The sequence below is a fragment of the Pseudobutyrivibrio xylanivorans genome (assembly GCF_010906925.1).
In the GTDB taxonomy this organism is placed as follows: Bacteria; Bacillota; Clostridia; order Lachnospirales; family Lachnospiraceae; genus Pseudobutyrivibrio.
On sequence record NZ_VTVE01000006.1, the window covers coordinates 1 to 57671 of the forward strand.

The following is a 57671-nucleotide window of genomic DNA, read 5'->3' on the forward strand; positions in this document are numbered from 1 at the left end:
ATCATATGTTTCCTGACATTTATTAAAATACGAGCGAAGTCTTTGGGTATTCCACTGAATATCCACTTCTCCTCGCTCGATATTTCCACTCGCATCTGCTCGTGCCATAACAATTTCTCCTAACTCACTATCCTAAACAGTATGACCTGTATATTTTACTTTAGTATCATCGTAATTAACGCTACGAGTTGCGTCCTCATCTACAGCTACATAGTTGCTCAATACGTTATGCATGGTCTCAGTTACCTGAGTCACCTGCTGCTTTAAACTTTTAAGCATGTCATCAATATTTTCATTGGCTGTAACAAAAGTTGGTACTGTAGCATTATTATTTGTCTCTGCATCAATTTCTGCATAAGTCAAACTATCTTCGATTATAAGGTCTCTCTGTGTCTCAATATCTTTAACACTTTCTTCAAATACATCAATATCTAAAGCAACTCTTGCCGCTTTTGCGGAAGCAGCGACAGCAGTATTTACCGCCCCTATTGCCGCTCCACCTATGGTATTTGAACTACTATTTGTCGTCGACATAACTATCCTCTTATTTTATAATTGTGCTCTTAAATTTCTTATATCTTCATTAAGACTATCTCGTCGACTATACAGCTCTTGTAAAATCGAATTGGTTTTGTCTATCGCAGTTGATATATCAGAATCTAATTGCTCAACCTCAGTCACATAATTGTCTTTTTTATTTTTAAGGAAATCCATTTCGCGCCATGCTTTTGTGGCCTGAAGACCTGCCCATGTACTTCCATCTTTTACATCATAATTAACGATAACATCATTTATATCTGTTTCTAAATCAGCCTTATAACTGGCGAGAGTAGTCTGGGATTCTGTCAATGCATTTAGAATAGCCTCGTACTTTGCTATTTCCGCATTTACTCCATCCAGCTCCTGCTGCTTAGCATTTATCGCTCTTTCTATAGCAGCTCTTCTTTCTCTTTCCCTACGCGCGCGTTCTTCCGAACTCATCTATAAATCCTCCAAATAATCCACGTATAGCGGCGAAGATAAGCCTCGCCGCCACACAGATTATAAACATCTTAGCCCAACTCGTACTGAATTGACTGCTGCGCCATCTGGTCAATCTCAGCCAAGTTTGATGCTGAGACTTCAACATTTGAACCAATAGTAGCTAACTCTTCAACATATGCTCTTAAATCTTTATCTAACTGATTATATACATCTAATAGCTGTGGAGATGCTTCTCCAAATGTTGCTCCTGCTACATCGTTAACTACGGCCTGAATAGCATCTAACTCATCCCTTAAGCTATCACTAAAAGATGTAAGGCTGTTACTGGTAACAGCCATCTCATCAACTTCACCAAAGATATGTGTATTTACATCACTCATTTTAAATCCTCCTTACTCGTATGCATTTGCACCCTTGTTAGCTTCATCAATATAGTTGTTCATTGTAGTCTCTGCCCAACCATGAATCTTCATGATTTCTTCTGACATAGATGCCATCTTTGTTGAGAGTGCATTTATATAATCTACAGCAGCTGCTGCATCAGCACCGCCCCAAGCTTCCGACAATGGTGCTGCTAAATTATTTACCCCTGTCGAAATGTCATCTAAATTACCAGCTTTTGTCACTAAGTCTCTAAGCTTATCACTTACAATATCTGTTTCCATACCTGCTTTTGCCATTTTCATAATCCTCCTTAAAATATAATTAATATATCCCTATTAAAAACCAAACTCTATATTGCTAGATAAATGGTTGATAATACTATATTTCTGGCAAGTCGTTTTCTGTTCCAGTAATGATTATCTCTTCTTGGATTTCAAATCCCTTATCACTTTCTTTTGGGAACTCAAGTCCTGTTTCTTTTTCCGCTCCGGTTTCAACATCTTCCGGGCTTTCTACTTGAAGCAATGCTGTTTCTTCCTCTAGTAGAATTGTAGCCTCGTCATCGTATGCCTCTACTTTACTCTCTTCTGGATTTTTATCTAGCATTTCAGAAGTATTCCAAGTCAATACCGCATTGGATGTTCTTCTAATGTTAACATTACCAAAAGACTGAATATCCTTTGATGCTCCAATTTTGGTAAGAACCTTTATGGAGTGTGGTATTTTAAATACAAACCATAGCACTATGGCTAGTATTCCAAAGGAAATCGACAATACAATCATTCCAGTTGTCAACAAGTCTAATATTTCTTTCTGATGTAATACTTCTATCATTTACTTGTCTCCTGTTTATTAAGAGAAATAACTTGCCTTGCTTTTTCAATATTTTTTTCTAGTTCTTCTTCTAATTCAACTATTCTATCAGTTTTTTCTACTTTAGCTTTCTCGATGTCATCTTGCACATGGTTTTCAATTTCCATTAAGGCTAATTCCATTTCACCGTAGGAAACTCCATCCTTGTTGAATCGATCTGCATAAACGCATATCTGAGAAGCCACTTCTTTATATATTACCAAAGCTGTATTAGCATTATCATCTTTGACAATATTGCCCTCTGATACACTAATCAAATCTGCCCAATAATCCTTGAAAGATACCTTGCTATCTCCGGTCTTGTCTATCATACCTAAGGATGTGTAATAATCTGCTATTGCGCCTAATCTCTCTGCTCTGGCTGTCTGACTCTCAGGCAATTCTCCTTCAGCTGCCTTTTTTAACCAATAAGCCGAAAGCTGCTTGTTACCTGTGCCCTCATAATTATAGAAATATGCCATTCCCAACTGGTAGGAAAACATTTGATAGCCTAATTTATTTTTCTGCAATAATTCCTCATATGTATGGCCATTGCTCTGGTTGATTAGGATTCCTCTAATCTCCGACGCCTCATCCTCAGAGAAAATATTGTCCTCCAAATAAACTCTTTCAATTAGACGGATATATGCATCCGCTTCCTCAGGATTTATTGAAATAGTTTCTATATATGCTTCTCGCATATCGTCTAATGATTGACCCTTTTCAGCATCAACCAGATACGTCTCATAAGCATTGGTCTGAACATGCTTTCCATAGAAGTGACATGTAGCAGCACCAACTGCATTGGCGATACAAAGAACTACTACTAGGATAAAACTAATAAGCTTTATCTTCTCTTTTCTTCTGTACTCGCTGTCCAATTCATCATAATGCTCTAAATCATATAGTAGAGAATAGGCATTTTGATATCTTCGATTTGGATCTGCCTGGGTACATTTTATAATTATCTTTTCTAATCCTTGAGAGAAGGATTCGTCCCAATATCTAATTGGATATATTTCGTATGGTGGCTCGCTAGGATTTTTCCCTGTTAACAAATGGTAGATTGTAGTGCCTAAGCAGTAAATATCTGTCCTGCCATCTGTCTGACCATATCCACCAAACTGCTCTGGCGCTGCATATCCTCTTGTACCTAGACATGTAGTGTCTTCGTTGTTTTCAGTATTAAAACGTCTTGCAGTTCCAAAATCTATCAATACTATTGTGCCGTCTGGCTTTAACATAATATTGCTAGGCTTTAAATCTCTATAAATAATTGGTGGATTCTGTGAATGCAAATATCCCAAAACATCGCACAATTGCTTTGCCCACTGAATAACATATTCCTGTGGCTGTGGACCATACTCTTCCAAGGCTTTTCTTAGGGTATTGCCTTCAATGTAGTCCATTACAATTAGAATACTACCTTCATAATCGATAATATCGATTATGCTCGGCAAATTGGGATGCGATAGATTTTTCAGAAGCTCTGTTTCACTTCTAATGCTATCGTAAACAATATCTTCATTTGCAAACTTTTCTTTTCGAATCTCTTTTATAGCCCACTGTTTATTGGCTCTTTCATTCATCGCCAAATAAACTGTGCTCATTCCACCGTGGCCTATTTCATTAAGTATTTTATATTTGTTATCTACAACTGAACCTATTTTTAACATATCTTTTAAACTGATATCAATAAACTTGATATATTGTCTGTCTCGCCTCTTGCAACAACTGCGTCTGTCAGTTTCTCCAATCCATTTTGCTGTTTACAAACTTCAATCATTTCATCATCTTCTAGCTTGCGCCAGAAGCCATCTGAACATAAAAGAAATTTATGTGGAGTATTGGCATATCCCTGATAAAAATCAGGAATTACTACCTCAGAGGCACCAACACACTGTAGAAGAAGACTTTTTTTATTGCTATTCTGAGCCTCTTCTAGCGTCATGTTTCCTAAGTCCATTTCTCTTTGAACATAACTATGATCGTGAGTTAATAGCTTTATACGCCTCTCGTCTAATTCATAAGCTCGTGAGTCTCCTACGTTCATTACCATGTACTCATCATTTATAATGATTATGGCAACAACCGTCGTCCCCAATTCAATTCCTCTGTCTTCTCCATAACGCATTAATCGTTCATTTGTTTTTTGGATGATTCCTTGCCACTGGGCTTTGATTTGGCCCCAATAGTGACTATATGCATCCATCTCTTGTGTCAAATCTTCTGTGATGTCGCTAGGCATCAATACTCGTGGAAGTTCATTTTTAAACCACTCATCCATACGCTTTACAAAAGTAGCGCTGGCAACTTCCCCTTGAGATAAACCACCCATTCCATCACACAAACACGCCATGCATACATTACCCCCGTCAGCAGTCTTAGCCTGCTTAATGATTAGCGCATCTTGATTAACTTTCTTTTTCACCCCTATAAAACTAAAGGCATCTGTTTTATAACTCATATTTAAATTCTTCATTAGATATCTTTACCATATCCCCGTTTGCTAATTTCACTCGACTGCCTTTATTTAATCTCACGTTGTTTACCCAAGTACCATTTGTCGAGTTGCAATCTTCCAAATAAATGCCATCACCCATTTTTCTAATGGCAGCGTGCTGTCTACTAATAGTGCCATTATCCCTAATTGAATAATCTACATGTAAAGTATCTTTACCTATAGAAAAATACGCTTTATTCATGGCTATTTTTTCATTAGTTTTAACTCTAATGAGCTTTCCAAGATTAATCTGACCTGAAAATGATTCAGATTTTCCTAGAATACTAGTTTCTCCACCGTCATTTGATAATACATTTGTATCAACTGACTTGCTGGCCACCTCCTTGTGCTGCATCTCACGCACTGCCATATTAGGTCTGTTGACAAATTGCTCTATCGCCTGGCTTTCTGCCTGCTTTATTTCTTTTTTCGATTGAATCTCTCTATTTCTATTGCTTGATACTTTCAAGACAATAATAGTGATAATTAAGGCAATTATTACAACTGCACCAACACAAAGAATGATTATTAGGTATAGAGGAATTGTCTCTTTTGTCTCTATTTTTGTGGTTGGCTCTTTTACTTCTTCTGTTTTTGGATTCTCATTTACCTTTGTGTAATTGACACCTAGGCCATCAAGAACTTTTACGATCTTGGTTGAATCCAAAGAACAACTATACATGCCATCCTTTGCCAAAAGATTCATACCTATTACATAACCATATTCATTTACAATAGGGCCACCGCAATTATTCGCACCTATTGAAGTATCGCTTTCAATTACCTGTACACCATTAAGGCTCAAAAGATTAACAATGCTACCAGCCGTCATAATCACCTGTGAATCAGAATAGTACTGCACAGGAGAGTCAAATCTGATTTCATCTGGATAACCCATTGTGTAAATCTTGTCTGTGGTGCTGTAAGGTAAAGAGTTGGTGTCATAATTCTTTGATGTCAAAATAGTCAAAGGTTCTCTTGTGTATATAGGCTGAGAAAGTTGTAACACAGCCAAATCCAACTCGTCACTTGTATTTACAATAGTGGCACTTACAACTACATCTCCCTCAAGAACAACCTCTGTTTCATATCTAGTATTGCTCAGAGTATCCTCTTCTACAGGAATCTCCAAGAACTCAAAAGCTGCTACTTTAATTTCATCTGATGGATTGACGATGTGGTTGCATGTAATAACGTACTCTGTATCTTCTGCATCTCCAACCAAAAAGCCAGTTCCACCATAGACGATATGCTTTTGATCTGCATCATCCGTAAATACGGTATTTACTTGAACCACACCATTCTTTGCATCTTCTGCCTTCTGTTCTTTAGCTGCCGCTTGAGCCACATTGCATGGTAGCAACAGTGAAACTATAACTAGTAAATTAATGCAAAGATTTCTCAATCCCTTCATTTTAGCAATCTCCCTTTTCGTTAATTACTTTAATCTTTTCTTCTTGAAAATAAATACGCCTGCGGCAGTTAACACTGAAGCTGCTGATGCAAATACAACCCAAACAATAGGTTTCTTAAAGAATCCTGCAACTGGCACTATTTCCTCAGGAACTACATCTATCTTCTGAATAATGTCATTGTCGATTAAATCCTCTGCTTTTTCTGAAACAAGGACATTGTTGCAGCTGAGCTTTGTCTCATTACCTGCTACATCTGAACAAATAATTTCAAGCTGCTGATAATCATCCTTTCCAGGAATTGTGATAACTTCTGTACCACCATTTTCCTGAAGTTCCTGTGCAGAATACTCTGCAAGGATATCATTGTTTAAGTATACCTTTAATCCAGCAATACCAATTGTATCAGTGGCATTTACTGAGAAATTATGTTCAGCCTCTTGGTATACTCCATCGCTTTCTACACCTGAAACGATAACACTTGGTGCTGTAGAATCCACAAGGAATTCGATATTAGCATCCTTTGACTTGTTACTCTGTGTATTAGATGCCTTGTCCTCTGAGTAAACAGAAACAGAATAAAGACCATCATTTCTAAAGTTTGAAGCATTAATTGTGTAGCTAATTGAATGCCATGAATTCTTGTTGACTGTATCTGTTGTAGTGTAATCCTTTCCGCTAGAAAGGTCCTTTACACTTCCGTCGTAAGTAATTGAAACTTCCTTGTATGTCAACTCATCTACATTGATTTCAGTAATAACAACATTCTGTGGCTTTGTAACATAATAGCTATCTATCATGCCCAAAGTTCCATCTCCAAGAACATATACTGAACCAAATCTGTTTACTGAATACTTGATTTCTTTTTCTGTTACATTACCAGCTAAATCAGTGATTTCTGCCTTTAAAATGTAAAGGTCATCATTTGATTTTACATGTGGTAAATCAGAAATCTCAACTACATATCCACCATTTGACTGTGTTGTAGAACCTACAGTTGAGATAGTACCTTTGTTGGCACCTGTAAGTGTAACTACCACATTCTCAGCCTTTAAGTTCTCATCCTTAGTTGTGATGATAGGCTGAACAACACCGTTGTTAGCTGACATATCAGCTACACCTGTAATATTTAATTCTGGAGCAAGTGTATCAATAACAAATACGCTGCTTGTATATGTATCTGCTACATTACCAGCCAAATCCTGGCAAGTAACTCTAAATGCGTATTTGCCATCTTTTTCAAAGCTCATTGACGCTGAATGCTTTTTATCAGCATCAGAGAATCCGCTAACGCCTGGTAAAGAACCAGCTCCGTCCTCACCTGTCTTTTCGATTACCACAAGCTTTGAATCAAAGTTAGCATCCTCAACTACGATAGTTGCATGTCTAGCATCCTTAAAGTAGTACTCATTTGAAGATGAATTATTATCAAAGCTAACATCTATAGTAGGTACTGTTGTATCAATTACAAACTCTTCTGCTGATGCAGTTGAACTAGCATTTGCTGCCTTATCCTTGCAAGAAACTGTAAAGCTATATACACCGTCTGCATCAAAGTTAATTCTCTTGATGTAGCTACCCTCACTAGACTTTTCCCAGCCACCTGGAGCAGCCTTACCATCTTTTTCGCTGATGTTTAATGTGATGTACTTATCATCTGGCTCAAAGTTGGCATCTTTTACTGTGATTGTTGCTACTCTAGCAGCATTGTAGTACTTGCCGTTCTTAGCTTCAGTATTGTCAAACTCTACGGTAACCTCTGGATTTGTCTTATCAATTATAAAGGATTCTTGATCTGCAAGCTTTCTAATATTGTCAGCCTTGTCCATAACCAAGCCCTCTACATGGTATTTACCTTCTGAAGAAGCTACTGCAGAAAAAACGTATTTATCTCCACGCTTTTCTTTAAATGTAAGAGCCTTGCTTCCGCCGCCTTCTTCTACAAGTCTTAAGTCATCAAGTTTTTCTTCATTAACTAAATTCTCTTCTGTAACAACTACTTCTACTTCCACGTCCTCATTGTAGTAGCCTGTATTAGCACCTGAAGAACCTACTGGAGTTGAATTGCCATTGTATGAGATTGAATCAATAACTGGTACTGTGTTATCTACATAAATTGTGATCTCATAAGACTCTGTATGGTACGAATCCTTACCATATACTATCTCATATGTATGCTCGCCTTCTACTGTTGTAGGTATTTGGCATGTGTATTTTATCTTGTAAAACTGTTTATCCTTGGCTCTACCTTTTTTATTATATTCATATTCATAATCAACTTCGTTTCCATCCCACACAGGTTCGACATTTTTAAGCTTGCCCTTTACATCCTCTGTAAGATTATGTATGGCTTCTGCTGGAAGTTCTTTTCCATTATCATAAACAGTGAAATAACTTACATCATAGTTTCTTGTAACAGCTGCAAATGTCAGCTCTAATGTATCTGGATATCCTTCTATTGATGATGAATACCAGTTATCAAAATAGAACTTGTCATCATCATAAATCCATACTCGGTCTCCTGCTTCATTAGAAGCTTCGATATAAGCCACAGGTCCTTTAACTTTCATATTAGTAGTATTGACCTCGAACTGACATGCTCTCTCTACATATATAGAGCCGTCATAATCATTTGTGCAGCCCTTCACTTTATCTATGCTATAGTAGAGCTCGCTTCCAGAGAAAGTATATGAATACTTAATAAAGCCTTCATCATCTGGGTCACCATCTTGAGTTAATTCAAAAGATACATCCTCTGACGCATTCTCATCAAATCCCTCTAATGTATATGTTGCACCACCTTTAGCCTTGCAACGAGCCTTCACTGTAACTGTTACATCTGATTTGTATAAGTCAATATTATTAAAATTCTTTTCAGCATCAGTGCTAAACTCTATAGCCTCTATTTCAGGCTTAGGATCTAGGCTTGAGAATTCATGCCCACACACCTTGCAGCGTGTAACTTCATAACCATCAATAAGGACTGTCTCCTTCTCGCAGTCTCTTACATCTTTTTCATTACATCCTGGATAAGTGCATGTAGCCTCGTGCTGAGGAACGCCATCCTCATTTTCACCTATATAATGATACTCTCCAAAGCAGTGTGGATGCCATGGTATAGCTGGGATAGAAATTTCAGCAACTAAGATTGGTTCTCCATTCTCATCAACCATGCGAATGCCATTTATACACAAGTATCCTTCCTCATCCTCAGTATAAGTAGCATCCTCGTCTATAACATAGTTGCCTTCCTCATCCTGTACCAATTCACCGTTTTCATCTGTCTTATAGATTTTAAATACTTTTTGTCCCTCTGAATCTACTGTAAATGTACCAACAGGAATAGGCTCCTCACTAGAATTTTCATCATATATATAGTGAGTCTCTTCTGGATCTGTAGTCTGATTGCCGCCCATAAGCGTGAAGCTGCCACTATTAAGTACGTACTTGGCAGTAGTTCCAAACACGCTTGTATCCATTGTCATCACAGGATATGACACATAAACTTGACCATCTACTACATTTGTACCATCAGTACCATTTGTTGGCTGTTGGTCACCTACTGCTGCATCACCTGTGCCATTCTGGCTGTCAGCCCCAGTGCCCTCTGTTGCGTTTTGGCCGTCTGTTGTATTTTGGCTGTCTACTCCATTATCTGTACCAGTAGTATCTTGGCCTCCAGCTGTATTATTTCCATCTATGTTTTGGTCATCTCCAGCCACAGTATTATCTGTAGTTGTCGAACCTCCTACATTAGAAGAATCTCCTGATTGATTGTCAGAAGAAGCAGCTGTAGCATCTGTGCTCTGAGAAACATTGTTGTCCTCTGGCTCATCTGCAGACACGAAAAATACCGCATTGCTATACATCAATGCGGTCATCATTGTCAATGCTACAATTCTTTTTGTAACTTTGCGGTGTTTAATTTTTCTCATATGGTTTCCTCTTTTCATTAACTCCCTAAATGCACATAAAGCTTTTCACACTTATGTCACATTTAAAACGCACTCCACTGTCTTTTATTCACACTCAAAGATTTTTGTTCCCAATCAATTTTTTTCAGCCTTCCCGAGTTATGTACAGTGTTTTAAACATCTTGCATCGACTGCATTCGGCATAATTACTACATTTTGCCGGAATATCTGTGTAATATGCCACAAAAAATTCAGTTTCCTAAGCTAGTTAGCATTAGGATGTTACAGGTAGTATCATAATACCCTCACGCACTTCTGTCAACACATTTTTTTAATTATATTTTCATAGCATTTTCCTCTTATTAAATCAGGTGTTTATAGCTATCAAATTCAGGCGATAAATCCTTTATTTATTGGGTCTAATTATGATTTTTCCAGTGATATTTTTCTAATATTTCCACTAATAAATATCACAGTTAAACATGGAAAATTTAGCACATACAATCAGGCATCAAAATCATTTATATGAACATTCTGTGTCGAGAGTTTTATCATGTAATTTTCCAGCAAAAAAGCCATCCGCACGCTAGGTGCGAATGGCTCCATGTGATTTTACGTATAATTTTCCTATGCCTGCACAAAAGCTGGTGTATCAGCTGGTGCTGCAAGCAACTTCTTTAGCTCATCATCTACTTTGAGAAGTGTAATAGAAAAGCCTTCCATATCAAGAGATGTCATATAGTTGCCAACAAGAGTCTTTGCAACTTTGATTCCCTTGGCATCCAAAACTTCCTTAATGTGCTTGTTTGCCACAAAGAGCTCCATCAAAGGTGTGCCGCCCATTCCGTTGACCATTACAGCCACTTCATCGCCAGAATTGTAAATGCCCTCGGCGAAAATCCTATCGAGAAGCTTGTCGGAGATTTCATTTACTGTGCCAATCTTTTCACGGTTAACGCCTGGCTCGCCATGAATTCCGATACCGATTTCGATTTCATCCTCTGCCAAGTCAAAGCTTGGTTTGCCAGCAGCAGGAACTGTACATGCGTCAACAGCCATACCCATTGAGCGTACATTTGCAATTACTTTTTCAGCAACACGCTTTACATCAGCAAGGCTTCCTCCTGCCTCAGCGCATGCGCCAGCAATCTTGTGTACAAAAATAGTACCTGCGATTCCGCGGCGGCCTGTTGTCCAAGTACTATTTTCAACCGCCACATCATCAGCTGTGATAACCTGGTCGACTTCGATTCCCTCATCTCTTGCCATATCAGCAGCCATCTCAAAGTTCATTACATCACCTGTGTAATTCTTGATAACAAGCAATACTCCCTTGCCGCCATCTGCTGCCTTGATTGCTTCATATACCTGGTCAGGTGTAGGGGATGTAAATACTGCACCAGCAATAGCTCCATCCAGCATACCCTTTCCTACATATCCTCCATGAGCTGGCTCATGTCCGCTACCACCGCCAGACACTAAGGCAACTTTTCCCTTTGAGCCTCCAGCTCTCACTACTACATCAAGTCCATCGAGGCGGCGTATATACTGTGGGTAAGCTGCCACCATACCGTCAAGCATCTCATCAACTATATTATCAACTTCGTTAATAAGTTTTTTCATAAAATATTACCTCCTCCTATATCTCGCCTGTTGCACTATCAGGCTGTCCACAACGAAAATCTTATAAAACTTTATGCGCGCCGCGGGTATCCTCTGCAGCTTTCAAAACTGCGTCAATATTACTTCCGCACATAGCACTAACCGCTGCTGCAATTGTGCCCTCTACGATTGGCGCATCTGCAAGTCTTACATCAATACCCTCATCTTCAATAAGCTCAATTGCTGTCTCAGAACTCATAACACCGCTACCCAAATCAGCTAAAACTATAACCCCATCACCGTCATTAGCCTCTTTAATTGCTTCGGAAATACGAATCGCATCTGTGCCTATGGTTTTGTCCTCCAGGCCAGCTGCGCATACGATTCCCTTGTGGGTCGGTGCAATCTCACTAGTCAAATCCTTTAGCCCCTCAGCAATCTTCCAGCTATGGGACACAAGAACTAATCCAACCATTAAATCCCCCTTTCCGCCACATTATCCTTTCAAAAAATCTCTGATAGTTTCCAAAGTCAATGTAGCTGAAGTAGCGCCTGGATCCTGGTGACCAACGCTTCTTTGTCCAAGGTAACTTGCGCGTCCCTTTGTGGCCGCAATTGTTTTGGTGTACTCCACACCCTCAGCAGCTGCTGCACAAGCGGCATCTAGAGCTTCGTTTAAATCAGCTCCTGCATCAACCTTTTCAGAGAAAGCATCGTAAGCTGGCATAAGTGCATCAAGCATTGTCTTTTCGCCTTTTACAGCTTTGCCTCGCTTTTGGATACCAGCGATTGCTGCTTCGAGAGCGGCCTTAAAGTCCTCTGGGGAAACGGCAGTTTTTCCCGCGAACACTTTGGCTGCCTCCATATAAGCTGTACCGTAAAGTGGTCCGGATGCTCCACCAACGGTAGATAAAAGTGTCATACCTGTTTTCTTGAGAGCGGCCCCAATATCGCCCTCGTCTTCAGGTACTTTCTCCACTACAGCTGCAAATCCACGAGCCATATTTACCCCATGGTCTGCATCGCCGATTTCTCTGTCTAAGTCAGTCAGGAAATCCTTGTTGGCCATTATTTTGTCGCCTATTTCTTTTAGGCACTGGTATACTCTAGTAGCCATAAAACTAGTCCCCCTTCTCATAATTTTTACCACCAAAGTCTTATATGAGTATTATAACAAATCCTATATTAGCCGGCGAAATTTTTTCGTTGTGTTTTCGTACAAAAAGAAAAAGAGCCACCCGTACATTTTGCACGAGTGGCCCTAGTATTTTTAATTAAAGATTCTCATCCGCATATTTTTGGATGTTGCTGGCATTGGCATAACGAGTAACCTCGTCTCCATTAACAACTACAAGAGTAGGCGCCTGCATAACACCATATTTTTTAGTCAAATCCTGCTGCTCCTCTGCATCTACAAGGATGTAATCCTCATCCTCGAGAATCTCTTTTGCTCTAGCGCAGTTAGGACATGTCTTTGTTGTGAAAAGATATTTTACACCAGTTTCCTTTTCCTCAGAAACAATCTCAAGATTAACCTGTGGCTGCTTTGCTGCTGCAGTCTTCTCACCAGCACGTCTGCATACAGAACCTGCTATATCGTAAAGCTTGCGATTCTTGTATTCCTGAGTCTTGCCCTCGTTCCAGTTCTGAACTGGACGATAGTAACCAGTGATTCGGCTGTATACCTCAGCTGTCTTGCCGCAGTGTGGACATGTGTAATGCTCACCTGCTATGTAGCCATGCTCCTTACATACTGAGTATGTTGGAGAAAGTGTATAGTATGGCAATCTATAGTTCTCAGCAATCTTGCGAACAAGATTGGCAGCTGACTCCCATGTAGGAAGCTTCTCACCGATAAACGCATGGAATACTGTACCAGATGTATAAAGTGTCTGGAGCTCATCCTGAACCTCAAGAGCATCAAATATATCTGATGTATACTCAACTGGCATATGTGAGCTGTTTGTATAGAAAGGAGTATCTCCTTCTTTGCCTGCTGTGATGATATCTGGGAACTGCTCTCTATCATGCTTTGCAAATCTGTATGTTGTAGACTCAGCAGGTGTAGCCTCAAGATTGTAGAGGTCACCGTACATCTCCTGATAATCAGAGAGTCTCTCACGCATGTGATTGAGAACGTCTTTTGTAAATTCCTGTACTCTCTTATCTGTCATATCAGCACGAAGCCAGTTAGCATTAAGACCAACTTCATTCATACCGATAAGTCCGATTGTAGAGAAGTGGTTGTTAAATGTACCAAGATATCTCTTAGTATATGGATATAATCCCTCATCAAGAAGCTTTGTAATAACGCCTCTCTTGATTTTAAGTGAACGAGCACTAATATCCATAAGTCTATCTAAACGAGCATAGAAATCTGCCTCGTCCTTAGCCTGGTATGCAATACGTGGCATGTTGATAGTAACAACACCAACAGATCCTGTGCTCTCGCCTGAGCCAAAGAAACCGCCTGACTTCTTGCGAAGCTCTCTAAGGTCAAGACGAAGACGGCAGCACATAGAGCGAACATCGCTTGGCTCCATATCTGAGTTGATATAGTTGCTGAAATATGGAGTACCATATTTTGCAGTCATCTCAAATAAGAGTCTGTTGTTCTCAGTATCTGACCAATCAAAATCACGAGTAATAGAATATGTAGGGATAGGATACTGGAATCCACGGCCATTAGCATCACCCTCAATCATAATCTCAAGGAATGCCTTGTTGACCATATCCATTTCCTTCTTGCAGTCCTTGTATTTGAAATCCATTTCCTTGCCACCAACGATAGCTGGAAGCTCTGCCAAGTCATTAGGTACTGTCCAATCTAATGTGATATTAGAAAATGGTGCCTGTGTTCCCCAACGAGAAGGTGTGTTAACACCATATATAAATGCCTCAAGGCACTTTTTAACTTCTTCGTATGAAAGATTATCAGTCTTAATAAATGGTGCAAGGTATGTATCAAATGATGAGAATGCCTGAGCGCCAGCCCATTCATTCTGCATGATACCGAGGAAGTTTACCATCTGGTTGCAAAGTACTGAAAGGTGCTTAGCAGGAGCTGAAGTGATCTTGCCAGTAATACCACCAAGTCCCTCCTGGATAAGCTGCTTTAATGACCATCCTGCACAGTAACCTGTGAGCATTGAAAGATCGTGAATGTGGATATCTGCGCTGCGGTGTGCATTTGCAATCTCCTCATCATAAATCTCTGAAAGCCAGTAATTTGCAGTGATTGCACCAGAGTTAGAAAGGATGAGACCACCTACAGAATATGTAACTGTAGAGTTCTCCTTAACTCTCCAATCCTCTACCTTAACATAGCTATCTACTACATTTTTATAATCCAAAACTGTAGACTTCATGTTGCGCATCTTCTCGCGCTGCTTTCTATATAAAATGTATGCTTTTGCAACATCTGTATATCCAGTCTGCTCAAGTACATTTTCTACAGAATCCTGAATGTCCTCTACAGTGATTTTGCTCTCTTTAATTTTTGACTGGAAATCAGCCGAAACACGAAGCGATAATAAACCGATTATATCGTCATTGTATTCCTTTCCAGTTGCCTCGAAGGCCTTTGCGATCGCATCGTTAATCTTCCCCAAATTAAACTCTGCTATTTCACCATCTCTTTTTACTACGTCAAACAATTTTCCTCACCAATTTCCTTTCTCTAGTATCCTTAAAACATGTCAAAAAAGGACTCCCCCTGTAACCTTTTTGCTTTGCCAGCTAAGTGTTGCATTAAGGTACTTTCGACTTGAATATATGTTATCAAAATATAGGGTGAGGGGTCAATGTTTAATCACTATATATTGTGCTTTTCGTCATTATTACCTAAAATCCCATTTCACTTTTGAATATTTTCTAGGTAGAATTACGATTCAACACACACAATATTTGGTATTTAAACATAAAAAAGACACACTACATATTGTAGCGTGTCTTTAGCATTTCTATCGCGTTTGTAGGAATATTAGCTCCTTTTTTGCAACCTCATCATTAGGGTAAGATTCAAGATATTGTGTCAATGCATCGCATGCTTCGGTGAACCTACCTAGATGTTCAAGAGCTGAAACCTGTCCCTTCAATAGGTCAGGCATATTGTCTATTGATTTAAGACTCAACCCAGCTTCATAGTACCCCAAAGCATTCTCATAATTTCCATTAGCCATCTCAATGTCACCTAAAGTAGCAAGCGCCTCGCTTGTGACATCTTCGGATTTTGCGTACTCCTCTAGCAATTTCTGGGCCTTATCATAATCACCCTGATCCTGATATATCTTGGCAAGATAAAGTCTAGCCTCAACGATATCCTTGTCTACCGCCTTCTGCAATAACTCCTGGGCTTGAGAAGTCTGACCAAGCATATAGTTGATTCGGCCCTTATAATAGCCAGCCTCCGCAGATTTATCTGAAATCTGTAGCGCATTATTTAAATATACCTTGCCCTGATCTGTATATCCAAGAGAATCAAGATTCTCGTATATTTCTATATAAAGAAGATAATTCTTTTTATCTACTTCAACAGCCTTATCATAATCCAAAATGGCCTTCCCTACCTCACCTTCAGAAGCATAAATACTTCCTCTTAAAAAGTAAGGCTCATAATTATCGCCATCATATTTAATCAATGCCTCGTAGGTAGCTGCCGCCCCTTCAAAATCACCAGATTTAAACTGAGCTGCCGCTTTGTAGTAATTAATGTCTATTTCCAAATCAGTGACTTTTCCAATGGAACAACTCAAAGCCTTATCAAATAACTTGATAGCAGTCTCATAATCACCTGCATCAAGGGCCTCTACTCCCTGGTCACGCAAGTCAATTTCCTTTTGACTATGTCCGCCACAAGCCACCATTGTTGCCGCAATATATAGAGATAATCCTATAACAAGAAGTTTCTTTTTCATAAATCATTTCCTAACTATAAGTATTAGAGTTACTAACACCACATCCCCTCGATGAATAACTCACTTACCTATTTACTTTAAAGCAAGTCAACCTAAATTGCCACACTAAATGTGCATTAATTCAAGTTCATCTTCTAGAGATTTTATCATAAATGAATTTAATGACATCCCAAGGATTCTAGCTCCTACTGCTGCTCTTTGATGAAGTTGTGGGTAAATTCTTACATTAAATTTCCCAGAATATGGTTTCTCCGGCTCTACTCCATCTTTATTACACCATTCAATATAATCATCAACCGAATTTTTAAACTCATCTTCTAGCTCTTTAACAGAAGAACCTTGAAATGTAATTACCGCTCTAGTATTAATAACTTCTCCTGTAAAAATATGTTGTTCATCATCAAAATCAACTTTTCCAATATATCCTTTATAATTCATCATATTATCACCCCTGCATTTTCTAGAAATCTTCTCACTGACCTCACCGCACCTTTATCTGTAGTATTTTCTGGATGAGGCCTGTGAAATACAGCTCTTTCATTGTTTAATTCCACTCTCACACGAGAGCCATTTCCTTCTGAGATATTCGCTCCAAGAGAAATAAAAAGGCTTTCTATATCAATCCACTTAATATTGGATTTAATAGGGTTAGAGAATATCTCTCTCAATATTTTTTTATCTTTATTATTCATGGTACCACCTTTTAGTACTATTTTCAATTTTATTATATAAATGCTATAATCAAAGCTAATATTTAATATGTATATACGGGAGGTTTTTATTTGGATTCGCATACGACAGTTCGTTTTGTAATTCTTTTCATTTTGTTGGCACTATCTGCTTTTTTCTCATCAGCAGAGACAGCCCTTACAACAGTTAATAAAATAAAAATCAAAACCATGGCTGATGACGGTGACAAAAAAGCTGCTAGGGTTTTAAAGGTTATCAACCGTCCTAAGAAAATGCTTTCAGCTATTCTCATAGGAAACAATATCGTGAACCTGTCAGCATCTTCTTTGGCCACTACCCTTGCAATTGATTTGCTAGGAAACAAGGGCGCCGGCATCGCAACAGGTATTCTCACCTTATTAATATTGATTTTCGGAGAAATCACACCTAAGTCACTTGCTACAAGCTATTCCACCAGGCTCAGCCTACATTTTGCCCCTATAATAGGCGGCACCATGTGGCTATTTACACCTGTGATTGCAATAGTCAATTTCCTATCGGGATTATTCATCAGACTTTTTGGCATCGACCCTGATTTCAAGGACAATACAATTACGGAGGAAGAAATCCGCACAATGGTTGATGTCAGCCACGAAACAGGTGAAATCGAAAGTGATGAGCGTACTATGATTCACAAGGTATTTGATTTTTCTGATGCCACAGCAAAAGAAGTTATGATTCCTCGAATCGATATGACCATGGTAGATGCCGATATTTCCTACCAGGAGTTAATCGAGGTTTTCAAAGAAGACATGTACACAAGACTTCCGGTTTGTGAGCCAGACACTCACAAAGTCATCGGAATAGTCAATATGAAGGATTTCCTTGGACTTACTCCTACTTCTGATTTTTCTATTAAGAACTATTTGAGAGATGCTTATTTCACCTACGAGATGAAAAACGTATCAGATCTTTTCGATGAAATGCGAAAGGAAGCTGCTTCCCTCTCCATCGTTTTGGATGAATACGGTGATTTATCCGGTATGATTACTCTAGAGGATTTATTGGAAGAAATCGTTGGAGAAATCCGTGATGAATACGATGAAGATGAGGAAGATCCTGTTGTTCGCATCAGCGACAGAGAGTACCAGGTACTTGGCTCAATGAACTTAGAGGATTTGTGTGATATCATCCCTCTTGGATTCTCTAGCGAGGACTATGACACCATTGGCGGTTACATTGTAGGAGCATTTGACCACTTCCCAAATGTTGGCGAGACCTATGTTTCAGAAGAAGGCATTATAGTAAGAGTACTGGCCGTTGAAAAGAAACGAATAACCAAGCTTAGAATAAAGCTTCCTGTTCCAACAGACGAATCGCAAACAAAGTAATATTTACAATTAAGCCCATGCCACCAGCTATTTGAAAGATTTCACGTAGTCTTTTATCTTTGGCAAGGGCTCTTTTTTTGCCTTTATTTTTTCTTGCAAGATTTCCTTCATGCTTTTTCTCATCTACAGCACAGCAATCATAATCCAGAATAATAAAACTCACTAGGCCAATTGTGTTTACAACTACAAATATTAACAGGGTAATATCGTTACTATATTTGAGGTAAATTAATAAATTGCAGAATAATAAGACAGATTTCTCAAATAACAGTTTTGTCCTCTGCTTTTTCATATAAGTTAGAAATCTATCATTTTCAGTTTTCCACAAAGAAAATCTCTCCTGTGTTAGAACTTCCAATTCATGCAAGTCTACAAGACTGTAATTACCAACTTCAAGTTCATTTTCTGAAAGATATCTGTGCATATAGTTAATAGGTTTGCAACCTAATTTTCTTTCAATATAAGAAAATCCTGCAGACACATACACTCTGTTATCAGCCTGCTTCTCCTGATACCTTATTGCTCTGATCAATATACTCCTAAGATATCTATTATTTCCAAAGCTATAGTAAAGCTCTCTAAGAAGCTCTATACTATCAGCGCACTTAGGTAACAATTTAAGAACGCGTTTAATATACAGCTCTTTTATAGCTCTTTTCTTTTGTTCTCTGCGCCTTCTCAGAGCACAATAAATAATCGAGCAAAATTCAACTAGTCCCCAGAGTATAAAGCTAGCAGCAATATTATTAAATTTAAATTTCATTTTATATGGGTATAAATAAGAAAATAAATAATAAGAAAAACGACACGCCAAAGACGTGCCGTAATAGTAACATAACAATTCTAATATTTCAACTAGAACGGGAACATCAGCGCATTTATAATTTCCTCCTGAAATAGCGCTGATGGTGGCGATAGTTATTTTAGCATAGCTAAAAAACTATTGCTTTTCAGGCTCTGGATAATCCACACCGAATGTCTCTACTGTAACCTTCTTCATCTTCTGCTCTGTCAAAGGTCTATCTGACCAGTCAGTATCAACCTCTGCAATTTTATTTACAATATCCATGCCCTCGATAACCTTACCGAATGCTGCATAATCCCCATCAAGATGTGGACTATTCTTATGCATAATAAAGAACTGACTTCCTGCTGAGTCAGGGAACATTGTACGAGCCATAGAAAGAACACCTGGCTCATGCTTTAAGTCATTCTTAAATCCATTGCTTGAGAACTCTCCCTTTATTGAGTATCCAGGGCCGCCCATACCTGTTCCATCTGGATCTCCCCCCTGTAACATAAAGCCCTTAATAACTCTGTGGAAGATAACTCCATTGTAAAAGTCATGATTAATAAGACTAATGAAGTTGTTAACTGTGTTTGGAGCAACCTCAGGATAGAGCTCTGCCTTGATGATGTCTCCATTTTCCATTTCAATTGTAACAATAGGGTTCTGTGCCATAATTTAATCTCCTTATTTCTTACCTACGCCTGTTACGTTCTCAAGCCTTGGATATTGCACCGCTCGATTAACACATCTCGCTAAGCAACACCAATAGCTTGATAACTACAGGCTTTTTCATTAATTAATTCCAGTTTAAACTACTCCGTTGGTCATATTCATTTTTATAATTTTTCTAATACCAACTTTGCCTCTGACAGATACGTATTGTCTAAGTCATAAATTCGGCCTGCGTCTGCTGCTGTAGCAAAGCTTCTGTCCATTGGCATCTTGCCAAGTACAGGAACATTAAGGCTTGCTGCCACTTCGTCAATATGGCTCTCGCCAAATATCTCAATTTTCTTGCCACAATCTGGACATGATATATATGAATAATTCTCCACAAGGCCAAGAACTGGGATGTGCATCATCTCAGCCATGTTGTATGCCTTCTTAACTATCATCTGAACCAATTCCTGTGGACTGGTAACAATGATAATACCGTCTACTGGAAGTGACTGGAAGCATGTAAGTGGCACATCGCCTGTTCCAGGTGGCATATCTACAAACAGATAATCTACGTCGCCCCACTGAACATCTGTCCAGAACTGTTTAACTACACCTGCGATAACAGGACCTCTCCAAACAACTGGTGATTCCTCATCATCAAGCATAAGGTTTATAGACATTATCTTTGTGCCGTCCTCAGCAACCTCTGGGAATGTCCCCTCATCATTGCCTGTAGCTGGACCATGAACACCAAACATCTTTGGAATAGATGGACCGGTAATATCGGCGTCCAATACACCAACAGAATATCCTGCGCGAGCCATAATACCTGCAAGTGATGATGTAACAAGTGACTTTCCAACGCCACCCTTACCTGATACAACTCCGATAACATGCTTTATATTTGAATTCTTATTAGGCGCCTCAAGAAACGCTGTATTTCTAACACCCTTTTTAGCTGCTGAAGCAGATGGGCATCCTTCACATGAGCCTCGACTGCATGAGCTAGCTGATGAACATGAACTACTGTCTGCCAATTTCTTTACCTCCATTGATTATCATACGAGCTCAATTATATCACACATAATATAATTCCGGTATCAAACATTTTCACTGTTTGATAGTTTTAAAATTCCACGTCTAATAGCATCCATTTTATCCTCTTTTATCTTGTTGACTTCTATATCAACCTATTGGCCGACTTATCCACAATATCCACAATCATATTTTTTAGGTTGAGGATAACTTCACTTTTTCAATTTTTGCTGTGGAAATCTATTTTTCGTCATTTTTGAAATTCCTTTATTTTAAAGGCTTTATGACAGTTTTCCACAATAGTGACACTTCAATCAACAACTAATTTTTACCCACAATGTTATCCACAATTGTAAATAAATATGATTTGGTTGAAAAAGTAATGTGAATATTGGATAATCAAAAATAGATAAATCAAGATATAAGGAGTTAACATGACAGACACAAAAAAGGTACTATCCTTTGCAGTTGAATTAGGAGACATCTTGCTCAGAAACGGAGCAGAGGTGTATCGAGTAGAGGATAGCGTACTGGCAATTTTAAATTCATACGATATCACCGACTGTGACGTATACGTACTCAGCAATGGAATATTTGCTAGCGCAGACGAGGTGACAGAACATGCCAGTTCCATGATCAGACATGTGCCTATGTACCCAATGCACTTAGGTCGCATAGCAGCCCTAAATCATTTATGCAGAGAAGTATGTGCACATAATATTTCAATAGAAGATGCATGGACAAAATTGGGAGAATGCAAAACACTCCCTGGATACAGTCCACTTGCATTATTAATAGCAACTGGAATCGGCTGCGGTGGATTTGCATATTTATATGGAGGAACACCACTCGATTCAATAATGGCAATTTTAGTAGGAATGGTACTGAGAGTATTTCTTATGTTCCAGAAGAAGACCTATTCAAAAACAATGACAAACGTATTTGGCAGTATAGTGGTTTCCCTTACCGCAATACTTTTGTATGCTGTAGGCTTACCAGTCCATTACGATAAGATAATAATCGGTGGCATAATGCCGCTGGTTCCAGGAATACCACTTACCAACAGTATCAGAGATTTCATCAACAGTGATTATTTATCTGGTTCTATCAGATTAATCGATGCATTGCTTACTGCCTTCTGTATAGCCGTAGGTGTTGGTATTGTAATCACCATCGCACACTTAATAGGAGGAGGTGCATACATCTAATGATAGTTAATTATATTATTCAGTTTGTAATAGCCATGATTGCTACTTTAGCATTTGCCATAGTATTTTCTGCACCAAAATCAGAGCTCTTATACTGTGGTATTTCCGGTGGCATAGGATGGATTTTCTATTTCATAATTATGGAGGCACTTGGCGCTCCTACTCTTGGAAATGTTGTAGGCTCATTTTTACTTACAGTTTTTTCAAGAACTTTTGCCGCAAAACGCAAAAATCCCGTCACCGTGTACCTAATCGCAGGAATATTCCCTCTGGTACCTGGTGCCGGAATCTATTACACTTCTTATTATTTAATTACAAATGATATGAGCATGTTTTCAAGCTACGGCCTGTCCACAATAAAGACAGCCGGCGCAATTGTTATGGGAATTATATTCGGTATGGCCTTCCCACAGAGCTGGTTTAATAAAGCTTTTGCACCTTACGATCGTAAGTAATAAGACCATTAACCTCCTCTTCCACATCGGTGGCTTGAGTATAGACAGCTCCTGCAAGTCCCTCTTCTTTGAGGGACTTTATTTTTGCCATAAGTTTATCATAATAAGCCTGCAAATCTTTTGGCTGAGAAAATCTCTTATAACCATAGAGAAAATCCTTTTTTACATGTCCTCCCACCTTAAGGGAAGGTCCACCATACTCAGATATTACGTAAGGACGGGCTCCTTTTTTCACTCGAAGTTCTTCGAAATATAGATGCTCAGAATATACATCTCCACAGCCTTCATGGAACCAGCCAGAAGCAGCATCAAATGGTCTTGTTGTATCGAATTTTTTAGCAAATTCTAGGTTACCCTTTGCATCAAACTGTCCCCAGCCCTCATTAAACAAGCACCATTGACCAATACATGGGACACTGTAAAGCTGTTTCATAATATCCCTGCATTCCATACGCCATAATTCCTTGGATTTCTCTGTATTTCGACCTGTATATTTTAGGAAAATCTTGTTCTTGTCCTTTGTATTTCCAAAAGGTCGCACAAGAGTAGGAATATTGCAAATCATATTCATATTGTACTCAGTACCACCATTTACAATATCCTGCCATACAATCATGCCGATTCTATCGCAGTGAAAATACCAACGCATTGGCTCAAGCTTGCAATGTTTTCTAATCATGTTAAAGCCCAAGCTTTTAATGGTCTCTATGTCAAAAATCATGGCATCATCACTTGGTGGAGTCATAAGGCTCTCAGGATAATACCCTTGATCCAAAACACCATTCATAAAGTATGGCTTGTGGTTAAGCGTCAATCGTGGAATGCCATTCTCATCTACATCAACTCCAAAATGGCGCATAGTAAAATATGTTGAAAAACTATCTTTGCCATATTCCACATTTACAAAATATATATTAGGCTCCTCAGGAGTCCAAAGCTTATATTTATCTAGCTCTATATGTGCATAGATATGATCATCGCTGATTTTATCGACACTATATCTTTTAATTAAATCCTGATTAGAGGAACTGACAACTATCTGTCCCTTCATTTCAGAGACCTTAAATATGAAATCCACCCTATTTCTATTTATATCAGGAGTTATTCTCATATTGGTAACATAAGCCTTTGGAACCCACTCCATCCAAACAGTCTGCCAGATACCGCTTTGTGCTGTATACCACATACCGTGAGGATCCAAGCATTGCTTACCTCTAGCGTAGCCTACCTTATCTGTATAATCACGGACTTTTACTTTGATTTCGTTAGAACCTCCTACCACATATTCAGTTATATCAAATGAAAATGAGGTATAACCTCCCTCATGTGTGCCCAGTGATATACCATTAACAGACACATGAGCGACCTGATCCACCGCCCCAAAATGCAAAATAAGATTTTTAGACTTTTTGACCTTTTCTAATGTAAATACCTTTGTATATTCCAAAGTCTCCTCTGGAAGAAGTACATGTTGAACAGTGCCAGAAAGGCTAGTCTCAGGCGAAAATGGCACCTCAATTGGTCCGCTACAAATAACCTGCCCCTGACCGCTCAAAATCCTATAATCCCATTTACCATTCAAGTTAATGTAAGATTTACGCTGCAATTGTGGCCTAGGATATTCCTGTAACCCAGTATATTTAAAGTCTGTAGACAGATCATAGGAAACGGCATTTTTCCTCGGTCTGCTAATAGCATGTAGCATAGATTTGAAGTCCATGTAATCCTCCCCAGCTAAATTCTAATTTCGCTATTTTTCCTCTTAACCCAAGCTTTATACACTATAATTAAGCAGATACTATGTACTGTCAACGTCAAGAACCAGCTACCTGGATAGCTGAAAAACAGTACAGCTTCTGTATGATGACTCTGAAAATATGTAGCAATCCAAATAAGTCTTGTAACACAGGCGCCAAGCAATGATACAACCATAGGAACTGTAGAATGGCCCAAGCCTCTAAGTCCACCACAAAGTGTATCCATTATTCCGCACAAAAGATAAGGGCAACATACCCAAAGCAGTCTCACGGTACCTGCAGCTACCGCTCTTGTAATATCCTCATTGCTGTCCATATAAATCGGCAACAATTGAGGCGCAAAATGATATGCAAGATTTCCCATAGTGAGACCTACAACACTAACAATTGCTAAGGTATCAAAAATAACTCTCTTAACTCTCTTCTCATCGCCTGCGCCATAGTTTTGACCAACAAATGTCACAGTGGTCTGAGATACTGAGTTCATAGAAATATATACAAATCCCTCTATGGAAGATGCCGCTGCAGAGCCTGCCATAACGGCTTCTCCGAAAGAATTAATTGCAGATTGAATAACTACGTTAGATAGTGAAAATAAGGAGCCTTGAATACCTGCAGGCAATCCCATGGTAACTATCTTCTTAAGAATCTTGCCGTCTATAGATATCTTAGTAATATCGAGCTTAAGGGAGTCACCTTTTCTCATCAAAAAGACCACAAGCATTCCACAGGAAATGTAGTTTGATGTAACAGTTGCAATGGCAACGCCTGCTACTCCTAGCCTAAATCTGATTACTAAAACTAGATTTAATAATACATTCACTATGCCTGCTATTGTTAAAAAGAAAAGTGGGTGTGCTGTATCCCCAGATGCTCTTAATATAGCAGCTAAAAAGTTATAAAGCATTATTGCTGGCATAGCAATAAAATATATCTGCACATAAAGAACAGCTAAATTAATAACATTGGTAGGAGACCCCATAAGTAAAAGCATTGGGCGGGCTCCAAAAACACCAACAAATATTAATACTATTCCGCATATAAGGGAAAAGGCTGTGCTTGTATGAATTGTTTTCTTAACATCAACTTCATTATTAGCGCCATAGTATTGAGCTGCACACACATTAGCACCAACAGACATTCCTATAAAAAGATTTGTCATTAGATTTATAAGAGATGAAGTGGAACCCACAGCACTAAGACTTGCTTGCCCCGCAAATCTACCCACAACAATTACATCAGCTGCGTTAAACAGAAGCTGTAATACTCCAGAAAGGATTATTGGAATTGTGAAAATTATCAATTTGCCCAATAGTGGGCCGTGGGTCATGTCTAGTCTTCTACTTGTATTCATAGTAATGATTTTATCACTTAACTTCCAATTCTACACTAACAAATTGGTCAGAATTATCACTATTTGAAATCACCGTATCAACGCATATATTTCCTTCATCACTGACAGTAAACTCTGTGGTTGCCTCTACGGAAAATGAATCCCCTGCATTATGAAATGTTCCTTCATGCACATTTGCTTTTGCAGTTCCTCCCATTGGCACACCTAACACATCTCCAACAGTTACATCTTCACTATTTTCCACATTTTCCTCAATAGTTGACGATGATTGATATCCTGCAATATATTGTACCTTCTCTTCATTTCCTACCTGTGTTGGGAAATCATAAATTAATGATGCAACCGTGTTCGGACATCTTTCTGGTGCATGTTCAGCTGTTGGTTCATACTCTCCCGAAACACTATATTCATCAGAAGATGTCCACACTAATGTCAAATTAAATCGGTCTCCAACTCCTTGATATGCCCCATATACTGACTGATCATTTTCACTATGTAAAATATAATAATATACTGTATCTCCAGACACCATTTGTACAACTATTGGCCCTGAAGGAGTTGGTGCAGGATCAGGCGTTGGATTTGGACTTGGCGCTGGGTCTGGCGCTGGGTCTGGCACTGGTGCTGGATTAGGTGCTGGATTAGGCGCTGGAGCAGGCGCTGGAGCAGGCGCTGGAGCAGGCGCTGGAGTAGGCGCTGGAGCTGAACTTGGTGGTGGACCTGGAGTCTCCACTGAAGTTACTTCAAGCCTCTTTCCATAAACCACCTCAGCTACTTCATAAAAGCTATCAGTACCAAATAACTTTGCAGCAAAATATACTGCTGGTGTAATTATAATAGAAGAATCAGCTAATGAAACAACAGTAATATTTCTATTAGCACATGCCTCTAATGTAGGCTCAATTCTATCTTCACTATCAAAATAAATAAGATAATGCTCATAATATTTAACTGGATTATTTCCAAATTCAATATATAAATCCGTATTCAAAGCTCGATATGCTGAAGGGTTAAAAAATGGGCAGCAGTCTCTACCTTCAAAAACACCATAATTAATAAAGTGATTAAGCAAAGCCTCATAACTATCGCCATATTCATCTACTACATCACTATTATTCCTTTTATAAAAATCATAATCAAAAAATACTTTTAATATGTTAACCTCATCTTCGCTAAGAGTTCGATATTTAACTCTTGTCATATCTTCAGCTTGAGTGAGGGTTTTGGCATTACTAGTTATAGGCATAACAATAAAAGCAACCATTACAGTTACTATAATTGAAAATAGAATTGTAAAGATATGCCTCTTTTCCATTCACACTACCCCATAGTAAACCTATGATAATAAATATATATTAATATATATTTGTGGCTAAAAAAAGTGTAAATGGCAAACTTTCAATGAAAATCAACTCTATAATACTTAAAGGCGAGCCCATCTGGACTCGCCTTTAATAAAATTAAAGAAAGAAATTATAGGAAAAATCTAATCTTCGGAAAGAGTAGATATTGCCCCATTTTAATTGGACCGAATTACTTGTTAGCTAACTCAGCCTTAAGTGCCTCAGTAAGAGCTGGAACAATCTTGTTAAGATCACCAACGATACCGTAATCAGCTACGTCAAAGATAGGAGCTGTCTCATCCTTGTTGATAGCGATGATAATATCTGACTCTTCCATACCTGCTGTATGCTGAATAGCACCAGAGATACCGATTGCAAAATATACGTTAGGACGTACAGTCTTACCTGTCTGACCTACCTGAAGATCCTTTGGCTTCCAGCCTGAATCTACAACGGCACGTGAGCAAGATACTGTAGCACCAAGAACCTCTGCAAGATCATCAAGAAGCTTGAAGTTCTCTGCAGAACCAACACCACGACCACCAGATACAAGAATCTTTGCATCCATGATATCAACTGTTGTTGCAACGTTCTTTACAATATTAAGAATCTCAACGAATCTGTTGTTCTCTTTGATTTCTGGGTTGAAGTTGATAACTTCTGCCTTGCGGCCAGCAACCTTATCAAGCTTCTGCATAACACCAGGACGAACTGTAGCCATCTGTGGACGGTTGTCTGGGCATGCGATTGTAGCGATTGTGTTACCACCGAATGCTGGACGAGTCATAAGAAGCTGATTGTGCTTCTGCTCCTGACCTTCTCTAGCCTGAAGTGGGAAATCACCAATCTCAAGTGATGTACAGTCAGCTGTAAGACCTGTCTGAACTCTAGCTGAAACTGTAGGACCAAGATCACGACCGATTGCTGTTGCACCAACAAGCATGATCTCTGGCTTGTACTCATTAATATAAGCTGTAAGAGCCTGTGCATATGGCTCTGTACGATATGTCTCAAGTGCTGGATCATCGATAACAACAACCTTGTCTGCACCGTACTCACCAAGCTCATCTGCAAGGTTTGCGATACCCTTACCAAGTACTACTGCTGTTACGTCTGTTCCTAAATCTGCTGCAAGCTCGTGTGCCTTGCCGATAAGTTCGAAGGCAATTGAGCTAAGTTTATTATCAACCTGCTGAGCGAATATAGCTACGCCCTTGTATTCTTCTAATGACATTCTATTTGCCTCCTCTTATTAAATTACATGCTTTTCTTTAAGCTTGCTAACGATGTACTCTACTGACTCCTTAGGGTCAAGAGCTACCTTCTCGCCTGCGCCCTTACGTACCTTATCAGATGCCTTAGCAATCTTTGTTGGAGAACCAGCAAGACCGATGTTAGCATCATCAAGATCTGTAAGATCATCTCTACCCCAAACTGTTACTTCCTTATCGAATGCATCGAAAATTCCGCCTGGAGTCATGTAACGTGGCTCGTTGAGCTCTGCAAGAGCTGTAATAAGACAAGGCATCTGTGCCTTGATCTCATGATATCTATCCTCATACTGACGCTGAACGATAACGCTGTTACCCTCAACTTTGATAGCCTCAGCATAAGAGATTACAGGAAGGCCAAGGTGCTCAGCGATCTGAGGACCAACCTGTGCTGTATCACCATCGATAGCCTGACGACCTGTGATAATAAGATCGTAATCAAGCTTCTTAAGACCAGCTGCAATTGTAGAAGAAGTTGCCCATGTATCAGCACCACCAAGGCGTCTATCTGTGATAAGAACTGCCTCATCAGCACCCATAGCAAGAGCCTCACGAAGCATATCATCAGCCTTTGGAAGACCCATTGTTACAACTGTTACCTTTGCACCTGTCTCATCCTTAAGACGAAGAGCAGCCTCAAGACCTGCCTTGTCATCTGGATTCATAATTGCGAGCATTGAAGCTCTATCAAGAGTTCCATCTGGGTTAAACTTTACGCCGCCCTTTGTATCAGGAACCTGTTTAATACATACTACGATATTCATGTATTTAATCTCCTTTAACTAAAAAAGTGTTAATTACTTGAGCATTGCGCCAGAGATAACAAGTCTCTGAACCTCAGATGTTCCTTCGTAAATTTCTGTGATCTTAGCATCACGCATCATACGCTCAACATCGTACTCTCTTGTATAACCGTAACCACCGTGAAGCTGTACAGCCTTTGTAGTAACAGCCATAGCTGCCTCAGCTGCGAAAAGCTTAGCCTCAGCTGCCTCGATAGAGTAGCTTGTTCTGTGATCCTGTGTATAAATGTCCTTTGTGCATGCAGCATTGTATACAAGATACTTAGCAGCATCCATACGAGCCTTCATATCAGCAAGCTGGAATGCTGTGTTCTGGAATGCAGCGATTGGACGACCAAACTGCTTTCTTTCCTTTACGAAATCGATTGTTGCATCGATTGAGCCCTCGCCAATACCAAGAGCCTGAGCAGCGATACCAATACGTCCACCATCAAGTGTGTGCATAGCGATACCAAATCCCTTACCTCTTGGTCCAAGGATGTTATCCTTTGGAATACGGCAATCCTGGAAGATAAGCTCGTATGTAGAAGAAGCACGGATACCCATCTTCTTCTCCTTTGTACCGAATGTAAATCCTGGTGTATCCTTCTCAACGATGAAAGCTGAGAACTTCTTAGACTTACGTCCCTTAGCATCCTCAACGATATCTGTTACAGCGAATACGATGTAGATATCAGCTTCCTTACCGTTTGTGATGAAGCACTTAGAACCGTTAAGTACCCAAGAATCTCCATCCTCTACAGCCTTACACTGAGCACCCTGTGCATCTGTACCAGCACCTGGCTCTGTAAGTGCGAAAGCACCAAGCTTCTTACCACTAGCAAGTGGAACTAAGAACTTCTGCTTCTGCTCTTCTGTACCGTATGTAAGAATAGGATCGCAGCAAAGAGATGTATGTGCTGAAACGATAACACCTGTTGTACCGCAAACCTTTGAAAGCTCTTCTACACACATAACGTATGTAAGAACATCACAGCCCTGTCCACCGTACTCCTTTGGAATTGGAATACCCATGAAACCGTACTTCATCATCTTCTCAACGTTTTCACGAGGGAACTGCTCTGTCTCATCAATTTCCTGAGCAAGTGGCTTTACTTCGTTCTGAGCAAACTCTCTGAACAACTGTCTAGCCATCTCATGCTTTTTGTCTAATGTAAAATCCATGATCTGAATCTCCTTAATTTTATTAACAATCCATTGCCCTTAGTTAATCGCCCGCCCGTTACAGCAACAAGCCTAATGATTTCTCCGCTCGACTACATGTCTCGCTTGAGAAATATTAGAGCTTGTTTCTTACAGGCTATTTAAGCTCTTTGAGCAATGGATCTATATAAACAATTTAAAGCCTCATCTGGCTTATTAACGTAACGAATTAAATTACTGTGCATCTACTGCTGTCTTTGTGCGATCTGCGTTGTATACGTAGAATCCCTTACCAGACTTGCAACCAAGGTTGCCACCGCGAACCATCTTACGAAGAAGTGGGCAAGCACGATACTTGCTGTCGCCTGTCTCGTTGTAAAGAACATCCATGATAGCAAGGCAGATATCAAGACCGATGAAATCACCAAGCTCAAGTGGTCCCATTGGGTGGTTAGCACCAAGCTTCATAGCAGCATCGATACCAGCGATATCAGAAACACCTTCCATCTTGATGAAAGCAGCTTCGTTAATCATTGGGATAAGGATACGGTTAACTACGAAACCAGCAGCCTCGTTAACCTGTACTGGAGTCTTTCCGATCTCCTCAGAAATCTTAACGATCTTGTCAACTGTCTCCTGTGGAGTGTTAACGCCTGCAATTACCTCAACAAGCTTCATTCTGTCAGCTGGGTTGAAGAAGTGCATACCGATCATTGGACGGTTAAGACCGTTACCAATCTCAGTAATTGAAAGTGAAGATGTGTTTGAAGCGAAGATGCAATCAGCCTTAGCGATCTCATCAAGCTCCTTGAATGTAGTCTTCTTAACTTCCATGTTCTCGAATGCAGCCTCAACGATAAGGTCACAATCCTTGCAAAGGTTTTCCTTAAGGCCTGGAGTAATCTTAGCTAAGATAGCATCTACAGCTGCCTGCTCCATTTTACCTTTCTCAACAAGTCTTGCATAACCCTTAGCAATCTTGTCTTTTCCGCCTTCAGCCCACTCCTGCTTAATATCGCAAAGAGCTACTTCATAACCATCAACCTGAGCAAATGCCTTAGCAATACCCTGGCCCATTGTACCTGCGCCAATTACGCCTACTTTCATTTTTATTCCTCCTAATATTTTTAGTACGCTCCAGTTAATCTATGCTTTCACATTGCCTGTCACGGCTACAAGCCTGATGATTTCTCCGCTCGACAGCACGTCTCGCTAAAGAAATATCAGAGCTTGATGCCTACAGGCTATTGAATATGCATATATTCACTGTCGCTCACTTAAATTTTTTAGTTTGTTGAATAATATAAATATTCAAAAGTCGCTTATCGTCTTAACGATTAGCCTTCGTACTTCTCGATGATTGTAGCACAACCCATACCACCACCGATGCAGAGTGTAGCAAGACCCTTCTTGTACTCTGGATTGTGAATCATATCGTAGATAAGTGTTACGAGGATACGAGCACCTGAAGCTCCAACTGGATGTCCAAGAGCGATAGCACCACCGTTTGGATTAAGCTTCTTAAGATCGAAGCCAAGATCCTTACCTACTGCAACTGACTGTGCAGCAAATGCCTCGTTAGCCTCATATACATCAAGATCATCAATTGTAAGACCAGCCTTAGCAAGAGCCTTCTTTGTTGCTGGAACAGGACCAACACCCATGATCTCTGGAGCACATCCGCCAAGTGCACCAGCTACGAAAGTAGCGAGTGGCTTAACACCAAGCTCCTTAGCCTTCTCCTCTGACATAACAACAAGTGCAGCTGCACCATCGTTGATACCAGAAGCATTACCAGCTGTAACAACTCCGTCTGGATATAAAGCCTTAAGCTTTGCAAGACCTTCCATTGTTGTACCAGGTCTTGGGCCTTCGTCTGTATCGAAGATAACTGTCTCTTTCTTCTTCTTGATTTCGATAGGAACGATCTCATCCTTGAATGCACCAGACTCGATAGCTGCGCAAGCCTTGTTCTGAGAGTTAACTGCGAACTCATCAAGCTCTTCTCTTGTAAGCTTCCACTGCTCAGCTACATTATCAGCTGTCTTAATCATGTGATAGTCATTATATGCATCCCAAAGAGCATCCTTAACCATTGTATCTACTAAAGCGCCCTGGCTGTTTGATGGCCAAGTCATTCTATAACCATAACGTCCGTTTGGAAGTGCAAATGGAGCGAGTGACATGTTCTCCATACCACCTGCTACAACTACATCAGCATCACCAGCGATGATCATCTGTGCTGCCTGGTTAACACAGTTAAGACCAGAACCACAAACAACGTTTGTTGTAACTGCTGTTGTCTCGTTTGGAAGACCAGCCTTGATAGCTGCCTGACGAGCAACGTTCTGTCCTAAACCTGCCTGGATAACGCAACCCATGTATACGTGCTCTACGTCCTCTGGCTTGATACCAGCTCTCTTAACTGCTTCCTTAATTACTGTAGCACCTAAGTCAACTGCTGGAATTGCACTGAGTGATCCACCCATAGTGCCGATTGCTGTTCTACATGCACTAGCAATAACTACTTTTTTTCCCATGTTTCTTTCTCCTTTTTAAGAAATACTTTTTTGTTTCCGGTGACTAACATCTAATAATTCTTCAAAATTACGTTGTACAAATTAAACAAATTGCTTTGCGAAAATCTGTTAATTTTTTAACGAACATTTCTCAAAAAAAATAGACCTCAGTACGCCGCCGTTGTGAAAATATTAACATAAGTGACTTTAAATTACAATCAAAAATTTTGTCATTATTGTATAGACAATGACTTTTTTCTGAATATTCTTCTTCCTTTTAGCCAATTCTCACACTCTGCTCGTTAAAAAATTATCAAGAAACCTTGATTTTTCGTTTAAATGGAAACTTTTCCCACAAAAATCAGTTTCTAAATTGTGTCTATCAGCGTGAAAATTTTAATTAAATTCATACACGCCAAATCCCTACAAACCTTGAATATTCAAGTTTTTTGCAACAAAAAAGAACAACTGCCGTTAACTGACAGTTGCTCCATCTGTATTCTTAGTGTTTAAAGGTAGCGTGACCTTCACACAGAATTCGTAATCTTTTGCTTCTATTGTAAGATCGCCATGGTTATCATTAACATTCTTTCTTATATTATTAATCCCAAAACCATGATTTTCTTTGTCTAACTTTGTAGTCTCTATAGCATCAATATCATCTATTCTTTCGTTCGCCATAGAATTTCTCACAGTCAACTGAGCATATTTATTGCCTTCCCTTAAATGAATATGTATATATTTTTTCCTGTCCTCAGCAATGTGCTTTTGCGCCTCAATGGCGTTTACAATCATATTTGAATAAATAGAAGAAAGAGCAATCTCATCAATGAGGATAGGCCTCATCAACCTTCCCTCTAGCCTTAGCTCTATATCCTTATCTAAATGCTCCGCATAATAATTAGTCAGAGCATCGATTATCGTATTTCCGATACTATATCCTTTGCTCACCAAAACGCTGGTCTTATCATACAGCTTCTCGATATACTGCTTCAGCTCATCATAATTACCGTCATCCATTAGACTCTTTAGGCAGATCATATGATTATTCATATCGTGACGATATTTTTTTGTCTCCGCTTCCTTATCCAGTAACGATATATAATAATTTTTCTGAGTCTCGTATAATTCTCGCTCGGCCTTAGCATATTCCTGCACCTTTTCAACCAGCCACTTTTTATACAAGATATTGATTTCTAAAAGCAACAAAGACAAGGCGGCAATGGAAGTAACAACTCTTGCAAAAATCCCTTTGAAATATGATATCTGTATCAAGTTGTAAATGCTAAATATACATATAAAAATATCCAGGCAGCCGATTGTTATTACATAATCTAAAAATTTACCGACTTTCCTTCTTCTTTCATTAATAAGGGATTCTAAAAATCTCTTTGTCAAAAAGCCAAAGATCAATACAATAGAAAGCTCCACCAGATTATTTAAACATACATCAACGCACTTATTTCCTATATGAAAATAAGCTCCATCTGGGAAAAATGCTTTTATAGAAAGAATTATACAGTTATTAATAAGAAGCACTAAAACAGTAGATTCTATTTTCGATACAATGCTACTGTCTATTATCAAAAATACAATTATATATACTAAAAATAGCTCTATTAGGCATAGAGAGCCGTATGATATCTTGTCCTGTAAAAATCCGCTTGTTGCTATTGCAGCTAAAAATCCAAACGCAATAAAGCGCTTGTTTTTCATCTGCAAATTTGCACATTTAATTATCCATATTGCTTCTGTAAGCAAAAAAGCAAACTCAATCAAGGACATAAAAAAATTCATATCAGCCTCCAAAATTCAAGTCATATTCTATGTACGCCTTTTCAAAGCTAAGTAGCTTTCTTCTAGATATTGTCAATTTCTCTCCATTGGTCAATTCTATAATGTTTTTTGACACGCTTTTGATATTCTTAAAACCAACGATATATTGTCTATGTATTCTATAAAAAATCCTTTCATCCAATTCATTTTCTATTTGGTCTAATGAGACACTCTTGGTAAAAACGTTATTTGCCGTATATACCTCAACAGAGCCATTGAAAGATTTGATATATAAAATGTCACTCTGCTTAACATTATATTTTATTCGATTTCGAAATAGCTCTAGGTTAGAATTTCCAACAGTTTTATTGATAGCAGAAACAATTGCCTCCTCTACCTCGCTCTCTCGTAAAGGTTTATTTAAATATCTATGGGCATTAAATTTAAACGCTTCACTGTAGCGCTTATCATTACTTGTGGCGATTATAATTTTACAATTCGGATTTACTTTATAGATACGATTTCCAGCACCCATTCCGTCCATTACAGGCATTTCCACATCAAGGAAAGCTATATCTATATCTTCTATATCGTGCAATAAGCCTGCTGCAGAATCATAAATCTTTAAAGCAAAGTATTCATCATCATCTCCATATAACTTTGTCAGCAAGGACAAAATCATCTTCTTTGTAGCATTACAAATTTCAAGCTCATCATCGCAAATCCCTATTGTCGTTCTTCCCATAGACAAATACCCCCTAGAAAATACAAACCAATATTTCATTTACGGTATAAGTATGGTACTAAGAAAAAGTTTCGAAATCAACTTTTTCGGGCATTTTTAGCAACAATTAATAAAAAAAAGAGGCGCAACAGCGCCCCTTTGTAGTTTTAAAGCTGACCAACATCACTCATATCGCATCTACCGCAAATAACAGTAAGATTGCCATTTCTCATTCGAATGTCGTCCAATAACTTCTTTTCCTCCAAGTCATTTTTCAGCTTAATTCTATATTCGATCTCATACATCGAGCCCATGTTGGTGGTGCGAACTGATAATAAAAGATGTGTTTTAGTGTACTTAGCGAATAAATCATCAAAGATTTCACTATAATCAAGATTCTCTGGAATTGTTATTCTAAGATCCTTTTCATTTGAATCTGCTTCCGCAAATTTGCAGACTGATAAGATAATATGAATAACACAGATTAATACTGTAAATATTCCTGCCAAAAGCAACTCGCCTATGGCACAAACAATTCCAATTGCCATTGCAAAGAATACAAATCCAATGTCGCGTGAACTTCCCTGCAACGATCTAAATCTTACCAACGAAAACGCGCCTACAACACCAAGTCCTGTTCCCAGATTTCCATTAACCGCAAGCATGACTACGCATACTAGAACTGGCAAGACAATAAGTGTTCTCGCAAAATTCTTTGATGTCACTCCTGTTCGCATATATGTAACAGAAATGATAATTCCTAAAACACAAGCCACCAAAGCATACCCGATAGCTCCCCAAATTGATAAACTAGTATCTGTGCCTGATGACACAAATGCAGAAAAAAATGATTCCATTAGTCCTTCTCCCTTTTGCAAATTATTAGATTACTGCGCCTCCTAGAATGCTCTTAGCTTCTGCGCCTCTAGCAACTATACCGTCCGCTTCGGTAAGTAGTTGCTTCTTGTAAAAATTTCCGTATTTGGAAAACGAAATTGAGTAAATCTCATATTTTGATAGAAGCTTAGCAAACCAAATTGGCATAGAATCCGCAATTTTTACTTCCATTAACCTGTAACCAGGTGGCAAAAGGTAATCATTTTCATCATCCTTGTATAAAGTCAAATCAAATACGCGGCTGCGTATATCCTTGTCAAATGTGACTCTAAAATCAGGATCCTCTTTGCCAAACATAGCTATTCTGTCATACGCAATATAGCGTTTTGGTTCCAAGTCATAATGATTAAACAAGTAATCAATTTCTTTAAATATTTGATTTGGTTTGGATGGCAAAATTCCATCGATCAAAAACCTTTCGGCTTCCTCCATTGGAACTGCAACTCTCCGTTTGTTAACCAGACCTTTGTATTTCTTTTTAATCTCTAAAAAGCACATACTGTCATAGTCCGGCTCCCCATAGCAACGAACCCTAAACTTCTCCTTGTACTTTGGACCTTCTATGGATGTCCTAATGAGCTCATTACTCTTCGTGTCATAATATATGTTCCTAATAGTGTGAAGCCCATATACATCCATTTCCATATATTCTTCCAACTCTTTTTTGAACATATGATATGTTTTTTCATCCAACAAATATTTTTTCTCATATCTGTTGAATACAATTTGAATCTTGCTCATAAGACGTCCCCCTTACTTATCCACGCATCCATTCAAATATTTGCTGTCCCCATGAATCCATAATGTAACCCCCTTGCATTTTAAAAATTTCTAGAGCTCTACGATGATATGATTATAACGTGAAAAACCACGATTAAACGTTTAAGTCCATGAACGGTATCTATAAGTTGTTTAACGGCATTTTTTCAATAAAAAACAGCCATTCCTATTGATTAATGCTCTTTACTGGGAGTTAATTTAATCAAATAAGAATGGCTGTATAATCGTTGATTTTAAAGGCTTTATAGGGCAATTGCTGTTTCAAGAGCAAGCTTCATCATTTCCGTAAACGATTTCTGTCTATCCTCTGCAGGAATCTCCTCAGAAGTTACAAATGAATCAGAAATAGTAAGCATACATGTTGCATTTTTACCTAGCATATTAGCATTGTTGAAAAGAGCAAAGCTCTCCATCTCAACACAGTCACAACCGCAGCGCTCCTTAACAGCCTTCCAACCGCCCATTTCTGGCGCTGTATAGAACTGATCAGAAGAATGAACCTTTGCAAGCTTAGCATCGATGCCAAGCTCCTTAGCCTTTGCTATTGCTACGTCATTTATCTTTTTGCTTGGGTAAAGAGTTGTCTCCTCCACACCGTTTGTATACTTAGCAAATGTACTATTTGAAAAGGCACTTTCTGCAATTACTACATCAAGAACATTAAGCTTATCTGTGTAGCTTCCAGCAGAACCAATACGAATAATATTTTCTACATCATAGAATGCAAAAAGCTCATATGAGTAAATGCCGATTGAAGGCATACCCATACCACTGGCCATTACTGATACAGGTACACCCTTATAAGTACCTGTAAAACCAAGGCAGTTACGGACTGTATTGACACACTTTACATCCTCCAAGAAATTTTCAGCGACAAATTTTGCGCGAAGTGGATCACCTGGCATAAGAACTGTCTTTGCAAAATCACCCTTTTTGGCTTCGTTATGTGGTGTTGCCATAATTATTTTCCTCCTTATTAATTATAGTTATAGAAGTAATGGGCATTAATTACTGTACCCGATGTTCTATCTAAGAAACCTACACCGTCAGTAGGAGCCCCCGCCTCAGCGGCTGCTGCAACCTGAGTGTTATGTAAATTCTGTGCATATGAATATGTACAGAAGAATAAAGCGTCTGTGTTGATATTGCCCGCTATTGCATCAGCCGCTGCCTTTTGACAGCCACTGTTTGGTCCCTGTGCAAGAATAAGGGCCACACGTCCTGAAGTAACAGGCGCAAATTGACCAGAAGCATATATAACTCCAGATACCGAGTTAGGGAATTTCGGACTGGCAACTCGATTCATAACTACCGAACCTACCGCTAATCGTCCCGAAGTACCCTGATTATCCGCCTCCGCCTGGATAAGAGCAGCCAAAAGCAAGGTCTCCTCATCTGTGGTACTATATCCACCACTGTATCCACCATGCTCACCTGCTAGCTTTTCAGCAAGAGCTGCCTGAGCCGCCTGATACTGCTGTTGTATACGCTGTTCGTACGCCTTAGCCTCTTCCAACTGTTGTTTAAGCTGTTGTAGAGCAGCCTGACTGTCTGCAATCTGACCATTGGTAGTATCAAGAGCTGACGCTGTGGAATTAACCAGTGTACCAAGTTCAGATTTCTTGGACTCAAGTGTGCCTTGGTACGCAGTAAGCTCTGTATTTTTCTCCTCTATCTGGGATTTTGTCTCTTCAAGAGCCTGCTGAGTCTCCTCGAATTTCTTAATGGCCATCTGGTCATAAGAAACGATCTCAGACATGTACTCTAAGCGCTGTAAAAAGCCAGACATGGAGCCACTCTCAAGGTAATTGACAAGTGTGTTAGTAGAGCTATTCTCATACATATACTGGATACGGGTCTTCATAGCCTCTCGCTGAGAATCCAAATCCTGCTGAGTTGTCTCTAACTGCTCATTTAACACGTCAATATCAGCCTGTACAAGGGCAATATTTTCCTCAGTATCAGATATCTCCCCTGCAACAGTTGTAATCTGAGTATTTAAGCTATTAATTTGTCCTGATAATGTGTTGGCCTGCCCCTCCAATTCATTAACAGTATTTTGCACCTGCTGAACTTGATTGTTTAGGTCATCTACAGCATGAGAAGCATTTTCAGATTCATCGTGAAGTCTATCAACCTCAGACTGGGATGCCTTAACAGATGTGTCCATCAGACACATTGAAGCAAGTAGTAGGATAGCCAAACATCCTCGAAGTTTTTTCATACCTTCTCCTATCGGCAGGAGCTTGAAATAGATTCTACTGCAACCGCTCCGCCTCTAACCACTTCTATTTTCTTAAAGCGTGTTTTAAGAAGTGATATTAAATCATTGTTTTTGCGTTCTGTCAAGGTACATTCAAACAAAACGCTATCTGTACCTATATCTGTAATTCTAACCATTCCCCCAGTGTTGAAAACCTCTGCTATCTGGAAGGCCTCTGTCTTACCAGCAGCGTCCAATCCCTTTACCTTGGCGTAAAGAATTTCCTTCATGTGGATAGGAATAGTAGTTAAATCTATGACTTTAATTACCTCTACCATGGCATTAAGCTGCTTTTTAATCTGCTCAAATGTCACATCATCTGCCATAACAGAGATAGTCATTCTAGAAACATCATCACGCTCAGTTGTGCCTACTGTAAGGGTCTGAAGATTGTATGATTTTGCAGAAAACAATCCAGAAACCTTTGCCAAAACACCTACCTGATTTTCAACATATAATGCAATCCATCTATTTTTCATCGTATATTCACCTCAATCAACGGCTATTTCAAAATCATCTCGCTAAGTGGTGTACCACTTTTTACCATAGGAAGTACCAGATCATCTGGTGAAACTAAAAAGTCAATTACTGTTGGCTTGCCTTTATTAGCTCTAGCAGCCTTAAGTGCTGGAATTATCTCCTCTGAGGAAGTAACCCTAATCGCCTTGCAACTATAGCTCTCAGCCCATTTCAAAAAGTCTGGATAATAGCCGCCGTCTTTAGCAGATAAATCGGTAATCTCGTATCTCTTGCCATAGAATAGCTGTTGCATCTGGCGAACCATACCGAGATTAGAATTATTAAATATACATATAACAACTGGGATTTCTTCAGACATTGCAGTAGCCATCTCCTGCATATTCATCTGAAAACCACCATCACCTGTAATGAGGACTGTAGGCTTTTTAGGGGCGCCAACAGATGCACCGATAGCAGCTGGGAATCCAAATCCCATAGTACCAAGGCCTCCAGAAGTAATGAACTCCTGGCCCTTATGAAGTCTAATAAACTGACTAGCCCACATCTGATGCTGACCAACGTCAGTAACAATGTTAGCATCTGGAAAGACCTCATTGATTCCTTCGCAAATATCCTGAGGGCAATTGCCAATTTTAGTATTTGGCATGGTAAGTGGATGTTCCTGCTCCCACTCACCGATTTTAGCAATCCATTTATCTGTCTTCATTGGCTCAGCATATTCCACCAATCGCTCAAGCGCGATCTTAGCGTCTGCTGTAACCGGAACATCTACCACTACATTTCTTGAAATAGATGCAGAAGCTATATCAACGTGAACTATCTGAGCTTTTGGCGCAAACTCATCCAACTCACCTGTAATTCTATCATTAAAACGTGTACCAATTGAGAAGAGCACATCGCATTCTGTGACTGCTTTGTTGGCAGCATATCTACCGTGCATTCCGCAATTGCCGATGAACAAAGGATTGTCCTCTGGCATAACGCCCTTTCCCATAACTGTTGTGGTAACTGGCACATTCATCTTTGAAGCAAATTCCAAAAGCTTCTTTTGAGCACCTGCAATTCTCACACCACCACCTGCTAAGATAAGTGGACGCTTAGCATTTTTCAAAAGTCTATACGCCTTCTTCAACTGACCGATGTGAACTGTCTCATTTGGATGATATCCACGAATATCAACCTGAGATGGATACTCTGGAGCTCCACTAGTAGTCTGGATATCCTTTGGAATATCAATAAGAACTGGACCTGGCTTGCCAGTTGAGGCAATTTGGAATCCCATTTTAATAAGGCGTCCCATATCATCACGATTGCGGACAGTCACGCCATATTTTGTAATAGAGCGGGTCATACCTACAATGTCAACTTCCTGGAAAGCATCGTTTCCAATCAGATGAAGTGGAACCTGACCAGTAAAGATAACCATAGGGATGCTGTCATAATATGCATCTGCGATACCTGTGATTGTATTAGTGGCACCAGGACCTGAAGTCACCAAAACTACTGCTGTCTTACCTGTGGCGCGAGCGTAGCCCTCAGCCTCGTGAACTAGAGCCTGCTCATGACGACCGAGAATGACTCGAATGCCCTCGGTCTTGTATAACTCATCCACAATATCAGTAATCATGCCGCCTGGGTAGGCAAATATTGTGTCTACTCCCTCTTCCTTCAAAGCTTTAACAAATAACTTTCGTCCTGTAATATTAAGTGCCATTATTTACGTCCTTATCTAGTGCTTGTTAATGGTTACTATTTTGTATATGTTCTGAAATAAAATTCTATGTCGTAATATGTCTGTTCCTCTGACTCCTCCGCCAATTTCCACTCTGGCTTTTCATCCAGATTAGGGAAGAATGTATCAGCATCGTAAGCGTAGTCAATATAAGTGACAAATGCTGTGTTGCAATCATCGAGAAGCATTCTGTAAATACTCTCGCCACCGATAACAAAAATATCATCGGAATTGTACTTTGCAAGCTCCTTATCCAGCTCTTCCTTAGAATGAACTACGATAGCGTCCTTGACCTGATAATTTTCATCTCTTGTCAAAACTATATTAACTCTATTCTTAAGAGGCTTGCCATTTGGGAAACTCTCTAGAGTCTTTCTTCCCATCACCACCACCTTGCCGCTGGTAGTCTCGCGGAAAAATTTCATATCATCTGGAATGCTCACAAGCAATTTATTGTCCTTGCCTATGGCCCAGTTTTTATCTACTGCAACAATTAAATTCATTATTCTCCTCCAATCAGCCATTCTACTTTATCAATCCCTGGAGGCCATCCTACTCTCGCTCGCCTAGTCTATGCAGCGATTTTAAACAGCTATAGGTATGTTACGTATCTGCTCGCCGGCTTCGTAACCCTCTACAATAAGATCGTCCGTTGTAAAGTCGTAGAAGTTCTTCACCTCTGGGTTGAGACGAACCTTTGGAGCTGGAAGCTCTGGTCGACTAAGAAGCTCCTTAATTGCATCCACATGTCTGTCATATATATGAGCATCAGCAATAACGTGAATCAGCTGACCTGGAATCATATCGTTAACCTGAGCAACCATCATAAGAAGAATTGCATACTGGCATACATTCCAGTTATTAGCAGCAAGAATATCCTGAGAACGCTGATTTAAAACCATGTTAAGAACAAGCTTACCTGACTCCCTGTCCTTGGTGACATTGTAGGTAGCCGAATAGCAGCATGGATCCAAATGACCGGTAGCCAAATCATGGAACTGATATAGATTGGTCATGATACGGCGAGAATATGGTGTCTCCTTAAGCTGCTTGAGCACATAATCCATCTGATCAATCTGCTCTCCCTTATATTCAAATTTCTCACCTACAACATAGCCGTAGGCAGTGCCGATTGAACCATTTTCATCGGCCCATTCATCCCATACATGAGGCTTTAAATCATGGATATTGTTAGACTTGCGCTGATAAATCCAAAGCACCTCATCCATGCATGACTTAAGGGCTGTCTTTCTGAGAGTGAGAGCTGGAAACTCCTCTCTCAAATCATATTTATTTACAACGCCAAATTGCTTGATAGTGTAGGCCTTTTCGCCTGTATCCTGCCAAGTTGGTCGCACGATTTCATCTTTTGTATCTGTGCCATTTTCCAAAATGTCACGGCACATATTTTTGAAAATAATATCTGCTTTACTCATTATCCTCTCCTTATAATCTAAAGATAGCCATAAGTATTCTATGCTATAACTTTTCAAACTAAATTCTACCACAATATCTTGGGTTTTGAATAGATTTTTTCCTATTGTTAGTAAATATTCTCCAGTATGGATTTCACCTTGAAAAATGAGTCCCATTAGGTTACTATATTTTGTAGTTGTTTATGGCTAGATCATTCTTTGGAAAATATACGATACTAGCTAAGGAGAAGAAATGAGTCAGGAAAAAGTTGATAAAAAGAAATTTGAGAAAACTCACCGTAGATCACTTCTTAGAAAGAAGAAGCTTGAGGAGTTTTTAAGCATCGCATGTGTTTGCGTTATCGCTGTTGGTATTGTAGCTTGGATTGGTTTTTCAGTTTACACTAAAGTCGAGAATTCAAAAGAGGCAAATACCACATCGCAATTTTACGAAATCGATTCTAGTGCACTTCAGGAATATTTGGGTTCACTTCAAGAATAAAATTACAGGCGTCGAGATTTCCTCGGCGCCTTTTTTTATCTTCTCACCATAATATTTGAGCAGTATTTGTTTATCAGGCTGCTGCCTACAAATTCTAGATACTCATCGTAATCAATGTAAAATCCTTTTCCCCAGCTAGATACTTCTATCATTCTTCTTAACTTTTGACCTTCGTGGGATTCTTCCACCGCGATAGCCGTCACAAAATGATTGTTGGTTGATGCAATCACCTCATATTTGCTAGTGGCCTGATTAAATCTATAGAGATTCAGTCTGCCCTTTCTGCTATATATTGCCCACACCACAGGAATATTTGCATTTATCATTGCTTTTATCTTTTGGTACATATTTTTGTGGCCATGAAAACCATTCCATTTAAATCTAACAGGAACCCCTGCTTTCTTGCTGCCTTTATTTAAAAATCTACTAATCTGATTTGGAAGTATTCCTATCGCAAATACGGATTTATTCCTTCTCCTGAACTCATGTAAAAAAAGTTTAGTAAAAGGATGCTGCTTTATGAAACTAACAATACATTTTTCATATTCATCGTAGGAAATCCTGCCTCTATTCTGCATAAAATTTGCAACATCAACTGCTGCAATCATTCCGCAGCCCTGATTGGCAGCATACTCAAGGGGTGTGTTTCTAAACCAGTTTTGATTGCCCCCGCAAGAGCCATCTGGCTCACCTGCTCTAATTACACTTACATATTCATTTTGAAGTGAAATCCTCTCCATTGCATTACTCCCATCTCCAAATATAAGTAAATGTTAGCATTATATAAAAAAATGGACAATAAAATTAAAATTATTCTTGACACAAGGCGATTGTTCCTATAGAATAACGATTGTTCGCAAGAACAGTGAATATTTAGTTGGCTGAGATTTGTTGAATAATCTAGTTGGCTGAGATTTGTTTCAAAAAATGCTTTGCATTTTTCAAAACGCACGCGATTTGCCTTCGCGATGCTTGACAAATCGGTACATTGCGCGAGTGGCTCAGTTGGTGGAGCACCACCTTGCCAAGGTGGGGGTCGCGGGTTCGAGTCCCGTCTCGCGCTCTTATTAATTAAAAGGACATATCCTAATGGATATGTCCTTTTTTAATTAACGAGGCCCATACGGGCCTCGAAGGTTCGAGGTCTCGCCTGCCGGCTCGGTCGGTGCTTCTGCTCCGCAGAGGTGTCCACCGGACACCCGCACCCCGTCTCGCGCTCTTTTAATGCAGAAAATAACTATTTAACTGTCACTATAGTTTCAACATCTTCACTATTTCCAAAATCCAATGTGATTGTATGCTCTCCAACCTCTAAGTTCTGCATAACCTCTGTTCCAAATGTAATTGTAAATATTCCATTATTACTTCTGTAAATCTTATATTCGCCTGAACCAAAGCTTAGTCTGTTTCCGTCTACGTAAACATTTAACAAATCGTTTGCTAGTCGGCATACAAACATACTGTAGCCCGTGTCGTTAGCCGAATCATAAATATCACCAGTAGGTGAAAATACTGCCCAGCCTTCTTCAATCATCATATCCTTAATCGCATCATAAGCTTCAGCGCCAACCGATGATGAAGGTGTTCCGCCACCACTTGTTTTGAACCAATCAGGATCATACTGCATAAGGTATGATAACATTAATATAAGTGTTTTATATTCACTTGGGACATAATCATTAATCATCCATATATATTCGCCATCAAATTCTTCATAAGAAATGGTGTAATACTGGCGAACATTTGGTGCATCAGCCGCGAGTGCAGCCCTTTCTTCAGGTGTATCCCCAGTCAATCCGCTAGAATATGGAGTTGAATCATCCGAATCAACAAACCATATACCTATATATCTGCCATCCTCATCCTTTTCTATCGAAAGTAAGGTAATCGCATGACCTCCTTTTATTTTTTCCTCATGTATGTTCCAAAAATAAATTCCAAGACCAGCACAGCCCGCACTCTCATCTTGCAAAGAATCATATGTTTCCAATACATCTACACCACTCACTGAATCCTGCAAAACTTCTTGAACCACATCGTAAGCATTAAGTGACGGGAAAAATCCGTCCTGTGGCGCATCGCCCTTTAACTGACTTGGCCCCGGAATACCTTGTTCTGTATATACTCCATTAATAAAATAAACGATACCAGCCAATTCATCGCCAGCATCATCAGTAAAATAAGTTCTATAATAATCAAAAACCTCATCTTCACTCTTAAACGTTTCACCAGTAAGTGGATTAATGGCATTCTGCGCATATCCTGCCATCCAAAGCATATTGGAAGCTGTGCCAGCCCAGCATAACAGCCTATCATACCCCTCCACATACAAAGAATATTTTTCAGCATCCACTACATCATCGCCTTCTTCAGATATGTGTGCATATGGGAACTCTAAAGTTTCAGCAGTAACATTTTCCTCAGAAGAATTTCCTACCCCAGCGGTTATCTCATCTTCTGGATTAGACTCATCTGAAACAATATTCTCAAGCTGATTTTGACCTTCCGGGACGTCAGGTACTTCTTCTATAGGATTATTTAAATCAGCTTCTTCTGAAACTACTACTTCAGAACCTTCTACTGGCTTATCGGAACTAATGTCTTCTTGAACAACTACCTCAAGAACAAGGACTTGCTCCGGCGCTGGAGCACCAGTGTCCTCAATTTCCTCCAAAGCATAGGCCATCATTGGCTGGCAAAGGGCCAACGTTAAGGATAATGTCATCCCAAAAACTTTTAACCAAAATCTTCTTCTCATAAAAACCTCTTTTTCTCAAAAATAAAATAACAACAGTTACTATTATTTCATAAGAAAACTCTCCCCAAAATCTCGTCGAAGAAAACAGATTGTAAGTTAATTATAAATCCCAGAATAACATCTGTATACATCTACATCTAGTTATAAAAACCCGCCCATCACTATATAAGGGTATAGAAAAAAGAAGATACCCAAATGGATATCTCCTTGATGTCGAAAATATAATGCCACACCTATGGCAGGCTCTTTTCCCACAATGATCAAATAAACTTTGCTACATCATCTACGCTCTTGCGAGGTGGCTTGTTGCTTACAGATTCGCTTCTGTAACCAACTGCAATGATGCTCATAACCTGCTCGTCCTCTGGGATTCCGCAGAAATCTGCAACAACGCTAGCATCTCTAAGACCCATGATAAGTGTATCAACACCAAGCTCTACAGCCTTTGCGCAAAGCAACATATCGTGTAATCCAAGGTCATATGCTCCCCAGCCGTTTCCGACTTCATTGTCAGCCTCACCAGTTGCCTTGTTGAAGCCAGAAATGTTCTTTCTAAATGTTGTAACAACATATGCTGTTGCATCCTTTGTACTATTCTGATTGAACTCAGGAAGTACAGTCTCTCTGAACTTGCTTACCTGCTCAGGAGTAGAAATGCAGTAGTATCTAGATGTCTGTGTGTTTTTCCATGAAGGTGCAGCCTGTGCAGCTGATACCATCTCACGCAAAATTTCTTCTGAAACCTGCTTACCATTGAATGATCTAACGCTCTGTCTAGCGTCAATTACCTGTTGAAATTCCATAATTGTCCTCCTATATAAAAATTATTCTAGTTATCAAACGATTGCGAACAATCGAATTGTATCATATCTGCCTTTAAAATCAACTATTTCAATTATAAAAAGAAGCTATAACAAAAGCTAATGCCGAGTTCCAGTAGATAGTTATTTCATTCAATGAATAACATTCTACTTTATCAAGAAAGCACTTCATTGGAGCTGTGTCTTTTGGAATACTCATAGCCAACTCATCCTGAAGTCCTACATTAGGACCGCCCGAAACCAGTCCCGGCCATGGCTCATCTATATTATCTACTGCTGTCGGTCTAAGATGTGGATTTTTAAATGCATTTTCCCCATTTCCAGTAACATAGCTCACATTCATGCTGTTGCATCCCAGCAAATAATCAAGCCCAGAAGTTATGACATTTTCATACTCCGCCTTGTGATTTATAGTGTCAGCAACGCACAGTACCATCATGTATTTCAGCAGCTCCATGTTACTGCCCCAGATAAAATCTTCCTTGGTCATGCAAAGACCAAATCCATTTTCCTTAGCATTGTTCAATAGTCTATCAGCTTCACTGCCAAAACAATCTCTAACAAAGTTTTCTAAATCGCTATTTTCATCTTTCAAAATCAAAGAAAGAGAGCCAAGTCCTGCAACATCAGCCCAGCCAAAGCAAGTAAAAACATTGCCTTGATAGCCCTTGTCGGTTGCATTCTCATCGTATTTTACTAGCTTGTCCTTCAGGCCAAGTGCTACCTCATAATACTTCTTATTACCTGTGGCCTCGTACAATGCACAAGCCGCCCAGAATCTATTGGAATAATCCTCAGGCTCTGGATACTCTCCGGTATTTGAACCCTCAGCATTTTTAAATAATAAAGGTTCCGGATTATTCTCCAGCCATTCATACGCTTTAAGAGATTTTTCCAATAACAAATCCGCATATGCGATATCGAAATTTTTATACACTGTATATGCCAAAGCAAAAACTGCCGCTATATCTGCAGTAGCAAGAGAAGAAACGCTAAACAAAAACAGCTCTTCCTTATCTTCTTCAGGCATAATAAAAGGGGCATGATTAAATGTAGTAACTTTATGCCAAACAGAGCCATCTTTTCTTTGCATCTTCACGAGAAAATCAAGCTCAACCTTCACCTCTGAAAGAATTGAAGGTAAAATCCCTTTATCACAATTTTCTTCTGGGATGTCTATTTTTAGATTAATGAAATTCTCAAACAATCTGACTGAATACAAAAGATGCGCCACAGCAACAGCTCCAGCAGTGGAATACCTTCCATAGTCTCCTGCATCGTGCCAGCCGCCACTTACATCAACAGACTCAACATCTTCCCCATATACAGTGGCCTTGGTCAAATGACATGGGCTGTGGAAATATTTACCTGCATATTTTTTATCTAATCCATGACCGCATCTGAGATAATAGAAACATTTGCACACGTCATGGGTAAGTTTATCGAATACATTTTGTGATATTTCAAATGTTGCGCTTTTATTTTTCTCTGCCTCAATTATATATTTACCTGATTTAGTAAGCTGGCTAAAATCAGCAACAAAAACATCTTCACCTGATATATCATCGCCGCCAAAACGTACTGGCCTCCCCTGTAAAACCACATTATTATCAGTGTCTAAAACACTAAAATTCTCACAAGAAAAATTCAGCACTGCCTTTTTTGAAGCATTTGGTAAAAACCCTACTTGATTAACAAAAATCCTATTCATGAAATATTAACCCCTTCTTCATCCCTCTAATCCTAAATTTTACTCACATATAAGAATACAGGAAATATTTATTATTTTAAAGATATACTTCCTGTACTTTTTTCTCAATTAAACTATTTCCCGGGATTTGCCTTGTATTTTATAAAAACAAAAGATATATTTTTCTCTTCTAATAATATGATATAATTTTGTAGTTAAATTCTATTAGATGGCGAGAAAAATATGAAACGGAAAAAATTAATAATTATTATTTTGCCAATTGCATTGATAATTTTGGCTGCAATCATTGGCACAATTGCTTACTATAACATCAATTCAGATTTGGTTTATTCTGAGGTTTATGTGGAGGCTGGCACATCAACATGTGATGTTAAAGAATTTTTAAAGCGAGATGTAAAAGGAGCTGCTTTTACCAAAGAGTCTACTTTTGATGCAAATGTTCCTGGCGATTACAAATTGCAAATCAAGTGGAAAATGCCTGTTTTCGGAGAACAGACATATGATACAGTTTTGCATGTACAGGATACTACCGCTCCAGAAGTTACGCTTACAACTGAATCCATTCAAATGTACACCACTGCTCCAGCACCAACTGCAGCAGACTTGGTTGAGTCAGTTAGCGATATAACAAACTGCTCAATCGATTACAAAGAAGCCTATGATTTTTCTTCTGAAAGTTCATTTGATATAACTGTTGTTGTAACTGACACTTCAAATAATGCTACCGAAATCACTGTGCCATGCACTGTTGTCGAGGACATCACTCCTCCAGAAATCACTGGCATCGCGCCAATTGAAATTGCACAGGGCGACACAGTTTCCTACAAGAAAAATATAGAAGTCACTGACAATCTAGATCCAAATCCTACCCTTGAGGTGGACAGTTCTGAGGTAAATGTCGACAAGCGTGGCGTCTACACCGTCAGATATATTGCAACTGACGATGCGGGAAATGTCACAGAAAAAACAACTACCGTTAGAATAGTTTCAGCGAAAATTGCTGCAGCTACAGAAGAAACTGTATATGCCTTAGCAGATGATATCCTTGCTCAGATTATTACTGATGGAATGGACCAAAAAGCTCAGGCCAGAGCTGTATTCAACTGGGTTGTAAACAATATTACATACTCAGAATCAGCCGGTATTGATGATTTACTTTCAGCCGCATACAAGGGCATGTATTATCATGTTGGTGATTGTACTGTAAAGCAAAAGACTGCCGAAGTTCTTCTCAACAGACTAGGCATTAAAAATATGGAAATTGAAAAAATCCGCGATACACGTGGTCATTATTGGTTATTGATAGACGTAGGTGAGGGTTGGTATCACTATGATCCTAACTTGCAGCTTGATGGCACACTTATATTCTATTGGCATGATGCCGACCTATGGGCCTATTCAAATGCCCACGGCAACACCCACAATTATGACCCTAGCAAATATCCAACAATTCAATAACCCCAAGGAGGTAATGTAATGAAAAACAAATTTTTAGTATTAGCTCTTACTGCTGCAATGGCCCTTTCAATGGTTGCCTGCGGTAGCTCTAGCGACACAAAAGTAATTGAATCAAACGGTTCTGCACAGGCAGGTCAAAGCAGTTCTACAGCCTCAGCTGGATACGTATTTACGTATAATGGAACAGCAATTCCTGTAGACGCAGATGTTGCTCCTATCTTAGATGCTCTTGGCGAACCAAAGGATGAATTCACATCACCAAGTTGTGCAGGTCAGGGTGATGGTCATTTATATACATATAATGACTTTGAAATCCAGACATACCCAGATGGTGACAAGGATTTAGTCCTCTATGTTCAGCTTAGAACAGATAATGTAGCCACAGCTGAAGGTATTGACCTTTCAAGCTCTAGAGATGACATTATCGCTGCATATGGTGAGCCAACATCAGAGGAAACAGGCTCTATGAAGTATGAAAAAGATGGTATGGGTCTCGTATTTATTTTCGATGGAGAAAGCCTTATTTCTATCGAATACGATAGCCCTAAGAACTAAGAATAATTGTCAGAAAATCAAAGGGATTTTCCAAAGCTTTGCAACTTTAGAAAATCCCTTGACTTATGGCTAATATTCCTATAGAATAACCATTGTTCGCAAGAACAGTGAATATTTTTAGTTGGCTGAGATTTGCACCGTTTTTTCTTCGCAAGCTCGAAAAAGCCGGCACTAAGCGCGAGTGGCTCAGTTGGTGGAGCACCACCTTGCCAAGGTGGGGGTCGCGGGTTCGAGTCCCGTCTCGCGCTCTTTTAATGCAAAAATGAGGTCATCCATGTGGATGGCCTCATTTTTGCATTAAAGAGCACTTTAATCGAGGCGGGACGAAAAGCATCATGGAAATCGACGGATCCGGCGAATTTCCGTGATGCCACGACGCAGCCGTGCATAGCACACTTTCAATGCTGCGTCTTCCCGTTAGATTTATCGAGCTTGCGATGAGAAATCGTGATGTTTCCTTATTCCGTCGAGCGCGTAGGCCCTTACGGGCCTCGAATGTTCGAGGTCTCGCCTGCCGGCTCGGTCGGTGCTTCTGCTTCGCAGAGGTGTCCACTGGACACCCGCACCCCGTCTCGCGCTCGACGTTAGGAAGTCTAGAAAGCTTGAGTATTCAAGGTTTCTGGGCTTTCTTTTTTTGCGAAAGGAACGATTTTGGGGTGACACCCAGGTGTTCCCTGAGGTGTCGAACACATAGCATCCAGTTTAGCTATCGTATGGAAGTTTTTTAACAGCCCCTTTATTGGCTCAGTTCAGAAAATAATACTAAATTTTCTTTTTCGATTTCAGATAAACTACTATCATCGAAATCTTCAGGGAATGTTGTAGGTACATACCAAATTTGTCCTAAAAAGTAGTTTTCAATGTTTTCATCTTTAAAAATATAACCATGTCTTGCATAGATTTCATTTTTTCCAAGATTTAGAATCAGTTTAGGTTCGTTTTCTAAATCAGATTTTGTATATTTAATTGTGTCAGAATGGAAAAGATAAGTGTATATATTAGCTATATCTCGAACTTCGCGTGTATTTTCCCAATAATTTACAACTTCATTCCAAAAATTACAGTTATCTATATATTTGCTTCGCTTGTATGTTTCGTCTATAATTTGATCTTCAGACCATGAGGAATCGTATTTATCAAGTGATGAATACTGCACCAATCTAGGATCAATTATTCGAAAAGTATATTCACCTTGTATTCCGTATCCAATGGAATTGTTTTCAGCTGTGATATGGTCTTCTACTTTGATATCAATCTGGTTATCTAAAAATTCAAATACCAATGTGCCCTTTCCGCCCCAGCCATCTTCTGTGTATGAATATTTAGCCGTATCATTCTCTATATAAGTATCAAAATCTATTTCTGATTCATGGCCATTGGGTGCATGGAATATGTTTCCAGTAAGGTGATTCTTATTATCTATTGAAACAGATAAAGAAGCATTATCTTTACTATCATCAGTATATATACCAGAATAGTTATTATAGTTTTCAGTATTAGATTCAGGAAAGGAAGAATCATTAGTAGTTTCACCGTTTGGGTTTTCTTGTATTTCTAAAGAGTAGGTGTTTCCAATTGATTGATTAGAATCAGCATTTTTTGCATGGTTGCATGCTGAAATTAACAATGCAGTAGAAATAGTTAATATAATAATCTTTTTTTTCATTAATTATGTCCTCCGGTGATGTAATAATAACACTACAATCAATATATTAGCATTTAATCTAAATTATAGTCAATTTGGTCTATTCTGTGGATTTTCCTCATCTGTAGTAATTTGCGATATTATATATTTAGGTGACCCCTCAGGTGTTCCCTAAGCAAATAGCGGTGCTAAAATCCCCTTTCTATCAGTATTTTAGGATAAGGAATGCGATTCGAGTCCCGTCTCGCCTACTGGCTCGTATTCTTAACCTTTTTCTTACTAATTCCAAGAACTGCCCATCTGAAGAATGGAATCCTACTGATAATGGCATAAAGTCCATATCCAAATAAGAATCCTGCTACTAAACTAAGTAGGTAGCAAAGAGGCGCCGGAAGGAGTGCATTCTTTGCGAAAACAAGTGCAACTGTGGATATTCCAAGATAATGGAATACATATAACCCAAAGCTATGACTACTCATCCACTTTGTGAAATCATTACTGAAGTCTCCGAATCTTGCCATACCGGAAAGCATTGCCAGGGAACCAAAGTATGCGCATGCCACGTATAGGGGACCTCTATTAACCGGCTTATCGGCATAATTTGTTCCACCAAGGATAACAAAATTAACTACCGCAAATGTAATGCAGAGTGCTACTCCGATTACTATAAATACTACTGCGTATTTCTTTACTTTATCCATTACTTCTTCATTAGAAAATACATAATAACCCATAATGAAGAATACAAAATAGAAAGCGAATCTATAGACTTGAACGATTGGTGTATTAAGTATCTGTGCAGCTCCCCAGATTGGGAAGAAGAAAAGAACCATCAGCCATATCTGTGTCTTTGAACAGACCTCGATAAGCTTTCCTTTTTCTATCTTTCTCAAAAGTACAAGCACCACACTATATATCCAAAGTAGATGAACAAACCAGAGTACTCCACTTCCTGACGCAACCATAATCAGATAGATAACAAACTTTGGAACTCCTATGGCTGCAAGCTCTTTTGCTCCATCTGCCAGATGCATACTTACATATCCCTGAATGAACTGGAATACGAATAGTCCTATTGTAGAAGGAACAAGGAGCTTAGTAGTTCTACTTTTTATGAATTCCTTGTTTGTATGCTTCTCCAGATACAGTCTTGAACTTATACCAGCCACAATGAAGAGCACCGGCATAAACCATGGATATACCAGATACTGGAAGATATCGTAAGGCTGAGTTGATAATTTTGTAATCTGACCAACTCCCCCTAACACACCCTCAGCATTGTACATATATAATACATGGTATAAAACAACAATCACAACCGTAATCCAGCGGATATTATCCAAATAATCCTTTCTAACTGTTTTTTTATCGTTATTCATATATTTCCACCTTGTAATAAAAATATAACATTCGCAACTATTGTTAACATTATTATATCTACCTTGCTTTCAGTAATCCACCAACCAAACCATACATTTTGTACAATTCTTGTTACATTTAGTTGCAAAGAAAAACAATTCTTAAGACAAAAATAGGTTGCTTAGGAGAATCTTAGGATTCAATTTTCAACAATTCCACATAAATATCAGTTATACTAAAGACAATTAAATTATAAATTTAAGGGAGGTTTTTTATGAATAACGAAAGTACTGGGGTTAATAAGAAAATCGGGGTTGGTCTATTTTTGCAGGTACTGCTTTTAGTAGTTGCACTAGTTTTAACAATCGTAGCCATTGTTAAATCAAGAGATGTAAACAGGTTGATTATTTATATTGGTCAAGCTGTAACCTGCGCACTATTTATTTTCTATTTCGTCTGTCATCTGAAGAAGAGCACCACCAAGCACTTCAAGTGGACTATCTATTCCTACGCTGTATTAGAGGCTTTGAGAGCTTCTCTTTTACATACTGAAAATGTTCCAGCTGTTGCAGGATATTTGGCAAGATTTATCCTTATAGCTGCGACCTGTACCTGCATTCTTTTTGCTGACCGATGCGATGAGCCAAGCAGCATAAAAATGGCCTATGGAATTCTCGCATCAGAGATTATCGTATATGCGATATTCTTAATTGCATTTCCTGGTGTTCTATACGGTAATTTCAATAGATTTTTACCATTTGTAGGAGTCCTTATTGCAGGTTCACTGATTCTATTTCAAAAAGCTAGAATCAAGCAGATGAACTCTTAGAATTACAACAAAATCATATACACAAAAATCCAAGGTCATATAGACCTTGGATTTTTATGTATATTATCGCTTTAACTATTGTGCAATCCCCAAAAACTAATAATTTTCAACTGGCAATTGGTATCATCCACATATACATCTGCGAACCAGATATTTCCATTATCCAGCATAGCACCTTGGTAATTAGCCCATAAATCTTCCAAAGACCACTCCTCTAGAGAATCATAGTAGCTCTGGTCAAATCCTACATTTGTAGCATAGTCAATAAAATCCTCCTTGTTCTCACAAAGAGTCCCATCTTCTTTTGAACCAATGGGATAAGCAATCATATCTCCGATAGTGTCCCAGTCCTCGTCAAGAGCTGCATCCTTTATTTCTTTGGCATATTCTTCTACGGCTTCTGAGCCCTTGCTAGTGAACACTTCATAGTCAACTTCTTCAGGCTGATTATCCTCAGACTCAACCTCTTCATTTAGGTTTTCTATTAGCGCACCTTCATCAACTGTCTCCTCTACAGCTACAGGAGCTGTCTCTTCAACAGTATCGCCCTTCTGATTCCCGCAAGCTATAAATGCCATGGATACAGAACCTATTAAACACATAGTAATAAATCTATTTTTCATAACTCATTGCCTCCTTTCTTTGTATCCAAACACTCTAACATATTTTGGAAATTATTTCAAAATTGTTACATTTTAAAAACCAATAAAAATAGCCACCGTAAGCAGATTACACATCCACTTATGGGGGCCAATTTATCAATTATATAATTCAATTACTAAGCTAAATTTAAGCCTTTATCTTTATTTACCTCGACAGAAGCATCTACAGATACTTCTGTTGAAGCACTACGTACGCTTGTCTTTACTGTATTGTCTACTGACAAAGCTTCGCTATTAGCACCAGCCCTAGCAGGTCTTGTAGGAGACTCAACAGCCTTTACAGCGTTAGTTTTTGTTGCAGCTTCTCGAGCTTCCCTAGCTTCTTGTATTTCTCTTGCAGCTTTAACTGCTCTTGGTTCTTTTCGCTCTCTTGTGGTTTCAACCTGAAACTCTTTTGACTCTCTAATTTCTCTAGCAGCCTGCACTGCTCTAGGCTCTTTTTTTATCTTCTCTTCACTGGCAGCCTGTTCCTGGCTACTAGCTTTTTTATCCTTGTTATATTTATCAAGAGCCGCTGCTGTATTTTGTACACTAACAAGCAATTCTCTTGCTTCATTAGATAGATTCTTATTGTCATTAGAAAGCTCTGCCGCCTGTGTAGCTGCTGCAGTAACCTCTTCTGTTATAGCAGAAAGCTGTGAAATATTTTCAACAATCTTGTTGTTAGAAACAGCAAGATTCTCAATCATCTTTTCAACGCCCTCTATATTAGCTGTAAGATTGTTTACATCCTCATTCAAATGAATGAAGCTTGCAGCCGAACGTTCAATCAACTCACCCTGTAATTCAGATGCAGCGCATGCCTGAAGTACAGCTGACTCAGCCTGCTGAGCATTATTGCCAAACTCATCAATCATACGAGTAATATCTTCAGTAGCATTTTTTGTCTTCTCAGCAAGATCTCGAATTTCGTTGGCAACAACTGCAAATCCCTTACCATATTCGCCTGCACGAGCAGCCTCAATAGAAGCGTTAAGGGCAAGCAAATTAGTTCTGGTGCTGATATCCAAAATAACCTCAGTGATAGACTTCATCTCATCGCCCTTTTTAACAAGCACTGTCATAGCATCACCAAGATTGCTATTGATCTGACCGATAGTCTCAGATTTCTCCTTGAGCTCTTTCATCATCTCATAGTTCTCGTTGTTGATGTTGCTAGCCTCGCTTGCCACAGCAACCATCTCCTCAGAACGGGCAACAGTCTCTTCGATAAGGTCCTGAATATTCTGAGTCATAATTGTCTGTTCCTGAATGTGCTCAGCATTTGAAAGGGTACTGTTTGAAATATCATCCATAGCACCGCTAACAGTAGCAGTTGTAACATCAAGCTTGTTCATATTATCCATTGCCTGGCTAACACCTTCATTAACCCTTGATGCCACATCTATCACTTCAGACATCATATCTGATTGTTTCTTTGCCTGATATTGCATGAGACCAACAACATCTCTTTCAAAGGTCTCAAACATATTCTCTATACAAACGCAAAGGACAACAGCTGCAAAAGAACAACCTATTGCTGCAGCATTATCTATTGCCTCATCGGAAGTGTACATTGCTGGCTCCATAAAATGCATAGCATAGGTTCCAAGCTCTACCAATGCCAATACAAGTGCAGAAATTCTAATAAATTTCTTATCATAATATAGGATAAATGGAACCATTGGCACCACCATGGCAAATCGCACATAATAGCTTATAAAACCATAAGTACTGAGGAGACCAATCGCAGCCAAAAATGCAAGTGATACCCACCTAATAGCCACTGAATCCTGTTTCTTCACATAAATAATAGAGAGTGTTAAAAGAGTAGCCACCTCTAAACCGCATATTGTAAGCAAATAGCCTAGAGATCTAAATTCTCTTAAATAAGCTATAACTACAACTGTTGTAAGCAAGGTAAAATATACCGCAAATGTAAGAATCATTAGACGATTGATTCGCTTTACCTGCTCACTTCTTTCCGCATAATGAAATTTTTCTCCCATTATTATTCCCTCCATAAACGTTGTCCAACACGTTATTTATCGGTAATTATAGCAAATATTATAGACCCTTTGCTAAAAATGACAAAAATTATACAACTTGTCCAATCGGACACAGTTTTTTCACTATATAACTACCAAAAATAGAGTTTTACTTTACAAAACAAAAAAGGCTCCAGTAGAATAATCTACTGAAGCAATAAGTGAAATAAAAATTATGAATATAGCTTCTTTACGTTGCTCTCGATAATATTAGTCGCCTTGATTGTGAACTCTCCATTTAAGAAGTTCTCAAGCTGACCATAAGTATTGATAGCCTTGCCATTGACAAGAATAATGAATGGCTTCTGTCCA

53 protein-coding genes and 2 tRNA genes (1 of these 55 running past the window's edge) are annotated in these 57671 nt (G+C 39.1%); 9 read left to right on the plus strand and 46 right to left on the minus strand.

The genetic code is table 11. The annotated features are described in order from the left end of the window. Positions 1–132: 132 nt before the first annotated feature. From F0Q01_RS13170 to F0Q01_RS13245, 16 genes are all read right to left on the minus strand, one after another. Positions 133–534, minus strand: a complete 402-nt coding sequence (locus tag F0Q01_RS13170) for a hypothetical protein (protein WP_090489808.1) — start codon at positions 532–534, stop codon at positions 133–135. 15 nt (positions 535–549) lie between these two features. Further along, complete coding sequence (locus tag F0Q01_RS13175) at positions 550–981, minus strand: hypothetical protein (RefSeq protein WP_090489810.1); 432 nt, start codon at positions 979–981, stop codon at positions 550–552. A gap of 71 nt (positions 982–1052) precedes the next feature. Then, positions 1053–1364, minus strand: coding sequence for a WXG100 family type VII secretion target (locus tag F0Q01_RS13180; RefSeq protein ID WP_090489812.1), 312 nt, complete (start codon positions 1362–1364; stop codon positions 1053–1055). Positions 1365–1376: 12 nt separating this feature from the next. Further along, complete coding sequence (locus tag F0Q01_RS13185) at positions 1377–1664, minus strand: hypothetical protein (RefSeq protein ID WP_090489814.1); 288 nt, start codon at positions 1662–1664, stop codon at positions 1377–1379. Positions 1665–1746: 82 nt separating this feature from the next. Beyond that, positions 1747–2202: a hypothetical protein gene (locus F0Q01_RS13190; protein WP_090489816.1), complete on the minus strand. Its 456-nt coding sequence runs from the start codon at positions 2200–2202 to the stop codon at positions 1747–1749. Beyond that, on the minus strand, positions 2199–3896 hold the full coding sequence (locus F0Q01_RS13195; RefSeq protein WP_090489818.1) for a serine/threonine protein kinase: 1698 nt from the start codon (positions 3894–3896) through the stop codon (positions 2199–2201). The genes F0Q01_RS13190 and F0Q01_RS13195 overlap by 4 nt, the downstream gene beginning before the upstream one ends. A gap of 5 nt (positions 3897–3901) precedes the next feature. Beyond that, positions 3902–4702 carry a PP2C family protein-serine/threonine phosphatase gene (locus F0Q01_RS13200; protein ID WP_090489820.1) on the minus strand — a complete coding sequence of 267 codons (801 nt, stop codon included), beginning with the start codon at positions 4700–4702 and terminating at the stop codon, positions 3902–3904. Then, the gene (locus F0Q01_RS13205; protein ID WP_090489822.1) at positions 4677–6137 is read right to left on the minus strand and encodes a trypsin-like peptidase domain-containing protein; all 1461 of its coding nucleotides are present in this window, start codon (positions 6135–6137) and stop codon (positions 4677–4679) included. Before F0Q01_RS13205 ends, F0Q01_RS13200 begins: the two co-directional genes overlap by 26 nt. Before the next feature lie 24 nt (positions 6138–6161). Beyond that, positions 6162–10070: an Ig-like domain-containing protein gene (locus tag F0Q01_RS13210; RefSeq protein ID WP_090489824.1), complete on the minus strand. Its 3909-nt coding sequence runs from the start codon at positions 10068–10070 to the stop codon at positions 6162–6164. A 606-nt stretch (positions 10071–10676) separates the two neighbouring features. After that, positions 10677–11672, minus strand: a complete 996-nt coding sequence (dhaK, locus tag F0Q01_RS13215; RefSeq protein ID WP_090489826.1) for a dihydroxyacetone kinase subunit DhaK — start codon at positions 11670–11672, stop codon at positions 10677–10679. 61 nt (positions 11673–11733) lie between these two features. Further along, complete coding sequence (gene dhaM / locus F0Q01_RS13220) at positions 11734–12126, minus strand: dihydroxyacetone kinase phosphoryl donor subunit DhaM (RefSeq protein ID WP_090151608.1); 393 nt, start codon at positions 12124–12126, stop codon at positions 11734–11736. 21 nt (positions 12127–12147) lie between these two features. Further along, positions 12148–12768, minus strand: coding sequence for a dihydroxyacetone kinase subunit DhaL (gene dhaL, locus F0Q01_RS13225; protein WP_090489828.1), 621 nt, complete (start codon positions 12766–12768; stop codon positions 12148–12150). Between the two features lie 157 nt (positions 12769–12925). Beyond that, complete coding sequence (locus tag F0Q01_RS13230) at positions 12926–15307, minus strand: ribonucleoside triphosphate reductase (RefSeq protein WP_090489830.1); 2382 nt, start codon at positions 15305–15307, stop codon at positions 12926–12928. 306 nt (positions 15308–15613) lie between these two features. Further along, positions 15614–16567 (minus strand): tetratricopeptide repeat protein, encoded by a 954-nt coding sequence (locus F0Q01_RS13235; protein WP_090489832.1) that lies wholly within the window; start codon positions 16565–16567, stop codon positions 15614–15616. A gap of 105 nt (positions 16568–16672) precedes the next feature. After that, the gene (locus F0Q01_RS13240) at positions 16673–17008 is read right to left on the minus strand and encodes a type II toxin-antitoxin system HicB family antitoxin (protein WP_090489834.1); all 336 of its coding nucleotides are present in this window, start codon (positions 17006–17008) and stop codon (positions 16673–16675) included. Beyond that, on the minus strand, positions 17005–17259 hold the full coding sequence (locus F0Q01_RS13245) for a type II toxin-antitoxin system HicA family toxin (protein WP_090489836.1): 255 nt from the start codon (positions 17257–17259) through the stop codon (positions 17005–17007). The genes F0Q01_RS13240 and F0Q01_RS13245 overlap by 4 nt, the downstream gene beginning before the upstream one ends. A gap of 90 nt (positions 17260–17349) precedes the next feature. Here F0Q01_RS13245 and F0Q01_RS13250 point away from each other — a divergent pair, with 90 nt between their 5' ends. Further along, positions 17350–18627 carry an HlyC/CorC family transporter gene (locus F0Q01_RS13250; protein WP_090489838.1) on the plus strand — a complete coding sequence of 426 codons (1278 nt, stop codon included), beginning with the start codon at positions 17350–17352 and terminating at the stop codon, positions 18625–18627. On the opposite strand, the gene F0Q01_RS13255 is transcribed toward F0Q01_RS13250, so the two are convergent. The 3 genes from F0Q01_RS13255 to F0Q01_RS13265 form a co-directional block, all read right to left on the minus strand. Further along, positions 18581–19390: a hypothetical protein gene (locus tag F0Q01_RS13255; protein ID WP_143096679.1), complete on the minus strand. Its 810-nt coding sequence runs from the start codon at positions 19388–19390 to the stop codon at positions 18581–18583. The two genes, F0Q01_RS13250 and F0Q01_RS13255, sit on opposite strands and share 47 nt — an antisense overlap. A 177-nt stretch (positions 19391–19567) precedes the next feature. Next, positions 19568–20089 (minus strand): peptidylprolyl isomerase, encoded by a 522-nt coding sequence (locus F0Q01_RS13260; protein WP_090489842.1) that lies wholly within the window; start codon positions 20087–20089, stop codon positions 19568–19570. Between the two features lie 164 nt (positions 20090–20253). Beyond that, positions 20254–21114: an Mrp/NBP35 family ATP-binding protein gene (locus F0Q01_RS13265; RefSeq protein ID WP_090489844.1), complete on the minus strand. Its 861-nt coding sequence runs from the start codon at positions 21112–21114 to the stop codon at positions 20254–20256. A 432-nt stretch (positions 21115–21546) separates the two neighbouring features. Here F0Q01_RS13265 and F0Q01_RS13270 point away from each other — a divergent pair, with 432 nt between their 5' ends. Then, the gene (locus F0Q01_RS13270; protein ID WP_090489846.1) at positions 21547–22320 is read left to right on the plus strand and encodes a threonine/serine exporter family protein; all 774 of its coding nucleotides are present in this window, start codon (positions 21547–21549) and stop codon (positions 22318–22320) included. Further along, the gene (locus F0Q01_RS13275; protein WP_090151583.1) at positions 22320–22775 is read left to right on the plus strand and encodes a threonine/serine exporter family protein; all 456 of its coding nucleotides are present in this window, start codon (positions 22320–22322) and stop codon (positions 22773–22775) included. Before F0Q01_RS13270 ends, F0Q01_RS13275 begins: the two co-directional genes overlap by 1 nt. Here F0Q01_RS13275 and F0Q01_RS13280 read toward each other — a convergent pair. The 18 genes from F0Q01_RS13280 to thyA all read right to left on the minus strand — a co-directional run bounded on the left by F0Q01_RS13280 (position 22741) and on the right by thyA (position 43053). Beyond that, positions 22741–24495, minus strand: coding sequence for a glycoside hydrolase family 2 protein (locus F0Q01_RS13280; RefSeq protein WP_090489848.1), 1755 nt, complete (start codon positions 24493–24495; stop codon positions 22741–22743). The genes F0Q01_RS13275 and F0Q01_RS13280 overlap by 35 nt on opposite strands. A 14-nt stretch (positions 24496–24509) precedes the next feature. Beyond that, complete coding sequence (locus F0Q01_RS13285) at positions 24510–25886, minus strand: MATE family efflux transporter (protein WP_090489850.1); 1377 nt, start codon at positions 25884–25886, stop codon at positions 24510–24512. Positions 25887–25899: 13 nt separating this feature from the next. Beyond that, a complete protein-coding gene (locus F0Q01_RS13290) occupies positions 25900–27201 on the minus strand; it encodes a hypothetical protein (protein ID WP_090489853.1) in 1302 nt (433 codons plus the stop codon). Positions 27202–27419: 218 nt separating this feature from the next. Continuing rightward, entirely contained in the window at positions 27420–28463 is a 1044-nt protein-coding gene (locus F0Q01_RS13295; RefSeq protein ID WP_090151573.1) for an electron transfer flavoprotein subunit alpha/FixB family protein, read from the minus strand. An 18-nt stretch (positions 28464–28481) separates the two neighbouring features. Continuing rightward, positions 28482–29264 (minus strand): electron transfer flavoprotein subunit beta/FixA family protein, encoded by a 783-nt coding sequence (locus tag F0Q01_RS13300; protein ID WP_090151570.1) that lies wholly within the window; start codon positions 29262–29264, stop codon positions 28482–28484. A 33-nt stretch (positions 29265–29297) separates the two neighbouring features. Continuing rightward, positions 29298–30467: an acyl-CoA dehydrogenase gene (locus F0Q01_RS13305; RefSeq protein WP_090151567.1), complete on the minus strand. Its 1170-nt coding sequence runs from the start codon at positions 30465–30467 to the stop codon at positions 29298–29300. A 213-nt stretch (positions 30468–30680) separates the two neighbouring features. Continuing rightward, complete coding sequence (locus tag F0Q01_RS13310) at positions 30681–31553, minus strand: 3-hydroxyacyl-CoA dehydrogenase family protein (protein WP_090151564.1); 873 nt, start codon at positions 31551–31553, stop codon at positions 30681–30683. Between the two features lie 230 nt (positions 31554–31783). Next, entirely contained in the window at positions 31784–32986 is a 1203-nt protein-coding gene (locus F0Q01_RS13315) for an acetyl-CoA C-acetyltransferase (RefSeq protein WP_090489855.1), read from the minus strand. Positions 32987–33439: 453 nt separating this feature from the next. Continuing rightward, positions 33440–34762 carry a sensor histidine kinase gene (locus F0Q01_RS13320; protein WP_090489857.1) on the minus strand — a complete coding sequence of 441 codons (1323 nt, stop codon included), beginning with the start codon at positions 34760–34762 and terminating at the stop codon, positions 33440–33442. A 1-nt stretch (position 34763) separates the two neighbouring features. Then, positions 34764–35486, minus strand: a complete 723-nt coding sequence (locus F0Q01_RS13325; RefSeq protein ID WP_163927280.1) for a LytR/AlgR family response regulator transcription factor — start codon at positions 35484–35486, stop codon at positions 34764–34766. A gap of 146 nt (positions 35487–35632) precedes the next feature. Further along, a complete protein-coding gene (locus tag F0Q01_RS13330) occupies positions 35633–36322 on the minus strand; it encodes a DUF4956 domain-containing protein (protein ID WP_090151551.1) in 690 nt (229 codons plus the stop codon). Positions 36323–36347: 25 nt separating this feature from the next. Further along, complete coding sequence (locus F0Q01_RS13335; RefSeq protein WP_090151548.1) at positions 36348–37103, minus strand: polyphosphate polymerase domain-containing protein; 756 nt, start codon at positions 37101–37103, stop codon at positions 36348–36350. A gap of 281 nt (positions 37104–37384) precedes the next feature. After that, positions 37385–38101, minus strand: a complete 717-nt coding sequence (gene deoD / locus F0Q01_RS13340) for a purine-nucleoside phosphorylase (protein WP_090151544.1) — start codon at positions 38099–38101, stop codon at positions 37385–37387. A gap of 17 nt (positions 38102–38118) precedes the next feature. After that, the gene (locus tag F0Q01_RS13345) at positions 38119–39366 is read right to left on the minus strand and encodes a cell wall hydrolase (protein ID WP_090489863.1); all 1248 of its coding nucleotides are present in this window, start codon (positions 39364–39366) and stop codon (positions 38119–38121) included. An 8-nt stretch (positions 39367–39374) separates the two neighbouring features. After that, positions 39375–39884 carry an acetolactate synthase small subunit gene (ilvN, locus tag F0Q01_RS13350; protein ID WP_090151538.1) on the minus strand — a complete coding sequence of 170 codons (510 nt, stop codon included), beginning with the start codon at positions 39882–39884 and terminating at the stop codon, positions 39375–39377. A gap of 23 nt (positions 39885–39907) precedes the next feature. Further along, positions 39908–41599, minus strand: a complete 1692-nt coding sequence (gene ilvB, locus F0Q01_RS13355; RefSeq protein WP_090489865.1) for a biosynthetic-type acetolactate synthase large subunit — start codon at positions 41597–41599, stop codon at positions 39908–39910. 35 nt (positions 41600–41634) lie between these two features. Continuing rightward, positions 41635–42120, minus strand: a complete 486-nt coding sequence (locus F0Q01_RS13360) for a dihydrofolate reductase (protein ID WP_090151531.1) — start codon at positions 42118–42120, stop codon at positions 41635–41637. A gap of 81 nt (positions 42121–42201) precedes the next feature. Further along, positions 42202–43053 carry a thymidylate synthase gene (gene thyA / locus F0Q01_RS13365; RefSeq protein WP_090489867.1) on the minus strand — a complete coding sequence of 284 codons (852 nt, stop codon included), beginning with the start codon at positions 43051–43053 and terminating at the stop codon, positions 42202–42204. Between the two features lie 232 nt (positions 43054–43285). Here thyA and F0Q01_RS13370 point away from each other — a divergent pair, with 232 nt between their 5' ends. Beyond that, positions 43286–43534, plus strand: a complete 249-nt coding sequence (locus tag F0Q01_RS13370; RefSeq protein WP_090489869.1) for a hypothetical protein — start codon at positions 43286–43288, stop codon at positions 43532–43534. A 35-nt stretch (positions 43535–43569) separates the two neighbouring features. On the opposite strand, the gene F0Q01_RS13375 is transcribed toward F0Q01_RS13370, so the two are convergent. Further along, entirely contained in the window at positions 43570–44274 is a 705-nt protein-coding gene (locus F0Q01_RS13375; protein WP_090489872.1) for a hypothetical protein, read from the minus strand. Positions 44275–44524: 250 nt separating this feature from the next. Between F0Q01_RS13375 and F0Q01_RS13380 the strand changes: the two genes are divergently transcribed. Continuing rightward, positions 44525–44597 (plus strand) — tRNA-Gly (locus tag F0Q01_RS13380). A 174-nt stretch (positions 44598–44771) separates the two neighbouring features. Here the strand turns inward: F0Q01_RS13380 and F0Q01_RS13385 are convergent. The 3 genes from F0Q01_RS13385 to F0Q01_RS13395 all read right to left on the minus strand — a co-directional run bounded on the left by F0Q01_RS13385 (position 44772) and on the right by F0Q01_RS13395 (position 48824). Continuing rightward, entirely contained in the window at positions 44772–46292 is a 1521-nt protein-coding gene (locus F0Q01_RS13385; RefSeq protein ID WP_090489875.1) for a hypothetical protein, read from the minus strand. Between the two features lie 260 nt (positions 46293–46552). After that, on the minus strand, positions 46553–47095 hold the full coding sequence (locus F0Q01_RS13390) for a nitroreductase family protein (protein WP_090151522.1): 543 nt from the start codon (positions 47093–47095) through the stop codon (positions 46553–46555). An 88-nt stretch (positions 47096–47183) separates the two neighbouring features. Further along, on the minus strand, positions 47184–48824 hold the full coding sequence (locus F0Q01_RS13395) for a glycoside hydrolase family 9 protein (protein ID WP_090489878.1): 1641 nt from the start codon (positions 48822–48824) through the stop codon (positions 47184–47186). Positions 48825–49046: 222 nt separating this feature from the next. On the opposite strand from F0Q01_RS13395, the gene F0Q01_RS13400 reads away from it, so the two are divergent. From F0Q01_RS13400 to F0Q01_RS13410, 3 genes are all read left to right on the plus strand, one after another. Beyond that, positions 49047–50282, plus strand: a complete 1236-nt coding sequence (locus F0Q01_RS13400; RefSeq protein WP_090489880.1) for a transglutaminase domain-containing protein — start codon at positions 49047–49049, stop codon at positions 50280–50282. Positions 50283–50300: 18 nt separating this feature from the next. After that, complete coding sequence (locus F0Q01_RS13405) at positions 50301–50837, plus strand: hypothetical protein (RefSeq protein WP_090151514.1); 537 nt, start codon at positions 50301–50303, stop codon at positions 50835–50837. Positions 50838–51012: 175 nt separating this feature from the next. Then, a tRNA-Gly gene (locus F0Q01_RS13410) sits at positions 51013–51085 on the plus strand. Positions 51086–51573: 488 nt separating this feature from the next. Here the strand turns inward: F0Q01_RS13410 and F0Q01_RS13415 are convergent. Both F0Q01_RS13415 and F0Q01_RS13420 read right to left on the minus strand, forming a co-directional pair. Beyond that, positions 51574–52503, minus strand: a complete 930-nt coding sequence (locus tag F0Q01_RS13415) for a YARHG domain-containing protein (protein WP_090489883.1) — start codon at positions 52501–52503, stop codon at positions 51574–51576. Positions 52504–52730: 227 nt separating this feature from the next. Continuing rightward, complete coding sequence (locus F0Q01_RS13420; RefSeq protein WP_090489885.1) at positions 52731–53861, minus strand: acyltransferase family protein; 1131 nt, start codon at positions 53859–53861, stop codon at positions 52731–52733. A 254-nt stretch (positions 53862–54115) separates the two neighbouring features. Here F0Q01_RS13420 and F0Q01_RS13425 point away from each other — a divergent pair, with 254 nt between their 5' ends. Further along, complete coding sequence (locus F0Q01_RS13425; protein WP_090489888.1) at positions 54116–54670, plus strand: hypothetical protein; 555 nt, start codon at positions 54116–54118, stop codon at positions 54668–54670. Positions 54671–54741: 71 nt separating this feature from the next. On the opposite strand, the gene F0Q01_RS13430 is transcribed toward F0Q01_RS13425, so the two are convergent. The 3 genes from F0Q01_RS13430 to F0Q01_RS13440 form a co-directional block, all read right to left on the minus strand. Continuing rightward, the gene (locus F0Q01_RS13430) at positions 54742–55293 is read right to left on the minus strand and encodes a hypothetical protein (protein WP_090489891.1); all 552 of its coding nucleotides are present in this window, start codon (positions 55291–55293) and stop codon (positions 54742–54744) included. Positions 55294–55448: 155 nt separating this feature from the next. After that, the gene (locus F0Q01_RS13435; RefSeq protein WP_163927282.1) at positions 55449–57320 is read right to left on the minus strand and encodes a methyl-accepting chemotaxis protein; all 1872 of its coding nucleotides are present in this window, start codon (positions 57318–57320) and stop codon (positions 55449–55451) included. Between the two features lie 212 nt (positions 57321–57532). Next, positions 57533–57671 carry the 3' portion of a hypothetical protein gene (locus tag F0Q01_RS13440; RefSeq protein WP_090151500.1) on the minus strand. The gene runs 224 nt beyond the window's last position, so 139 of the gene's 363 nt are visible here — the last part of the coding sequence; its start codon lies beyond the right edge, outside the window — the gene reads right to left on this strand; the stop codon is at positions 57533–57535.

Excerpts from the sequence above, each read along its gene's own strand:
- F0Q01_RS13170 (WP_090489808.1), bottom strand. The coding sequence starts at position 534 with ATGTCGACGACAAATAGTAGTTCAAATACCATAGGTGGAGCGGCAATA.
- F0Q01_RS13175 (WP_090489810.1), bottom strand. The coding sequence starts at position 981 with ATGAGTTCGGAAGAACGCGCGCGTAGGGAAAGAGAAAGAAGAGCTGCT.
- F0Q01_RS13180 (WP_090489812.1), bottom strand. The coding sequence starts at position 1,364 with ATGAGTGATGTAAATACACATATCTTTGGTGAAGTTGATGAGATGGCT.
- F0Q01_RS13185 (WP_090489814.1), bottom strand. The coding sequence starts at position 1,664 with ATGGCAAAAGCAGGTATGGAAACAGATATTGTAAGTGATAAGCTTAGA.
- F0Q01_RS13190 (WP_090489816.1), bottom strand. The coding sequence starts at position 2,202 with ATGATAGAAGTATTACATCAGAAAGAAATATTAGACTTGTTGACAACT.
- F0Q01_RS13195 (WP_090489818.1), bottom strand. The coding sequence starts at position 3,896 with ATGTTAAAAATAGGTTCAGTTGTAGATAACAAATATAAAATACTTAAT.
- F0Q01_RS13200 (WP_090489820.1), bottom strand. The coding sequence starts at position 4,702 with ATGAAGAATTTAAATATGAGTTATAAAACAGATGCCTTTAGTTTTATA.
- F0Q01_RS13205 (WP_090489822.1), bottom strand. The coding sequence starts at position 6,137 with ATGAAGGGATTGAGAAATCTTTGCATTAATTTACTAGTTATAGTTTCA.
- F0Q01_RS13210 (WP_090489824.1), bottom strand. The coding sequence starts at position 10,070 with ATGAGAAAAATTAAACACCGCAAAGTTACAAAAAGAATTGTAGCATTG.
- dhaK (WP_090489826.1), bottom strand. The coding sequence starts at position 11,672 with ATGAAAAAACTTATTAACGAAGTTGATAATATAGTTGATGAGATGCTT.
- dhaM (WP_090151608.1), bottom strand. The coding sequence starts at position 12,126 with ATGGTTGGATTAGTTCTTGTGTCCCATAGCTGGAAGATTGCTGAGGGG.
- dhaL (WP_090489828.1), bottom strand. The coding sequence starts at position 12,768 with ATGGCTACTAGAGTATACCAGTGCCTAAAAGAAATAGGCGACAAAATA.
- F0Q01_RS13235 (WP_090489832.1), bottom strand. The coding sequence starts at position 16,567 with ATGAAAAAGAAACTTCTTGTTATAGGATTATCTCTATATATTGCGGCA.
- F0Q01_RS13240 (WP_090489834.1), bottom strand. The coding sequence starts at position 17,008 with ATGATGAATTATAAAGGATATATTGGAAAAGTTGATTTTGATGATGAA.
- F0Q01_RS13245 (WP_090489836.1), bottom strand. The coding sequence starts at position 17,259 with ATGAATAATAAAGATAAAAAAATATTGAGAGAGATATTCTCTAACCCT.
- F0Q01_RS13255 (WP_143096679.1), bottom strand. The coding sequence starts at position 19,390 with ATGAAATTTAAATTTAATAATATTGCTGCTAGCTTTATACTCTGGGGA.
- F0Q01_RS13260 (WP_090489842.1), bottom strand. The coding sequence starts at position 20,089 with ATGGCACAGAACCCTATTGTTACAATTGAAATGGAAAATGGAGACATC.
- F0Q01_RS13270 (WP_090489846.1), top strand. The coding sequence starts at position 21,547 with ATGACAGACACAAAAAAGGTACTATCCTTTGCAGTTGAATTAGGAGAC.
- F0Q01_RS13275 (WP_090151583.1), top strand. The coding sequence starts at position 22,320 with ATGATAGTTAATTATATTATTCAGTTTGTAATAGCCATGATTGCTACT.
- F0Q01_RS13280 (WP_090489848.1), bottom strand. The coding sequence starts at position 24,495 with ATGGACTTCAAATCTATGCTACATGCTATTAGCAGACCGAGGAAAAAT.
- F0Q01_RS13285 (WP_090489850.1), bottom strand. The coding sequence starts at position 25,886 with ATGAATACAAGTAGAAGACTAGACATGACCCACGGCCCACTATTGGGC.
- F0Q01_RS13290 (WP_090489853.1), bottom strand. The coding sequence starts at position 27,201 with ATGGAAAAGAGGCATATCTTTACAATTCTATTTTCAATTATAGTAACT.
- F0Q01_RS13295 (WP_090151573.1), bottom strand. The coding sequence starts at position 28,463 with ATGTCATTAGAAGAATACAAGGGCGTAGCTATATTCGCTCAGCAGGTT.
- F0Q01_RS13300 (WP_090151570.1), bottom strand. The coding sequence starts at position 29,264 with ATGAATATCGTAGTATGTATTAAACAGGTTCCTGATACAAAGGGCGGC.
- F0Q01_RS13305 (WP_090151567.1), bottom strand. The coding sequence starts at position 30,467 with ATGGATTTTACATTAGACAAAAAGCATGAGATGGCTAGACAGTTGTTC.
- F0Q01_RS13310 (WP_090151564.1), bottom strand. The coding sequence starts at position 31,553 with ATGAAAGTAGGCGTAATTGGCGCAGGTACAATGGGCCAGGGTATTGCT.
- F0Q01_RS13315 (WP_090489855.1), bottom strand. The coding sequence starts at position 32,986 with ATGGGAAAAAAAGTAGTTATTGCTAGTGCATGTAGAACAGCAATCGGC.
- F0Q01_RS13320 (WP_090489857.1), bottom strand. The coding sequence starts at position 34,762 with ATGAATTTTTTTATGTCCTTGATTGAGTTTGCTTTTTTGCTTACAGAA.
- F0Q01_RS13325 (WP_163927280.1), bottom strand. The coding sequence starts at position 35,486 with ATGGGAAGAACGACAATAGGGATTTGCGATGATGAGCTTGAAATTTGT.
- F0Q01_RS13330 (WP_090151551.1), bottom strand. The coding sequence starts at position 36,322 with ATGGAATCATTTTTTTCTGCATTTGTGTCATCAGGCACAGATACTAGT.
- F0Q01_RS13335 (WP_090151548.1), bottom strand. The coding sequence starts at position 37,103 with ATGAGCAAGATTCAAATTGTATTCAACAGATATGAGAAAAAATATTTG.
- deoD (WP_090151544.1), bottom strand. The coding sequence starts at position 38,101 with ATGGCAACACCACATAACGAAGCCAAAAAGGGTGATTTTGCAAAGACA.
- F0Q01_RS13345 (WP_090489863.1), bottom strand. The coding sequence starts at position 39,366 with ATGAAAAAACTTCGAGGATGTTTGGCTATCCTACTACTTGCTTCAATG.
- ilvN (WP_090151538.1), bottom strand. The coding sequence starts at position 39,884 with ATGAAAAATAGATGGATTGCATTATATGTTGAAAATCAGGTAGGTGTT.
- ilvB (WP_090489865.1), bottom strand. The coding sequence starts at position 41,599 with ATGGCACTTAATATTACAGGACGAAAGTTATTTGTTAAAGCTTTGAAG.
- F0Q01_RS13360 (WP_090151531.1), bottom strand. The coding sequence starts at position 42,120 with ATGAATTTAATTGTTGCAGTAGATAAAAACTGGGCCATAGGCAAGGAC.
- thyA (WP_090489867.1), bottom strand. The coding sequence starts at position 43,053 with ATGAGTAAAGCAGATATTATTTTCAAAAATATGTGCCGTGACATTTTG.
- F0Q01_RS13370 (WP_090489869.1), top strand. The coding sequence starts at position 43,286 with ATGAGTCAGGAAAAAGTTGATAAAAAGAAATTTGAGAAAACTCACCGT.
- F0Q01_RS13375 (WP_090489872.1), bottom strand. The coding sequence starts at position 44,274 with ATGGAGAGGATTTCACTTCAAAATGAATATGTAAGTGTAATTAGAGCA.
- F0Q01_RS13385 (WP_090489875.1), bottom strand. The coding sequence starts at position 46,292 with ATGAGAAGAAGATTTTGGTTAAAAGTTTTTGGGATGACATTATCCTTA.
- F0Q01_RS13390 (WP_090151522.1), bottom strand. The coding sequence starts at position 47,095 with ATGGAATTTCAACAGGTAATTGACGCTAGACAGAGCGTTAGATCATTC.
- F0Q01_RS13395 (WP_090489878.1), bottom strand. The coding sequence starts at position 48,824 with ATGAATAGGATTTTTGTTAATCAAGTAGGGTTTTTACCAAATGCTTCA.
- F0Q01_RS13400 (WP_090489880.1), top strand. The coding sequence starts at position 49,047 with ATGAAACGGAAAAAATTAATAATTATTATTTTGCCAATTGCATTGATA.
- F0Q01_RS13405 (WP_090151514.1), top strand. The coding sequence starts at position 50,301 with ATGAAAAACAAATTTTTAGTATTAGCTCTTACTGCTGCAATGGCCCTT.
- F0Q01_RS13415 (WP_090489883.1), bottom strand. The coding sequence starts at position 52,503 with ATGAAAAAAAAGATTATTATATTAACTATTTCTACTGCATTGTTAATT.
- F0Q01_RS13420 (WP_090489885.1), bottom strand. The coding sequence starts at position 53,861 with ATGAATAACGATAAAAAAACAGTTAGAAAGGATTATTTGGATAATATC.
- F0Q01_RS13425 (WP_090489888.1), top strand. The coding sequence starts at position 54,116 with ATGAATAACGAAAGTACTGGGGTTAATAAGAAAATCGGGGTTGGTCTA.
- F0Q01_RS13430 (WP_090489891.1), bottom strand. The coding sequence starts at position 55,293 with ATGAAAAATAGATTTATTACTATGTGTTTAATAGGTTCTGTATCCATG.
- F0Q01_RS13435 (WP_163927282.1), bottom strand. The coding sequence starts at position 57,320 with ATGGGAGAAAAATTTCATTATGCGGAAAGAAGTGAGCAGGTAAAGCGA.